The 57,671-nt window shown below is 54.6% G+C and carries 34 protein-coding genes (2 of these 34 running past the window's edge); 15 read left to right on the top strand and 19 right to left on the bottom strand.

Features of this window, described 5'->3' with window-relative positions; genetic code table 11:
- From QEH54_RS04100 to QEH54_RS04110, 3 genes are all read left to right on the top strand, one after another.
- Nucleotides 1–1,867, top strand: the 3' portion of a protein-coding gene (locus QEH54_RS04100) for a response regulator (RefSeq protein WP_309017354.1). Its footprint begins 212 nt before the window's first position; only the last 1,867 of its 2,079 coding nucleotides appear in the window; its start codon lies off the left edge, out of view; the stop codon is at nt 1,865–1,867.
- 321 nt (nt 1,868–2,188) lie between these two features.
- A complete protein-coding gene (locus tag QEH54_RS04105) occupies nt 2,189–4,570 on the top strand; it encodes a carbonic anhydrase (RefSeq protein ID WP_309017355.1) in 2,382 nt (793 codons plus the stop codon).
- A 227-nt stretch (nt 4,571–4,797) separates the two neighbouring features.
- The gene (locus tag QEH54_RS04110; RefSeq protein WP_309017356.1) at nt 4,798–6,732 is read left to right on the top strand and encodes a glycoside hydrolase family 97 catalytic domain-containing protein; all 1,935 of its coding nucleotides are present in this window, start codon (nt 4,798–4,800) and stop codon (nt 6,730–6,732) included.
- 107 nt (nt 6,733–6,839) lie between these two features.
- Here the strand turns inward: QEH54_RS04110 and QEH54_RS04115 are convergent, their stop codons facing one another.
- The gene (locus QEH54_RS04115; RefSeq protein ID WP_309017420.1) at nt 6,840–7,445 is read right to left on the bottom strand and encodes an alpha-L-arabinofuranosidase C-terminal domain-containing protein; all 606 of its coding nucleotides are present in this window, start codon (nt 7,443–7,445) and stop codon (nt 6,840–6,842) included.
- 15 nt (nt 7,446–7,460) lie between these two features.
- A complete protein-coding gene (locus tag QEH54_RS04120) occupies nt 7,461–8,387 on the bottom strand; it encodes a hypothetical protein (RefSeq protein ID WP_309017357.1) in 927 nt (308 codons plus the stop codon).
- Nucleotides 8,388–8,687: 300 nt separating this feature from the next.
- Between QEH54_RS04120 and QEH54_RS04125 the strand changes: the two genes are divergently transcribed.
- The 3 genes from QEH54_RS04125 to QEH54_RS04135 all read left to right on the top strand — a co-directional run bounded on the left by QEH54_RS04125 (nt 8,688) and on the right by QEH54_RS04135 (nt 14,844).
- Complete coding sequence (locus QEH54_RS04125; RefSeq protein WP_309017358.1) at nt 8,688–11,261, top strand: hypothetical protein; 2,574 nt, start codon at nt 8,688–8,690, stop codon at nt 11,259–11,261.
- Between the two features lie 353 nt (nt 11,262–11,614).
- Nucleotides 11,615–14,122 (top strand): cellulase family glycosylhydrolase, encoded by a 2,508-nt coding sequence (locus QEH54_RS04130; protein WP_309017359.1) that lies wholly within the window; start codon nt 11,615–11,617, stop codon nt 14,120–14,122.
- A 44-nt stretch (nt 14,123–14,166) separates the two neighbouring features.
- On the top strand, nt 14,167–14,844 hold the full coding sequence (locus QEH54_RS04135) for an NF038129 family PEP-CTERM protein (protein WP_309017360.1): 678 nt from the start codon (nt 14,167–14,169) through the stop codon (nt 14,842–14,844).
- 214 nt (nt 14,845–15,058) lie between these two features.
- Here QEH54_RS04135 and QEH54_RS04140 read toward each other — a convergent pair whose 3' ends face one another.
- From QEH54_RS04140 to QEH54_RS04155, 4 genes are all read right to left on the bottom strand, one after another.
- Complete coding sequence (locus QEH54_RS04140; protein ID WP_309017361.1) at nt 15,059–18,061, bottom strand: two-component regulator propeller domain-containing protein; 3,003 nt, start codon at nt 18,059–18,061, stop codon at nt 15,059–15,061.
- 302 nt (nt 18,062–18,363) lie between these two features.
- Nucleotides 18,364–22,125 carry a TonB-dependent receptor plug domain-containing protein gene (locus tag QEH54_RS04145; RefSeq protein ID WP_309017362.1) on the bottom strand — a complete coding sequence of 1,254 codons (3,762 nt, stop codon included), beginning with the start codon at nt 22,123–22,125 and terminating at the stop codon, nt 18,364–18,366.
- A gap of 515 nt (nt 22,126–22,640) precedes the next feature.
- Nucleotides 22,641–26,357 (bottom strand): TonB-dependent receptor plug domain-containing protein, encoded by a 3,717-nt coding sequence (locus QEH54_RS04150; protein ID WP_309017363.1) that lies wholly within the window; start codon nt 26,355–26,357, stop codon nt 22,641–22,643.
- Nucleotides 26,358–27,146: 789 nt separating this feature from the next.
- Nucleotides 27,147–28,631, bottom strand: coding sequence for a cellulase family glycosylhydrolase (locus QEH54_RS04155; protein ID WP_309017364.1), 1,485 nt, complete (start codon nt 28,629–28,631; stop codon nt 27,147–27,149).
- 677 nt (nt 28,632–29,308) lie between these two features.
- Here QEH54_RS04155 and QEH54_RS04160 point away from each other — a divergent pair.
- On the top strand, nt 29,309–29,740 hold the full coding sequence (locus QEH54_RS04160) for a hypothetical protein (RefSeq protein WP_309017365.1): 432 nt from the start codon (nt 29,309–29,311) through the stop codon (nt 29,738–29,740).
- A gap of 132 nt (nt 29,741–29,872) precedes the next feature.
- Nucleotides 29,873–32,665, top strand: coding sequence for a glycoside hydrolase family 2 TIM barrel-domain containing protein (locus QEH54_RS04165; RefSeq protein WP_309017366.1), 2,793 nt, complete (start codon nt 29,873–29,875; stop codon nt 32,663–32,665).
- A 318-nt stretch (nt 32,666–32,983) separates the two neighbouring features.
- Here the strand turns inward: QEH54_RS04165 and QEH54_RS04170 are convergent, their stop codons facing one another.
- The 3 genes from QEH54_RS04170 to QEH54_RS04180 all read right to left on the bottom strand — a co-directional run bounded on the left by QEH54_RS04170 (nt 32,984) and on the right by QEH54_RS04180 (nt 37,517).
- Nucleotides 32,984–34,609 (bottom strand): sigma 54-interacting transcriptional regulator, encoded by a 1,626-nt coding sequence (locus tag QEH54_RS04170; RefSeq protein ID WP_309017367.1) that lies wholly within the window; start codon nt 34,607–34,609, stop codon nt 32,984–32,986.
- Between the two features lie 128 nt (nt 34,610–34,737).
- Complete coding sequence (locus QEH54_RS04175) at nt 34,738–35,022, bottom strand: MSMEG_0570 family nitrogen starvation response protein (protein WP_309017368.1); 285 nt, start codon at nt 35,020–35,022, stop codon at nt 34,738–34,740.
- Between the two features lie 542 nt (nt 35,023–35,564).
- A complete protein-coding gene (locus QEH54_RS04180) occupies nt 35,565–37,517 on the bottom strand; it encodes a sigma 54-interacting transcriptional regulator (protein ID WP_309017369.1) in 1,953 nt (650 codons plus the stop codon).
- A 425-nt stretch (nt 37,518–37,942) separates the two neighbouring features.
- Here QEH54_RS04180 and QEH54_RS04185 point away from each other — a divergent pair, with 425 nt between their 5' ends.
- From QEH54_RS04185 to QEH54_RS04200, 4 genes are all read left to right on the top strand, one after another.
- Nucleotides 37,943–38,503: a hypothetical protein gene (locus QEH54_RS04185; protein WP_309017370.1), complete on the top strand. Its 561-nt coding sequence runs from the start codon at nt 37,943–37,945 to the stop codon at nt 38,501–38,503.
- Between the two features lie 361 nt (nt 38,504–38,864).
- Nucleotides 38,865–39,653, top strand: a complete 789-nt coding sequence (locus QEH54_RS04190) for a cysteine hydrolase (RefSeq protein ID WP_309017371.1) — start codon at nt 38,865–38,867, stop codon at nt 39,651–39,653.
- A gap of 307 nt (nt 39,654–39,960) precedes the next feature.
- Nucleotides 39,961–40,431 (top strand): DUF5069 domain-containing protein, encoded by a 471-nt coding sequence (locus QEH54_RS04195; protein ID WP_309017372.1) that lies wholly within the window; start codon nt 39,961–39,963, stop codon nt 40,429–40,431.
- 30 nt (nt 40,432–40,461) lie between these two features.
- A complete protein-coding gene (locus QEH54_RS04200) occupies nt 40,462–41,148 on the top strand; it encodes a cysteine hydrolase (RefSeq protein ID WP_309017373.1) in 687 nt (228 codons plus the stop codon).
- 1,109 nt (nt 41,149–42,257) lie between these two features.
- Here the strand turns inward: QEH54_RS04200 and QEH54_RS04205 are convergent.
- Genes QEH54_RS04205 through QEH54_RS04225 form a run of 5 tightly spaced genes read right to left on the bottom strand, consistent with a single transcriptional unit; the run spans nt 42,258 to nt 47,860 of the window.
- Nucleotides 42,258–42,761: an RNA polymerase sigma factor gene (locus QEH54_RS04205; protein WP_309017374.1), complete on the bottom strand. Its 504-nt coding sequence runs from the start codon at nt 42,759–42,761 to the stop codon at nt 42,258–42,260.
- A 15-nt stretch (nt 42,762–42,776) separates the two neighbouring features.
- Entirely contained in the window at nt 42,777–44,177 is a 1,401-nt protein-coding gene (locus QEH54_RS04210; protein ID WP_309017375.1) for an aldehyde dehydrogenase family protein, read from the bottom strand.
- A gap of 25 nt (nt 44,178–44,202) precedes the next feature.
- Nucleotides 44,203–45,849, bottom strand: coding sequence for an acetolactate synthase large subunit (locus QEH54_RS04215; protein ID WP_309017376.1), 1,647 nt, complete (start codon nt 45,847–45,849; stop codon nt 44,203–44,205).
- A 20-nt stretch (nt 45,850–45,869) separates the two neighbouring features.
- Nucleotides 45,870–46,253 (bottom strand): DoxX family protein, encoded by a 384-nt coding sequence (locus QEH54_RS04220; RefSeq protein ID WP_309017377.1) that lies wholly within the window; start codon nt 46,251–46,253, stop codon nt 45,870–45,872.
- A gap of 29 nt (nt 46,254–46,282) precedes the next feature.
- Entirely contained in the window at nt 46,283–47,860 is a 1,578-nt protein-coding gene (locus QEH54_RS04225) for an FMN-binding glutamate synthase family protein (RefSeq protein ID WP_309017378.1), read from the bottom strand.
- A 459-nt stretch (nt 47,861–48,319) separates the two neighbouring features.
- Here QEH54_RS04225 and QEH54_RS04230 point away from each other — a divergent pair, with 459 nt between their 5' ends.
- On the top strand, nt 48,320–48,691 hold the full coding sequence (locus tag QEH54_RS04230) for a hypothetical protein (protein ID WP_309017379.1): 372 nt from the start codon (nt 48,320–48,322) through the stop codon (nt 48,689–48,691).
- 177 nt (nt 48,692–48,868) lie between these two features.
- Here QEH54_RS04230 and QEH54_RS04235 read toward each other — a convergent pair whose 3' ends face one another.
- Both QEH54_RS04235 and QEH54_RS04240 read right to left on the bottom strand, forming a co-directional pair.
- On the bottom strand, nt 48,869–49,315 hold the full coding sequence (locus tag QEH54_RS04235; protein WP_309017380.1) for a DoxX family protein: 447 nt from the start codon (nt 49,313–49,315) through the stop codon (nt 48,869–48,871).
- A gap of 32 nt (nt 49,316–49,347) precedes the next feature.
- Complete coding sequence (locus QEH54_RS04240; RefSeq protein ID WP_309017381.1) at nt 49,348–49,845, bottom strand: YHS domain-containing (seleno)protein; 498 nt, start codon at nt 49,843–49,845, stop codon at nt 49,348–49,350.
- A gap of 248 nt (nt 49,846–50,093) precedes the next feature.
- Here QEH54_RS04240 and QEH54_RS04245 point away from each other — a divergent pair, with 248 nt between their 5' ends.
- Together QEH54_RS04245 and QEH54_RS04250 are read left to right on the top strand one after the other, a co-directional pair.
- A complete protein-coding gene (locus QEH54_RS04245) occupies nt 50,094–52,055 on the top strand; it encodes a sigma 54-interacting transcriptional regulator (RefSeq protein ID WP_309017382.1) in 1,962 nt (653 codons plus the stop codon).
- A gap of 469 nt (nt 52,056–52,524) precedes the next feature.
- Nucleotides 52,525–54,612 carry a sigma 54-interacting transcriptional regulator gene (locus QEH54_RS04250; protein ID WP_309017383.1) on the top strand — a complete coding sequence of 696 codons (2,088 nt, stop codon included), beginning with the start codon at nt 52,525–52,527 and terminating at the stop codon, nt 54,610–54,612.
- 33 nt (nt 54,613–54,645) lie between these two features.
- On the opposite strand, the gene QEH54_RS04255 is transcribed toward QEH54_RS04250, so the two are convergent.
- The 3 genes from QEH54_RS04255 to QEH54_RS04265 form a co-directional block, all read right to left on the bottom strand.
- Nucleotides 54,646–55,284, bottom strand: coding sequence for a ferric reductase-like transmembrane domain-containing protein (locus tag QEH54_RS04255; protein ID WP_309017384.1), 639 nt, complete (start codon nt 55,282–55,284; stop codon nt 54,646–54,648).
- A gap of 8 nt (nt 55,285–55,292) precedes the next feature.
- Entirely contained in the window at nt 55,293–56,252 is a 960-nt protein-coding gene (gene msrP / locus QEH54_RS04260; RefSeq protein ID WP_309017385.1) for a protein-methionine-sulfoxide reductase catalytic subunit MsrP, read from the bottom strand.
- A 420-nt stretch (nt 56,253–56,672) separates the two neighbouring features.
- Nucleotides 56,673–57,671 carry the 3' portion of a serine hydrolase domain-containing protein gene (locus QEH54_RS04265; protein WP_309017386.1) on the bottom strand. Its footprint extends 639 nt past the window's final position, so only the last 999 of its 1,638 coding nucleotides appear in the window; its start codon lies beyond the right edge, outside the window; its stop codon occupies nt 56,673–56,675.

Raw genomic sequence — 57,671 nt, forward strand, 5'->3', positions numbered from 1 at the left:
CCATAGAAACGAAAACCATCCCGAAATTCCCTTCATCTTCGTATCGGGAACGATCGGCGAGAAAGCGGCGATCGAAGGACTGACCCAAGGAGCTACCGACTACATTCTCAAGCAGGACATGACCCGGCTCCCTTCCGCGATTAGTCGCGCCATCAGCGAGGCTAAGATCGAACGCGAACGCAGGGAGGCCGTGGAATCGCTTCGGGAATCCGAGACCAAGAAAACGCTCTTGAACACGATAGCGTCCATGTACCTATCCGCATCGGAGGGACTTATCACCGCGGACATCCTCAACTTCCTGGTTGGGTTGTTCGATAGCGAATCAGGTTCCTGTGGTTACTTTCTGGAGGATGGCGAGCTTGTCGTTCCGGATTTGGGCAAAAGCATTTGGAAGCCGTTACGGGCAGAATCCGGCGATACCAAGATCGCTAAGGAGCATTGGGAGAAAAGCATTTTGCATCCTCCCATCAGCGAGTGCCAGACCACTATTTTTCAGGCTCCTTGCGGGCTCCCGGGAGACGCTGCCGAATGCGAACATATGGTGTTCGCTCCCGTAGTAGACAGCGGCAAAACCATTGCCTTCCTGCTGCTGGGAAGAAGCCGCTCCCCTTATTCCAAGGAGGAGATCGCCCTTCTTGAGGAAATCGTCCGATTCATCTCGCCAGTCCTGAACGCAAGACTGGAGCGAGACAGGTACGACCGGCTTCGTCATCAAACAGAGATGAAGCTCATTTCCGCCAAAGAGAAGGCGGAGGAAAACGACCGGCTGAAAACCGCCTTCCTCCAAAACATATCCCACGAGATTCGCACACCGATGAATGCGATCTATGGATTTTCCACCCTTTTAGAAGATCCAACGCTTACCCTCGAAGAACAGAAAGGATTTATCGAAATAATCCGATCGAGCAGCACCCAACTGCTTTCGATCGTAACCGATATCTTGACCATTGCATCCATCGAAACCCATCAGCTGGATTCAAGCTTTGACACAGTATCCATAAAATGTATACTAGCTGAACTTTACACGATATTCCAACCGCAAGCGACCGAGCGCGGCATACGTCTTGTCGCTCCGCAAGCGACTACGGACGAAGATATCAATATCGAAAGCGATCGCTCAAAGCTCGTCCAAATCCTCAGCAATCTACTTTCAAACGCATTGAAATTTACCCATGAGGGATCTGTCGCATTCGGATATTCGATACAAAAGGACAGCGAGCCAAACTATCTCGAGTTCTTCGTCAGAGACACTGGCATCGGTATCGATCCCGATGCTCAGGAGGTCATTTTCAATCGCTTTCATCAGGCGGCCAAGAGCACGCACGAAGTCTATGGGGGGATGGGCCTGGGACTCTCAATATCCAAGGGCCTGGTGGAGTTGCTGGGCGGCAGCATTCGTGTCCAATCTCAGCCCGGCAAGGGTTCGACCTTTTTCGTCACCTTGCCCATTCCTTCGAAAGAACAAGCCGATACTCGAAGCCGATCCGAGGTAGAGACCAAGACTTCTACAAACAGAATTCGTAGAAAGGCCCTCATCGTCGAGGACGACAAAAATAGCTACGTCTATCTGGAGAGAGTGCTTCGAGATTTGGGCTACCAGACCGTGGGGGCCAAAAACGGGAGCGATGCCGTCTCTGCATGTCGAAACGACAACGATATAGAGCTTGTTCTGATGGATTTGAAGATTCCTATCCTAGACGGCTACGAAGCGGCAAAAGCGATAAAGAAGATCCGCCCAAGTCTTCGCATCATCGCTCAAACCGCCTATGTTCAGGATCGAGACAAACTACGCGATACCGAGGCATTCGACGACTACATCGCCAAGCCGATGAACAAAGAGCAGATCGAAGAACGGCTTAAACGATGAGCCGGTTCCGCTTGAAGTAAACGCCTCCATTCCCTCTGTCTCCCACGGAAGCGGTGAGGTTCTCGCCCCTGCCACTCGCCGGGGAACCCAGCGCCCCAAACGCATCGTTTGCGTTCATCGAGTCGCGAAACCGGGCCACTCGCGACCTGACAGGGCGGACCTGCATCGCAGATCGGGCAGCCGAACTGCCCCAACCCCCATGGCAGATCGACCTCAGAGCGATGATCGTCAGGCGGTTTGTCGCGAGAATTCGGTAATTGTCACCCATTTATTCATCACTCGACGAGAATCGACGTTCCTAGCTCACCACCCCACAAAGCTATGAATAAAATCTCGATTCTAAAACTTCTCTTCAGCGTATCGCTCCTGAGCTGTGCGCTTTCCCAGCAAAACCTCTTCTCGGCTGACTCACCCGACTCCACTGAAGCGAAACGCTCATTGCTGCTGGGCAACGAACGCTTTGTTTCCGAAGAGTCTATTCATCCCAATTTGCAAATGGATCACCGAGCGAGCCTCGCAGCCGGACAGACTCCATTTGCCACTGTCATCGCTTGTTCGGACTCGCGCGTTTCCCCGGAACTGATTTTCGACCAAGGGCTTGGCGACCTCTTTGTCATTCGCGTCGCAGGAAACGTGGCAGACGTAGATGAAGTAGGATCGATTGAATACGGTATTGGCCATCTGAATACTCCCCTGCTCGTCGTCCTTGGTCACACTCACTGCGGCGCAGTGACAGCCGTCGCCCAGTCGCATGAGGTCCATGGTTCCATCCCGCAGCTCGTCGACAACATCAGCCCGGCGGTTGCTCGGGCTAGAGCGAAAGCCACCAAAGCATCGCAAGCGGACTTGGTGGCTCATGCTGTAGTCGAGAATGTATGGGTCTCGATAGAGGACCTGCTGGACCGTAGCGAAGTCGCACGCTCTTTGCTCCAGGCAGGCTCGCTGCGCGTGGTCGGCGCCGTCTACGATATCGAAACGGGACAGGTCGACTGGCTTGGCGAGCATCCCAAACAATCGGAATTGGTGGCACGAGCGGTCTCCTCAGAACGCCAGGACATCCACGAGCAAGAGTACAGCGACCAACACGAAGCCCTGGATCTGGATTTTCTCGAGATGAAGCCGGTAGAAACGAATACGCTGCACTGGGTCCTCGTCGGTCTCGGTGGACTCCTACTGGGCGGAGCGAGCATATTCTACGCGTGCAAGGCCCTGCTTCCCAAATGGCGAGTCGGACATCGGCTCGGGGCTGGTTTTTCCGGAATGGTCGCTCTGGTACTGCTCGCTGGCGGGATCGGTTTCGAGGGAATGCTGACCGCCTACCGAGATTTTGAAGCATACAGATCCGACAGCCGTCGAACCATTCTCCTTTCCGAAATCGACATCGCGTTTCTTGAAGCCGAAATCGCAGCCAACGACTTCGCTAGCGACGGCTCCAATAGATCCAGAGACATTCTGGCGGAAGAGCTGCAATCGCTACGCCAGATCTGCGAAAAAATCCCAGTTCACTTTGACGACAAGCAGCATCTAGCGACCCTGAAAGAAGTGACCGATAGCCTGGCCCTCTACGATAAGCTGTTTTCGGAGATCGGAGACGAGACCGCCAGCGCGAAAAGAAAGACCGTGCTGGCAAACATGGACGCCTTGGCGGGTCAAGTTGAGGGCTCTCTCATTGAGCTCACCAACAAAATCGTAAAACGCCAGACGGATGCCGAACCCGTAATTCTGTCCGACCTGCTCGACTCCAAAACGCTCGTGGCAATGGTATCTGTCGTTTCGGTTCTGATCGGCCTATTTCTCTCCGTATCGATTTCCAGATCCATCATAAAACCGCTGGGATCCATTTCCGAGGATCTTCAAAACGGGGCCCACCAAACCTCCGTTGTCGCTTCGCAGGTTTCGAGCACCAGCCAAGACTTAGCCCAAGGATCAGCGGAACAGGCCGCTTCGGTCGAAGAGGCTTCGGCAAGCCTCGAAGAGATCGACAGTATCGTCTCGTCGATCTCCGAAAGCCTTCAACAGACCGACGAACTCATGGGAGACGTTCGGCAAGCCGTTGGCGAAGGCGTGAAGCGCATGTCCGACATGTCGCAAGCGATGGACGACATTCAGCACGCGAGCAATGCGGTCGGAAACATCGTGAAGACGATCGACGAAATCGCCTTCCAGACAAACATCCTCGCTCTCAACGCCTCGGTAGAAGCGGCTCGAGCCGGATCAGCGGGGTCTGGATTCGCAGTGGTCGCAGACGAAGTGAGGAATCTCGCGAAACGCTGCGCCGACGCGACACGCAACACGGCGAGCCAGATAGAGAGCACCATCGCAACGACCGTCGTCGGAGTCGAAATCACGAGTGAACTGGGCAAAAGCCTTTCCGAGATCATGGAACGCACCGAAAACATAGCCAAGCGGACCCATGAACAAGCGAGGTCCGTGAGCGAACAACGAAGCGGCGTTCGCCAGCTAAACCTAGCAATGCGACAAATCGACACCGTCGGACAACAAAACGCCTCGATATCGGAGGAATCCGCCGCTGCCGCTGAAGAGCTTAGCAGCCAGTCGGAATTGCTGAACGAGACCGTGATCGAACTGCGAAGATTGGTTTCAGGCGTGAGCTCAAGACCGAAAGCTCAAGTCGGCATCGCGAAGAGAGTCAGGACGAATAGGAGCAGAATCGACCACTCCCAGCCCTTGTCTTTTAACTGATCTTCGCGCTTTGCCTACGCCCGCTTCTCCACGATGCGAAGTCGCCATCCCTAGTTTTAGCGATAGGCGACTGATCGGTATTCGCCTACCCTATCCTGCTCAATCACTTGGACGATCCCTCCTAATTGTCCCCATCATTAGGATACGGGATCGATGGACCGTTGAGATCAGTCAGCCGACCAATCGAAACCCTTCCCCCAAGATCCGCTCCCTACTCAGAAGAACCAATGAAACGCATCCTACCCTTTTCAATTCTGCTCGCCAGCCTCGGCTGCGGCCTATCGGCCCGAGAAATCCAGAGCCCCGACGGCTCTCTCTCCGTCACGCTCGCTCTCGATGAGGGAGCTCCCTACTACGAAGTCCGTCATCAAGGCTCTGTCGCCATCGAGCGCTCGTCTCTCGGGCTCGAAACTAGCATCGGCAGCTTCGCCTCCGGTCTGCGGGAAACAGTTTCGGAAACTCGCCGCATCGACGAACGTTACGAACTGCCCCACGGCAAGATGCGCAGCGTCCACTACAAAGCCAATGAGCTAACGACCCGATTTGCAAACGAGCATGGCGACACCCTCGAGGTCGTCTTCCGCGTGAGCAATGACGACGTCGCCTTTCGCTACGGTCTTGCTAGCGAGGACAAGCGACGGGTCACCATCGAAAGCGAGGCGACCGCCTTCGATTTGCCTGAAACGGCCACCGCTTTCATAACGCACCAAGCAGCTCCAGGAACGGGTTGGATGTCCGTGCAGCCGAGCTACGAGGAGGCGTACATGCTAGATGTGCCCGTGGGGACCCCGTCGCCGACCGGTCTTGGATTCACCTACCCGGCTCTCTTCCGCCTCGGAGACAAGGGCTGGGCTCTGATTTCCGAAACCGGTGTCACTAGCCGCTATTGCGGAACGCGACTGGACGAGCCTTCAGTCGACGGCCGCTACCCGATCGCCTTTCCTCAACCGGGCGAAAACGGTGGGGTCGGCGCGACCACCGTATCGGCTTCGCTGCCTTTCGAAAGCCCATGGCGCACCATCACCATCGGAAAAACCTTGGCGCCCATCGTGGAATCCACCGTAGCCACCGATGTCGTGGAGCCCTTGTACGAAGCGTCGATGGACTACCAGCCCGGCCGCTCCACCTGGAGCTGGCTGCTATGGCAGAACCCTAGCATGAACGAAGCCGACCAGCGGGCCTTTATCGAACTGGCCGATACCATGGATTATGAATACATCCTCATCGACTCTATGTGGGACGTGAATCTCGGGGAAGAGAAGCTGGAAGAGCTGGTTGCTTTCGCCCAGTCCAAGGGCGTCGACGTATTGCTTTGGTATAATTCAAATGGATACTGGAACGACGCCCCGTTTAGCCCGCACAACCGCATGGATACGGCGCCCGTCCGCCAAAACGAGATGGCCTGGCTGCAGTCGATCGGCGTCAAGGGCCTGAAGATCGATTTCTTCGGTGGCGACAAGCAAACCACCATGAAGCTCTACGAAGACCTCTTGACCGACGCCAACCGCTTTGGGCTCTCGCTCAATTTCCACGGCACCACCCTGCCTCGCGGCTGGGAACGTATGTATCCAAATTTCATAACAGCGGAAGCGATCACCGCCTCGGAGAACCTCATTTTCACCCAGGACTTCGCCGACAAGGAAGCCCTCAACAGCACCATCTTCCCCTTCGTCCGCAATCCAGTAGCAGCCATGGACTACGGCCCAGTACTGCTCAACAAACGGTTCTCCCGCGAACACGATCAGGGCAACATCCGCCGCACCACCGACGCCTTTCAGTTGGCCACCGCAGTGCTCTACTTCTCGCCCATTCAACACTTCGGACTTACGCCGAACAACCTCGAAGAGCAGCCAGACTTCGTCATCGACTTCCTGCGTGAAGTCCCAGCCGCTTGGGACGAGGTTCGCTACGTCGATGGCTACCCCGGAGAGTATACCGCTCTCGCTCGCCGTTCCCGCGACCGCTGGTACGTCGCTGCGACCAATGGCAGCCCCAAGCCGCGCGCCGTACGCCTCGAGCTTCCCTGGCTGAAAGGCAAGACGCTGACCATGATTCATGACAAAACCGATGGCCGGGCGGCCAAGAAGGAAGTCAAAGTCGATGCCAAGGGCATCGTCTACGTCGACCTCGGCGTGGGCGGCGGCGTGGTTCTATTTCAATAAACGCTACAACCCGCGATCCTGTACGGGCGCGCCAATGGCCTTCGACGCGTAGGCGCTGAATCGATACGCGTTGAAGGCTTCAGTGCGAGAGAACGATCTCGGAGCGCTTATCGGGCAAGACCGACCTTGAGAATTGTGATGCTGTGGGCGGGCGCGAGATAGCTTGTCGAGCCTTTGGGCAAGGTTCGGACGCTGTACTGCACCACTTCCTTATCCTGCTCCTCAAGCGTATTCACATCGTGGATCGATGATGCGTTGAGTTCATGCGCAGTCCACTCTCCGCGGACTTCGGCGCCTTTCACGCTAAGCTCGATTTCAGCTTGTTCCGTTTCGCTGCGGTTCACGATGGCGATAGAGAGGGTCTCTCCGGCTTCGTCTATCGACGAGGAGACGTCAAGCATCGGCAGGCCATCCGTATCCGGCAGGCCATGACAATCCACATCCGATTTCACGCTCTGGCTACCGCAGAGTTCCCGATACAGGGCCATAGGATAATACACCGTTTGGCAGACCACGTTCGTTTCGTCCGTCATAAGGGGAGCGAGAACGTTGACGGTCTGGGCCCAAGTGGCCATGCCAACCGTGTCGGCGTGCCGCTGAAATAGGTTTAGAAAACAGGCCGTGCCAAGGGCGTGGTTCCAAGTGTAGGTCTGCTCGAGCCCATACGCCCCCGTACCGTTCGGTTCCCAGAAGCCCCATTCATCCAGCGCGATCTTGACCGGACCTTTTCAGCCGGGAAAGCGATACCATTTGCTCAAAGGTTCAGGAGTCGCCGGGGTCAGGGTCTTGATCTGGGCAGCGGTTGTTTTGACCTTTTCCTCCATGCTCGCGACCGAGGCAAAGAGCGAATAAGGCGAATCCCCCTGAGAGCTAGCGTAGAGATGCAGGGAAAGGTAGTCGGCGATAGGATCCAAGCCCTCGAGAATCGTTTGATTCCAATGCTCGTCATGGCCGACCATGATAAACTCGATATTCGGATCCTGCAGCTTCATGAGCTTGGCGTAGTACCACGCTTTTTCCACATAGTCGTTCGGATCTTGCAGCACCCCGGCATCCGGTTCGGCCGCCTCCTCGTTTCCCAAGCCCCAGTACTTCACGTTGTAGGGAGCAGCATGCCCATTCGCTCGCCGGAAGTTAGCGTAGTAGCTGTTGCCGTCCGCATTGCAGTATTCGACCCAGTAGGACGCTTCCTCGGCGGTCCCGGTGGACATGTTCACAGCGAGAAAGGGCTCGGCGCCGATCGAGTCGCTGTAGGCCATGAACTCATCCGTGCCGAAGCGATTGCTGTCCTCCCCACCCCAGATCAAGTTGCGCCGAACCGGCCGCTCATCCTTGGGGCCGATGCCATCTTCCCAGTGGTAGATTTTGGTCACGGTACCACCCGGATAACGAAATAGCGGCGTATTCAGATTTCGGATCTTTTCCAAAACGTCTTTCCGGAAACCATTCCGGTCGCTGAGGGGCGAGTCCTCGTCGTAGATGCCCCCGTAGATAGCCCGCCCGAGATGCTCGATAAACTGTCCGTAGATCAGCGGCGAGATCTCGGCGGTCGCATCGTCGATAGTTACGGTGATTTGAGCGGGGCTGCTCTCGGTCGAGCGGCCAAAGTTACTTGCAGCCACGGAAATGGCTAAGGTAGCGAGCGTCTTCTTCATCGTTTGGGGTGCGAGCGGGGTAATGATTACTAGTTTAGCGAAAATTGACCGCATCTAGCATCTCACTCGAACTATCAAAATCAACTGGTGTTTCGGCACATGCTTGCTCTTAAACGTGGTAAAATTGGAAAGCCGCCTTCGTGCGTCGCAGTCTTCACCTAGAGTTTTACCAGAGAGTCTTGGTAGCAAAAACTCGTGACAGACGGCTTCTGCCGTTTCTGGTAGTCTTCTGAGCTTCGTTGGCCTACCCTTGCCTCCGATACCTCCGCGAGCGCCCCTTCGCGTCATTCCTCTCAAACAATGTCTGAACGATCGCTTTCACGCCTTCTGGCTGTCTTTTTCGGCCTATCGCTCTTCCTCTCCTGCACCGTCTACGCGCAGGAGAATTACACCTGGGACACCGTTCGCATGGGCGGAGGCGGTTTCGTTTCCGGCATCATCACCAGCAAGAGCGAACAGGGACTCCGCTACGCCCGCACCGACGTCGGCGGCGCCTACCGCTGGGATAGCGACGCGGGCGAGGCCGGAGAATGGATCCCCCTGAACTTCGGAGTCTCCGCCGAAGAGCTGGGCTTGCTGGGCATCGAGTCACTGGCCATAGACGAGTCGTCGCCCAACAAGCTCTACCTTCTCGCCGGCACCTCCTATTTCAACAACGGACGCACCGCCATTCTCCGCTCCGACGACTATGGCGCGACCTTCGAGATCGTGGACGTGAGCGCTCAGTTCAAAGTGCATGGCAACGGCATGGGACGGCAGTCTGGAGAGCGTTTGCAGGTCGACCCCAACAACGGCGACGTGCTCTACAGCGGCTCGCGCTGGACCGGGCTTTTCAAGAGCCTTGACGCGGGGAAAACCTGGGCCCGCCTCGACGCCCTCGACGTCACCACCACCCCCAACCAAAACGGCGTCCATCTCGTGGTCATCGACCCGAGCAGTGCCGCCAACGGGGCCAGCCAAACCCTTTTCGTTGGCGTCTCCCGCTTCGGCGAAAACCTCTACCGCAGCGACGACGCTGGAGCCTCCTTTTCGCCCATCGCAGGAGCCCCGACCGATCTCATGCCCCACCGCGCCGCGCTCGCCAGCGACGGAAACCTCTACCTCGCCTACGCGGACGGCCCGGGCCCGCACGGACACTCGAACGCTTCACTAAACCAACCGATGGAGAGCGGCCAAGTCTGGAAGTACGACACCGCCACCGGCGCGTGGACCAACGTCACTCCGGCCAACATGACCCGCGCCTTCGGAGGCATCACCGTCGATCCCGCCGATCCTCAGCGACTCCTGCTCTCGACTATCAACGCCTGGATGGCCCAAGGCTCGGGCTGGGGCGACCAGATTTTCGTCTCCGACGACGGGGGCGCCAGCTGGACCAACGTCATTTCCCGCGGATTCGAAGTCGATCCGGATGGCGTGACCTGGATTCTCGGCAAATCCATTCACTGGGCGGGTTCCATCGAGTTCGATCCCTTCGATTCCAAACGAGCCTGGGTCGTATCGGGCAACGGCATCTTCCGCGCCGACGACATCGACGCCACGCCCACCGTCTGGCATTTCGACGTGAAGGGCTTGGAGGAAACCGTGGCTTTGGATCTCGTCAGCGTGAAGGACGGACCGCTGATCTCGGTCATCGGCGACTACGATGGTTTCGTGCACGACGACCCTTCCCAATACGCGCCACAGCACGCCCCCACTATGGGTACCACTACCGGACTCGCCGTCGCGGCTCTCGATTCCAACTTCGTCGCGCGAGCGGGCAACGCCCTCTACCTCTCCACCGATGGCGCCGCCACGTGGACCGCAGCCCCGACAAGAAAAGGGACCAAAGGTCTTCTCGCCTACTCCGCAGATGGCAGCGTGCTGCTCCACTGCCCCGACGGCTCCTCCACCACCTACCGCACTACCGACGCGGGCCAATCGTGGACCGAGGTGACCGGCCTGCCCGTCTCCAACGCCCGTCCAGTGGCCGACCCTGTCGATGCCAACACGTTCTATGTCTACGGAGGCAGCAGCCTCTACCGCAGCGACGACGGTGGCGTCAGCTTCTCTGCGGTCGGCTCCTTGCCAAATGGCGGTTCCAAACGCTTGACGGTCGTTCCAGGCAAGGAAGGTCACCTCTGGGCAGCTCTCAACGGCCAAGGCCTGCGGCGCTCGACCAATGGAGGATCGACCTTCCAGACCATCTCAGGCGTGACCTACTGCGAAGCAGTCGGCGTCGGCGCCGCGGCTCCGGACGCCAGTTACTTGACGATCTACATCTGGGGCACCGTCGACGGCCAGCGCGGCCTCTATCGCTCGACCGACCAAGGAGCCAGCTGGACTCGCGTGAACGACGACGACCACGAATTCGGCGGCCCCGCCAACGGTCACTTCGTGGTGGGCGACATGAACGTCTACGGCCGGGTTTTCATGAGCACCGCAGGACTGGGCATCGTCTACGGCGAAATCACAGACAGAGATAGCGTGCCTTGGGACGAATGGCTGGAAACCCATTTCACCACGGACGAGCTCCTCGATGAAACGATAGTGGGAGCTACTGCCGATCCCGAAAACGACAAGATCAGCAACCTGTTGGAGTGGACTCTCGGCGCGAATCCAAGGCAAGCCGATCAGATCAGCAAATGGATTTCCACCGATGCGGAAACGAATGCCCTTCGATTCACCCTACGAAGGCAGGCCCAGCTCAAATCCGCCACGCTGGCGATCGAAGTTTCGCAGGATCTGCACACCTGGCAGCCAATCGAAACCGCCTTCGATCTGTCCAAGACTTCGCCTAGCGAGGACAACCTGTATCAGGTCCTCAAATACGATTTGAAAGACTCCCTCTCTTCCCGCCCCCAGTTTCTGCGACTGAAGACTCAGCCAACGCCCTAGTCTGCCTGCCGGCATGGCGCCGTGAGGTCGTCGCAGTCGGGACGACTGATAAAGCTGCGGCGCCTCGTTTCCCCAAAGCCTCCCTTCACGCGCAAGGGCAGGTTTCGTCGTGCAAACAGCTCCAAGCCTCATGGGTTAACCCTCGGGGGACCGTATCGGAGAATCCCCGTCACGAGTTCTAGCGATAGGCCGTTTGGCCGTTTTTAGCTATTATTTCACAACCCAGCCCAAATAGGCGACACGACCCTGCCCCAAAAAAACGATCCTGTCTCGGAATACTTTCACCGATTTGCCGCTAATCGCGGCACCCCTTTTGCCTACGCATGTTGAACCCAAACTATGAATACACGCACATGAAAAAACGCTTACCCCAACCCCATCACCTGCTTCGCCTAGCAATCGGCATGATCTGCGCCCTCCTCGCGGCGCATTCGAGCTTCGCCGAAAAAACGCCCATGCAGGAATACGTCGAAGCCATGCAGCCCGGCTGGAACCTGGGCAACTCGCTCGACGCCTCCCCGACGGAAACGTCCTGGGGCAACGCGCCCGCCACGCAAGAGCTCATCGAGCAGGTCGCCGCCCAAGGATTCAAGAGTATCCGCATTCCCGTGACCTGGAACCAGTACGTCGGCCCCGCTCCGGACTACACGATCGATCCCGCTTGGATGGACCGCGTGCAGGAGGTCGTCGATTGGTCGATCGAGGCCGATCTCTACGTGATGCTCAACATGCACCACGACTCCATCTGGATGCGTGACATGCCGGCCGACCACGATGCCGTGCTCGAGCGTTTCAACGCCATCTGGTCGCAGATAGCGCCCCGCTTCCGCGACTACTCGAACAAGCTCCATTTCGAGAGCATCAACGAGCCGGAGTTTCACGATGCCGACGACGCCACGCAAATCGCCCTGCTCGACGAACTGAACATCTCGTTCTTCGACATCGTGCGCGGCACCGGCGGCAACAACGCCACCCGTCCCCTCGTGTTGCCCACACTGCGCACCAACAACAGCCAGCAGTACCTCGATGCGCTCAAGGACACCATCGAGTACCTGGATGACCCCAACCTCATCGCGACCGTGCACGAGTACGGCTACTGGCCGTTCGCCGTGAACATCACCGGGGTGACCAAGTTCGATGGCGCCGCCAAGGATTGGACCATGTCCGGCCTCGAACGCGTAAACGACACCCTAGTGGCCAACGGCATTCCAGTGATCGTAGGCGAAATCGGCCTATTGGACTTCAGCCGCGTCGACGAGGGAGTCCAGCGCGGCCAGGCCCTTCAGTACTTCGAGCACGTGCTCTCCTATCTTCAGTCGACCGGCATGACCTACCAATGGTGGGACGCCGGAGGGTTCTTCAATCGTTCCACTTTCGATTGGATCACTCCCGAGCTCTACGACTACATGCTGGCATGCGCGCAAGGCCGCTCATCGACCGGCGCCACCGATCTCGTATTCGTGGATGGCGAAGCCCCTGCGGATGTCGAAATCCCGCTCAACCTGAACGGCAATAGCTTCGTTTCGATCACCGACAACGGCTCCCCGCTCACCGAGGGCGTCGACTACACGCTCGACGGCGACGTCCTGACGCTCAAGACCAGTTTCCTCGAACAGTATGCATCGGGCGAATACGGAGTGAAGACCGTACTGGAAACAAACTTCAGCTCTGGCCTCCCTTGGAAGCTCTTCGTTCGTAACTTGGGCAAAATGGTCCTCGCTCCGGCCACGACCACGAAGGGTCTCGACCTCGTCATCCCCACCGACTTCGGAGGCGACGTTTTGGAAGCGATGGAAGCCAAGTACGTTGGCGTTGCATGGCCCAACCCAGGACCAGCCGACTGGACGTCTTTCCAGCGCTACAAGGAGAACTACCTCCCCAACTACGCGGGCAAGGCCATGACGATCAAAAACACGTTCTTCCAATCCACCAACAACGACCCGATCGACCTCATCTTCCACATGTGGAGCGGTCGCGTGGTGAAGTACCGCGTCACCTTCACTGCCGGCACGGTAGATGGAGACGCCGATGAATGGGTCGTCTACGACGACAGCCTCGTAGGCTGGAACGACTGGGCAAGCTGGGCGCCTCGCGACCTTGCGAGCACCACGACCGTTCAGTCCGGTACGAACTCGATCGAGGTAAATGCCGGAGCTTGGGGTGGTGTCGTGCTAGGACACAACCCTTGGGAAACTCCAGTAGATACGTCGACGTTCAAGACCTTGAACTTCTGGATCCATGGCGGCAGCGAAGGCGGCCAAAACATTGGAGTCAACGTCGGTCACCCCAATCCCGAGGATTCCAACGGCGTCATCTGGGGCAGCGCCACCACGGTCCGCCCGGAAGCCGGCACCTGGACGAAGGTCGAGATCCCGCTCAGTATCTTCGGAGCCGAAGGCTGGTCCGACATTAACCGCCTCAGCTTCCAGAATTTCAGGGGCGAAACGGCGCCGACCTACTACATCGACGACATCAAGTTCACCTCCTCTCTGGCATCGAACGTAACGTTCATCGACGGAGCCCAGCTCTCGCCAAACACGCTCAGCGTAGACCGCGGAGGATTTGCGCTCAACCGTCGGGCACGTACCTACGCTCAAAGGGTAACCGTCACCAACACCGGCACGGAAGACGTCTTCGGCCCTATCTACCTTGCCCTCGACGAGTTGTCATCCAACACCTCGCTCGCAAACGCCGATGGCACGACCCTGGAATCGGCTCCGATCGACAGTCCCTACATCCTGCTTACCGACGGCACCATTGAGCCCGGAGCATCCATAAACGCTGTCCTCCAGTTCAGCATGCCACGCTCCGGAGGCATCACCTACACCACCCGAACCATCGTCGGAGGAGAAAATCCTTAATATAAAACAACCAGAACGTCCCAAACACAACACACACAACATCCATGAAACGAACGACCATGAAAACCATTCGCCTGTTGGCAGCTGCCGCATCGGCACTCGGTCTTAGCTGTATCGGAAACGCAATTACAACCTATAGCGTATCGCTTGATACAAGCTCGCTGCAAGGGAGCGCGTCTGCTCCCTTCTATCTGGACTTCCTGTTGCTCGATGGAACTGCAGCCGATCTTGGAAACAACTCTGCAACCATCAGCAACCTCCAGTTCGGTGGGTCTGGCCATACAGTCGGCTCGCCTACTGTATTCAGCGGAGCGAGCGCCACGTCCGCTGGGATAGAGCTAGTGGATATCCTCCTGCCCTTCGGTTCCTTTTACCAAGTCTACCAGGAGTTCGTCCCAGGAAGTTCGCTATCCTTCTTGCTTACTCTCAGCGACAACCTCAATAGCGATGGGTCGACGGACATGTTTAGCTTTTCGATTCTCGATGGCAGTCTCTTCCCGATCTGGACCCAAGCTCCGGACTTCTCAGATAACCTGCTGCAGATCACCTTGGACGGCGACCACCCCCAAATCGATACCTTCGCAGGCGATTTTGAATACAGTGACGTAGGCGCCCCAAGCGTATCGACGGTACCAGACAGTTCAGTATTCTGCATCGGCCTTGCTTCGCTGATCGCGATGTTTGCCACAAGACGGAGACTGGATCACCACCTCGTCTCCTAAGACACGGCAAGCAAAAGGTAAACGAACGAGCGCACCCCCTCACTCACTGCCTCAATCCCCTCTTTAGGTTACAAGGACTCATCCGAAAGCAGGAAACCGTGCAAGCGGTTTCCCTTTGGATGAGTCCTTTTCTATTCGTCACGACATTCAGGATACGAGGGCAGTCACGGGCGATCTGTAGTGTTCTACTCTATACCGAACGTCTGGAGTCGTATCACTTTGTACGAACGAAGAGCACTACCTTCGTTCCCGTTCCGGATTCACCGACGATTTCGCAACTGCCACCTATGCGCGACATTCGATCACGCATGTTTATCAATCCATTGCCAAAGCCTGCTCCATCGGAGTCCGCTTCGTCCGGAAGTCCTCGCCCGTTGTCCTTGAGCTCGATCGTGAACCCCGCCTCACTGACTTCGATATGCACCCAAGCTTCCGTAGCATAAGCGTGCTTCACCAAATTATTCAGAGCCTCCTTGAAAGCCAGGAAGACATTGTGTCGGACTTCGGCTGACAAGTTCCAGGGCGGAACCTCCACCGGTAGATCGAGACGACAGCGCACGTTCGCAGCAGACAAAAAATCGTGAGCGAACTTGCCCATGTAGTCGACAAGACTGTCGAGCGTATCGTGTTTCGGGTTCACCGCCCAAACGATCTCGTCGAGGGCGCGGGTCACACTACGAGCGGTGCCATAGATGTGAGAAAGAACAGCAGTCGCGCCCTTAGTATCCGACAACTGGCTACGCGCTGTCTGGCTGAGGATCGCGATTCTCGACAAGCTCGCCCCTACGTCGTCGTGTATATCCTGCGCTATGCGAGAACGCTCCCGCTCCACCGCATGCTGCCGTTCCAAATCCTCCAGTTCGCGCAGCATTCGTCGACGCGTCGCGTAGCGGACGCCCGAAGCGACCATGCCAGACGCCATCAGCACGCACGCCCCCACGAACCACCACGTCTGCCAAAAGAACGGGGCCACCACAAAGGCCAGCGACGCCCCCTCGGTATTCCACACCCCATCGTTGTTGCAGGCGATGACCCGAAAACGATAGTCACCGGCAGGCAAGCGACTGTATTGGGCGAATCGCATGTTGCCCGCATCGCGCCAATCGTTATCGGATCCCTCCAGCTTGTATTTAAACCTCACCTTGTCCGGAGCCACGAAACTCAAAGCGCTGAAAGTGAACTCCAACCGCTCGTGATCGGGCGCGAATTCGAACGGGACCACCCCATCTTCTAAGGGCACGGTTTGTCCATCCACTTCGAGCGACTCGATCGCCATGGGCGGAGCCAAAGGATTTGGCTGAATCGAATCCGGATCCACCGAAATCGGTCCCGCGCTGCTGGCGAACCAGATCCGACCATCCTCCGTACGGCAACCCGCGCCCTGACGCCCGCCTTGAAATTCTGATACCGGCAAGCCATCGCTGCGATCATAAGACAGGCTGGTGAATCTCGGGATATCGCCGTCGGCGCAACGATTCAGCTCCACTTTGGATACACGCTGGATTCCACGCCGCGTGCTCATCCACAAGTAGCCGCGATCATCCTCGAGCATGTAGCAGATCGTCTTATCCGTCAGACCGTGACTCGTGCCAAGATTGACGAAACGGCCATCCTTGAATCGCGTCAGGCCGTTGTCCGCGGTCCCTATCCAAAGCGATCCATCTTCATCGTCGGCAAAAAGGCTCTGCACCGAGTTGCTGCCTACTCCGTCTTCGCGCTGGAAAAACATGATTTGCCCATCGGCCAAACGCGCCAGCCCGCCTTGGGAAAACCCGCACCAGAGAGCGCCCTCTCGGTCCCATGTCATGGCGCCTACATCGTCCCCGACACCACCAGGAGACTTGATCAGCCAGTTCAGCCCTGCATCCGTAACCTCCGCCACGCCATCCCGAGTCCCGACCAAGAGTACGCCTGTTGCAGGATTCGACAGCAACCCGAGAACGGGACTGGTGGTCTCCGGTACGCCTGCTGGCCTTACGAACTTGTCTCCATCCAGCCGATACGGTCCGCCCCACCAGTAGTTCCCAGCCCAAACCTCGCCAGCTTGCGTCTCCGTCACCGCCGATATGTACGGATTGTCCAAGCCTTCTTCACCCGCGTAGGTTGCCCACTCCCCTGCGTTATGGTGGTACAATCCAGCCCCATCGGTTCCAATCCAGAGCGAATTTTCGCTTCCCGCGGCGAGCGTCAGCGTACTGGTGCCGCGCCACTGGTCAGGTGACTTCAGTCTACTCAAGGCGCTTGGATGAATTGACACTAGCCCCGAGCTGCCTGCACCTGCCCACAAGGTTCCCTCCCGGTCTTCGTAGAGAAAACGTATCCAATTTTGTGGCAGTCCATTGTCGCGGTTGAATCTCACCGGCTGGCGATCGTCACCAAAAATCAGATACAACCCAGCGTGAACTGTTCCGACCGCCAGCGTGCCGTCGCTCAGTTCCACGATATCGGAGATGGTTGCTTGCGGCCAAGGAAAGCTCCCTCGGTCCTCCGTCCAACGATCGCCCTCCGCTTTGCGAATCTTTCGGTCGTGGAGCACCCACGCTCCGCCTCCTGCGGCGGGAATGATGCCTTCGATGTAGTCGTAATAGGAAGGCTGCGGCAGCTCGATCGGCACGAGTTCGCCATCCACCAAACGCGCTCCGTAGTTGTTTTCCATGACAAAGATTCGACCATCCTCAGCCCGGCTCCAGGACAAAAGCCCCGGGTGCTCGTCGCCGATCATGGAGGGGATGACAGCATCACCTCCCACGCGGCTCACCGAACCGTTTTCGTGCATCGCCCAAAGCCGCCCCTCAGCATCGCTGCCAAGCCCTATGATCTTTTCCCCAATATCGCCCGACGGAGTAGCGACAGCGAAAAACTGGCCATCTCGCAGGCACGCGATCCCACCCGACTCCTGGCCAATCCACAGCGTTCCTTGCGCATCTTCATAAAGCCGAGTGATGCGGCGATCCTGTATCTGCGGGGTGTTGGCAGAGTCGAAGACCCGAAAGCTATCCCCATTGAAACGGGCCAAGCCGCTGTTGGTTCCAAACCAAAGGTATCCGTCGCTGGTTTGCACCGCGGAAGTCACCATGTTCTGCGGCAGCCCGTCTTCCGTCCGCCATATCCGTAGCGTATAGCCATCGGCCAACAGGGTCGCTGCGCTTCCGTCAACCGCCGCAATCGCGCAGACGACCCAAAAGACGACTGTGAACAGGAGAAAACGCAGGTTCAAAATGGAGCGCTGGAGTAAAAAACCGACGGACAACATCGAAAGATAAAGGGTTACTAAACTATCTAAAACTCGCAAGCAGCATAGGAAACGCTCCCGTGGACGCGAAAGAATTTCGCGAGCGAATGAAGCCGAGAGAACGAAAGATATCCGTTGCGTGATCGGTATCTTTCGGCGCAAAGGCGATCACCTCGCCCAGCAGCTGACGCGAGTCTGCTGACCGGTCCAACAGAAATGGCGCCGGTTGATGTGACCGGCGCCATCGAAGCTCTCAAAGCAGGCGCTAGCTACGAATGAACCGCAGGCTAGAACATGAACTTCAACCGCAGGTTGTACTCGGCTCCCGTTTGGATGCGGAACTGCGCCGGCTCGCCTGTCGGCTGGTAGGCAATGGGCACCAGCTTGGTGTTTTCGCCCAGGTTTCTGACATTGAGCTGCACATTCCAATCGATCTTTTCGGTCATCGTGCCGCTGTAGCCGATCCAAGCATCCACGTGCTCATTCGTCGGACCATAGATGGGGTCGTCGACGTTCGGCAACCATCCTACTGTCTCGTCGTTATAGATGCCGTAGGTGTGGATCGCTTTGTCTTCCCAACGATAGGCTCCGCCGACGTTGAAGCCCTTTGCCACTCCCTCTTCGAAACGGTAGTTCGTGACGAAGTTGAACCGATAGCGTCGTTGCTCCGGCTGCGGACTACCTTCCAAGGCTGTCTGGATGAGGTACTTGGACCAAACGTCGCCGTTGAACATGTTCTTCGATGTTTCGAATCCACCCCAAACGTTGCCGTAGCCAACTGGACTATCCACATACACCGCTTTCATGTCTTGAATGAAGGCATCCGCTCTCTCGCCGAAGCCAGTCTGCGTGGCATCGACCTTGGAGGCGTTGAAGGTGATGTCCCAGTTGTCTCGCGGGCGGATGGTGGTTTCCAACTCCCATCCCTTGGACTCGACATTCTGCTCGAGCGTTGGGAATTGGCCATCGATGGTTTCGTTGCCGCCGAACTTCGAGATGTCCCAAGGGTTATCCGTACCGTTGACGATGTTGAACCAATCGCCATTCTTGATGGCTTCTGCATTGATGTTGTAGCCCCAAGCATCCCAATACTCCTGTGGGTAAAACTCGGTGAAGGTGGTCTTCATCGCCTCTTCGAAGGCAAGCCAGTCTTCCGGACGATCATCCATCCATCCATGAGGACGCCAATGATTCGCCGTCGTTCTCCAAGTATCCCAACTAGCAGGAGCGTTAGTAAGGGCCGTGGAGCTGCGATCTTCAGGCGCGACTCCGAGCTCGTCATACAGCTGACGCTCGGCGGCTCCCCAGGCGAAGTACTGCAGCGTGATATCAGGCAGGCCTCTAACGAGCCAAGTAGCAAGAGGGACTCCAACATAGGCGCTGGAATTCTCATTCACTGTCTTGAAGTAGGTGAGACGCGCGGTGAGGCGGCCATTGAATCCATCGAACTGGAGCGAATAATCGTCCGTCACGCCCGCTTCGTTGGGAAGCTTCTGACCATCCATGCCGTAGCGAATCTTCGGAGTTTCGTTTTCGCCATGGAAATAATAGAGGGATATGTCAGTCCCGCTAGGGAGCTTTTCCTTGAGCGCCTTCGGAAGATGAAGGGCTAGCCCATAGCTGGTGGATTTAGTATCCGCCGTGCTACCAGGCTCTGTGATTCCGAAATCAAGATTCAAGGGGTCGTTACTTGCGTCCGCGTTGGCTCCCCTTTGCTTGGTGGTGTCTTCGCGATAGCCAAAGGATGGCACGATCGTGTTGTCCAACAAATGCCCTTGATACATGAACGCCTTGGACTCGATGGTCTCTTCCGACTTTCTAGCGCTATTCGCAAGCACCCACGGATTCGATTCGCCGTTGATGATAGCGAACGGAGAGGAGACGAATCCTCGGTAGTTGCTAGGATTGTTAGCATTGGTGCCCGTCACGACCTCACCATTCCAATTCGTGTATTCCCACTCCGCGTCGGGATCTACTGAATCGTCCTTCCATTCGTCGGAATAGTAGGTGAAGTTGAGCATATCTGGCAGGCTGAGGGTGTGCTGGAGGTTGGGCAGGTTCGCGTTTCTACCCGTTGTTCCGAGCAACGATGGGCCCATGTACTGAAGCCAATTGAAGCCAGTTTCTGACTCCAGGGCGTTCAAGTTGTGGCCAGAGACTCGAAGGTATTCGGAATCCACACCGTTCAGCTTGAAGCTTTGATTGCCACTGGAGCGTTCGAACTGCGACCACAGACCTGTCAGGTTGTGACGCCCCAGGATCTTGCCCAAGAGTCCGTCCGAATCAAGGTCGTCCTGGAAGTCCAAATGGTAGGAGGCAGTGACTTGGTAATTATCACGGACGGACTGATTCATTTCAGTCTTACCCTGGTCTGAGAACACCATAGGTCGGCCAACGTTCGGGTTTGGCGTGGGAGGATTATCATCGCCCAACCAGCTCGGATTTCCGGCTAGCAGATAGCGATCCAGATCCAACATAAGGATTGGAGATCCGGTCGAGTTCCAACCTCCGAAGCCGTTGTTGTATTCTTGGTGATCCACGACGCCCTGAATATTGAGCCGGTCGTCGAAGAGGCTTTGATTAACCTTGAAGCTATAAGCTTCCCAGTCTTGCCATTCCCTTTTGTTTTCGCCGTCGATCAACTTGTTATAGAAGTCGAAGACGCTCGTATCGCTGAGGGTCTGGTCGATATAAGTAACCGTTTGAGCCCAAGCGCCCGGATACGGAGCGTCTGCTTCGCTAACGCCTGCCTGCAACGCAATGCGGTTCGACGCTCTAGCGAATGCTTGGAAGCCTACGCTGTGGACGGGCCAAGTATTCTGGCCATCCGGGTTGCCACCCGTTTTGATTCCATATCTCTCGTCGCCCGCCCTGAGCAGTGTGCCGGTATCATCCCAAACGAACTGCGGCGTGCCGTCCCACTTGTACTTGTTTCCTCCAACGGAACCTGCGCCCGCCCAATGGCTGAACCGAGCGTCGGCCCCAGCTTCGGTCGAATCCTGATTAAACACCCAAGGATCGATGCCCATATCACTAGCGCGGGGATCGTTCAGGTAGCCGGTCATGTAATCGATCGGGGGAAGCGTGCGAGGATTGTTAGACTTCCCCTCGCCTTGCTCGAAGTTCGCCTGAAACTTCGTGCTGGCGGACTCCGATTTTAAAAACTCGGGTTCGTAGCGAAGCGCTAGGTAGCCACGTTTCGTATCACGGAAAGCCGGCTCCTGCTGGAACTTCTTATTCTCGTTGACCAGCGCCAAACGAACCGCGAACTCTTCGCCGAACTGCTTGTTGTAGTCGAACGTTTCGCGAGTGCTTCCGTAGCTTCCGACATTCAGTTCAAGCGAACCAAAATCGTCAAAGACCGCTTCATTCGTTGAAACATTGGAAATCCCCGAAGGACTGCCGGTTCCAAACAGGAACGAATTAGGACCGCGAGAGACGTCGACGCGACTGATATTGTAGCCATCCCATGGAATTTCGCTCGGAAAGTAATTTCGAGTATTGTCCATTCGAGTGAGGCCACGAGCGCGATTCACGCGACCGGGAGAAACCAGGTTCTCGTTTTCAACCGCTCCGCCGTAATCGACCCCGCCGCTCCGATTGCCGAAACCGGAAAAGTTTCCATTCAATCCGGAAACTTCGGTATTCATCGTATAGACGAGCAGGTCTTCGGCGCTGGTGACGTTCGTATCTTCCAAGAACTGCGAAGTCACCACGGATAAGGACGAAGGCGTATCTTTTAGGGAGGTGCGAATACGGGCTCCCGCTAGAGTGTCTTTCACTCCATAGCCAGTGTTCGAGTCCGAGCTCACTTCGAAGGGGGAAAGCTCGAAGATCTCCTCTTCGTCCTCCGCCAAGTCGCTTTGGGCCCAAACGGAACCCACGCATAGTGACAAAGCGGATACAATCGCCACCGTGGAGCGATTGAACGACTTGAAGTATTTATTTTCTGGATACAACTTTCCAGATAAAAGGCTGCCGGTAGCTTCGACAGCGTAGGGAGGCGACCACGAGGTCGCCGATTGAGACAACAAGCGTTTTTCTCTCATTGGTGTAGTTTGTTTGTTTTCGTGGGGGTACGGTACGATCGAATCCTCCACGTATATCGCTGTCGTAGGGTAATAATCAGCGGTATCGAAAAGGGTATCGAGCTAACCGTTGGGGGAATATATAAGGGGCAAACAAGGCTCGGCTCAATGGGGAGCGGTCCGGTGGACCGGGGTCATAAAAGTTCAAGCCTTGGAGCTGCGAGCTTACTCGATTTGTCGATAAACGGACATCGCGAGAACTCGGTACAAGAGAAATACCGATAGGCGCATGGACACAGACGAAGTTCGTTCCAGAAGCGCTGGAGCGTACCCGTCCACGATCTCTAGGTTCACGAAACGAGCACGAGGGAGCTGCGCAAACAACGGAAAGGCGCGGATCTACGATCCGCGCCTACCCATTGAACAAATCGACCTAACATCCCAAGTGGGATGCTAAACCGAAATAAGTAAGTTGTGTACGTCGCTGCGCCCCGCCCATAGCGACGGAGCGCATTGTTTGAAAAAGCCTATGCTTTCTAAAAGCTGAAGCTGTTGCTGACGGTCCATTCGGTTGAACCTGGGATACGCGACACTCCCGGAGTTCCATCGGGTTGCACCGTGAGCGGGATCAGATCGCCATCCTGGAACAGGTCGCGAACATTCACCTGGATGCGCCAGTCGACCTTGTCGTTCAGCTTCATCGAACGGCCAAACCAGACGTCTACCGCATCTTCAGCATCGGCGTAGTAGGGGTTGTCCAGATCCGTAACAGCAGTCTGCTGTCCATCGACATCGACGTAGTTCAGGGAATAACCGATCACCTTCTCGTCCGTCCAACGATAGCCGCCGCCGACATACCAGCCGCCAAGGAATCCATCCTTGAAGCTGTAGGTCGCGACCGCGTTGAAGTTCCATTTCGCGAATTCAGGATTGGACTGCCCCTCGAGGAGCTTCGTCAAGCCATAGTCGTAACGGAAGCTTAGGTAATCGTTCCGCATGGAGTCGCCATCCGCTAACCAATAGCGACGGACATCGCCTGCATTGTAGATCCTATTTCCGTCGGCATCATAATCCTCAAGAATCCACGAGTCCAAGAAAGCGACGAAGTCATTCAAGGCATCGCCGCCAACGTTCGATCGAGAGGCCTCGCTCTTGCGAGCGTTGAAGGTGAGGCGAAGCTGATCGCTCGGCTGGGCTACGAATTCAAACTCAGTTCCCTTGGAGACCGAGTTTTCCGTGAAGGCCAACCCAGCTGGTTGAACAGAAGACGGCTTTGTCAGCGCCAACTCGTAGTTTTCCAGGCTCCACGCTTCCGCGTAGCCTTCCGGCAAGTTATCCAGCATGTCAAACCATGACGCAATGGCGGCTTCTTCGATCATTGGACCTTGGTCCACGTTGTCGACGTAAGGGCCATAGTAGTTCCAGCCCCCCTCTTGCCAAGCGTTCCACGGCTCCAAATCAGGAATGTCCTCCTTGGTGTACTCTTCATCCCAAATGCTGCCACTCAGGTTATAGTAGGCTCGCTTGGCCCATTCCGTCCCTAGGTTAGTGAAGTAGGTAATCTTCCAAGTCGCGATTCCGGCCGTGAGATTTGAATCCTGGAGCTCGGTTTTGTACTCCGTAACCTTCAACGAATACTTGTTGTCCTTCGTAGCGATCAACACGCTGTAGTCTTCCGTGTTTCCGCTCGGCGACGGTATAGCATTTCCATACAGGTCCACCCGTCCCGCAAGCGGCTGGAAGTTTTCAGATGTGTTGTAGTACAGCGAGACGTTGAATGGCAGACGGTCACCGATCAACGGATTGAGGTGAACAGCCAAGCTTGCAGTCTGAGTCTGGCCCGGGGTCTCTATTCCATTGGAAGGGAGAACGTAGCCCCTAGAGACCTGAGGGTACTCACCCTCAGAGTTTGGTTCGCCATAATATATGGTGTCCGGACTGAGGTTTCGGAACCCATCTTCAGAGAAAGAGCCTGGCGCTTTTTCGCGGTAGGTACGGGCTGCGTCCACGGTCCACTTGGTGGGAGTGTCTTTTCTCCAGCCGTAAGTTCCCACGACGGAGCCATCCCAGAAGTGACCTTGCCATATGAGGGCTTCGGATTTGACCTCGGAACGGGAGCGCGATGCAGACGTTGTCCAGTCATCCACGGTGCCGCTGCTCATCACATCCATGACGTCCATGGGCATATTGACCCACCCCACATAGTTATCGGGATTAAAGGCCTGCGAGCTGTCATCCCCAGTCCAAGGATTCGTCCAAGCCGCCGCTGGATCTACCCCCGGGGCGTTCCAGTGCGAATCGAAGGTGTAAACACTTGTCTGGCTCGGCGGCATTTGAACCGCTTTCAGGGCAGGAATGTTCGCTCCCGCCGCCGAATCGCGCATATCGATGCGATCTCCCAAGTAGTGCACGGTGCGCAGACTTGGGTTGTTGCGTTCCACATCCTCAGGATTCTGGTAGGCGCGGTAAGCTCCGCCTAGCACGTACGGGACATAGCTACGTGAGTCGGTCTCTGCGTTTTCTTCAGACAAAAGTCCGGTGACCGTATGACGCCCCAGCAGCCGTGGAAGCCAACCATCTTGACCGTCGGATTGGAAATCGTGACGAGCGAAGGCAGTCAGACGCGCGGCATCACGCTTTTGCTCTTGGAAACTAGTTCCCCAATCGTAGACGCTTTCCACATACGGGCGCCCCGCATTCGGGTTCACGCTCAGATCCTGCAGATGTGAGTTTACGTCGAGGCGAATTGCGTTGCCAACGGAAGACGTTTGGAACTGATGGCGATTCTGATTGAAGTACGATAGATCGTACCCGAAGCGTCCGTCCATAAAGGTGTGCGAAAGCGATAGATACAGGGTATCGAAGTCAGACTCTTCCGACTTGTTCGGCCCATCGATCAGGTGATTCTTGAAATCGAAGACGGAAGTATCCGCGAGTGACTTCGACTTATAGGCTCCCGTCTCAAAGAACGGCAACTCCACATCTCTCGCGTACCCGTCGTAGGAATTAACACCGTGCAATGTATTGTACGGATACGATACGCCTGTACTTGTGTCGACCACACCGTCTTCATTGATGGAATACCGAGTGTTCACATTCATTTGGAAGACGCGGTTAACACTCGGCGAGTTGCCATCGCCAAAAACCATCACCGGGTGGCCAAACACGTTGCCGAAGTTTGCGATCATCGGCGTCCAATACGGATTAGGTTCGAGGACGGTGTTTCCATTTGAGTCTTCAATGGGGTTTCCATCCGCGTCTCTAGCGGTACGAGTCTCGGAGTTTCTTCCTAAGTGAGGGATACCGAAATCATATTCGCCCTCGACGTCGCCAACGAGCCACGGGTGAATCAAGGCGCGGTCCATGCCCCCGAGAGGGTTGAGATTTCCTTCCTCATCCCTGCTAGGGTTGAAGAACGGAGTGACCAGATCCGTAGGTGGCAACCAACGAGGGCGATTGCTGCGGATCTCTCCCGACTCGAAGTGACCTTGCAGAGTGAAGCTCGAAGACTCGCCTTGCAAAAAGCTAGGCGCGTATTTGGCGGCGACGAAGAGGCGCTCGTCGTTATCGTAGGCTGGGTCCTGACGGAACTTCTCATTGTCACGCAACATCGCGACCTTTACGGCGAGCTCGTCCTCGATGAGCACCCGGTTAATCTTCGCGCTCAAACGAGTGCTGCCCCAGCTTCCGAAGTTCAATTCGACGTTACCGGAATTGTTGAAGTTCGCCTCCGCTATACCTGCGTTAACCACGCCTGCAGGGCTACCAAGGCCGAACAAAACGGCGTTCGGACCGCGAACCATGTCCACGCGATCCACGATATAGCCATCCCAAGGAATGTCAGTGATGAAGTAGTTACGAGTATTGTCGGCAGAGGTCAGACCGCGTACGCGCGTATTGGAATTCGGATTGGCAAACGTACCGCTCTCATCGAGGTAGGCGCCATTTCCGTAACCGCCATAAGTCCCACGGCCACCACCGACCTCGGTGTTGAGCGTGTAGGAAAGCAGGGTTTCGTTGTCAGTAGCCCCGATATCCTGCATGAACTGTTCCGTCACAACGGAAATCGCCGCACCAACGTCCTTCAGTTCGGTTTTGATACGTGTGCCAGCGAGCGTGTGCGTCGCACGGTACCCATCCTGCCCCGAGCCTTCTACCGTAAAGGGCGAAAGCTCGAAGATAGCCTCCTCTTCATCCTCCGAATCCATCTGCGCCATGACTGGCCCAAGGCAGATCGAAAGAGCGGACACCATTGCGATAAGGGGGCGATTCGCAATCCTTGCTGAACGAGGCTCTGTATAGAACTCAGAGCCGGGCTTGCCGACTGAGTCGGAAGCGCTTTCGGGAGACGACGATGCCTCAGGTTGAGGCAACAAGCGTTTTTTTGTCATACTTTGTAGTTTGTTTGTTTTCGTGGGGTACGGGCCGCGCAAACCACAATCAGTCAGCGAGAGACACTCGATGGTGACTGACTTCGCAACTGGGGCACGAGGTTCGAACGAACCGACTGGGGGAAATAAAGGGCGCTGAAAGGGTGGAATTAGCTCAGCACGTTCCGAAGGCTGCCGTGCTCGGTGCGCATCCCGATCGATTTGGTGACCGAAGCTTACACGATTTATCGCTACACCGACATCCCGAGAACTCGGTACTTGGAACAGAATGCCGGACCTGAACATCGCCTTTCGACCTGGCAAACAGAAGACCCCGCCACCGCAAAGCGGTGACGGGGCGTCATTCTACACACAAACACTTAGGGTAGCTAATACTAAGTGAGATCTAGACTTCCTATTCGCGCAGGGGCCCCACAGCCCCTTGCGTCAAATCGAAATCCATACCGATCCAGACGCAATCTACCAAATTCGACGAGCGCGCGCATCGCGAAAACTCGGTATAAAAACGAGAAACCATCACCCTTTCCATCAATACGCGTATCCTAACGATAAATACGTCACCTCCACACCTACGAAAAAAACTCCGCTACCGCAAAGCGGCAGCGGAGCTGCTGTACTACTCTTGTATTAGAAACTGAATACGTTCTCCCTCTAGGGTGCCTCGAACTTCCACTGCTGGTTCGCGCCCCAGCCGAAAGCCCAGATATGCGCGTTCGCGCCATCTTGCGATGAAACGCCATTCACGTCGAGGCACTTGTCGGACGCGTGCGAGGGTGAAAGACGATAGTATCCGTCGCTGGTTTCAGAGATGATCCACCTCTGATTGGCTCCCCCCCCATAAGTCCAAGCGTGCACATTGGTTCCATTGTCGGTACCCCAACCGGATACATCGAGAGCCTTGCCGCTTTGCGCTCCAATGATGCTGTACTCGTTGTTTCCAAGGTGCCTGACGACCCAGCGCTGGCTCTCGCCCCACCAGTAGCCCCATTGTTGAACGTTGCTCCCGTTCTCCTTGCCCAATCCGGCGACCTCAAGAGCTTTTCCGCTATGGCGGGCGGTGATCTTGTAAACGCCGTTGGGGATTATGCCACCGCCACCGGGAGGCGGCAGAGCAGCGCCGCCGGTCAGCGCCCGCGCATTGTCCTGGTCAACGAGGGCGCCCGTTTCCCAATCGAACATCAGGCCATGTATGTCCCAGTAGATGGGCTTGAGGCCATGGCTGTTGGCCGAGTCGACGACGTACTTGTGAAAGTAGGTGCGAGAGGCGAGATGCAGCTTGAGGTCGTCTCCCGTCAGGTCCGCCTGATCAGTACGTTTTCTGGCGGCGAACTCCCCTACGATAACCGGATACCCCTGACTGATGAATCGGTCCGCCATCAGTTGAAACATAGCGTCGACGTCATCCTCCTCGTCGAAGGTCGCATTGCGATCGGTCCGCGTAGGATGATGGTAGTCCTGCCCCCAGAAGTAGGACATGTTGCCCCATTCCGCGTCCTCCTCCATCAACGCGAAGGGAAACGGCGTGTAGTGATGGATCTCAAGCGCCAGTCGGCCAGGCGTCGAATCCTCCGGCATCGAGGTGATCAGCTGATCGGAGTACTCCCAGTTGGTGTTCGGGCCCTGCACCACAAGCCAGCGATTCGTGTTGTTGCCCCCAGTGGCGCGGACGGCGCTGATGAAGGTGTTGTAGTAGGTGCGCAGGGTCGCCCACTCCTCTGGCGTATGGCATTCCGGCTCGTTGGCCCCCGCGAAGAGCAGGTGGTTGTCGTAGCCGGCGAAGGCGGTCGCGATCTGCGTCCAGTAGGACTGCATCTTCGCGTTGATCGTCGGATCCACCGTGTCAGTGATATTTCTTTCAAACCAGCCGTCGTCCCAGTGGATATTCAAGAGGACGTAGAAGTCCCTGGCATAGCACCAATCGACCACTTCCTTGACGCGAGCCATCCAGGCGGGATCGATCTGAAAGGTGGATTGATCCGCATGGCTGTCCCACGCCACCGGGAGGCGGATCGTGTTGAATCCAGAGTCGGCTACGGCGTCGATGATGGCTTCAGAAGCAGCGGGCCCCCAGTAGCCTTCGCCATTCGGTGGCTCCAGGGTGTTTCCGAGATTCCACCCGTAAGTGGGTGTAGGCAACTGCGCGAACGCAGCTAAAGGGAAAAACAATAAGGCAGCGATGCCGATCGCCGTCATATGAATCCTACGAAGTGTTACGTTATTCATTCTGAGCTACGACGCGGAGTATTCGCGCATCCGACAGGATGCCTGTTCATCCGCGTATTCTTGGGGTTGTCTTGTTGAGGTATGTATCCACGTCACTCCTACAGAACCATGCTGTACGGCCAAGGAACCATCATTCGAAGTGAGGGGGCAAACGGGGACAGTTTTGAGTGACCTTTTCGGAATATTGAAATTGCCAATACGGTCTCCTCATAAGTTACGAAAACGGTCGCCGCTCGCATATCCCGAAAACTCGCGACAAAATTCGCCAGCGAGACGACGACTCCCCGAAAGCTGGGGAAGCCGGACAAATCTTTTCGTACGCAAAGCCTCCCCCTAGAAACTGCCAAGAAACGACACGGAAACTACGATCACATGAACTAGCGACAAACCACATCTTGCATAAATCGTCCCGAAACAACACGATTTGAAAGACCGCGAACGTCTGGCCTTACGTTCATCAACCAACGGTGCCGAGAACAACGTATTGAGAGTGCCGATACTCAACATATATGAACCCGCCAACGAGCTCAAAATCAACCTCAGAGGTTGCAAAAAGATCGCACATCAAGGTGTCGATTCAAACTCCAAACATGACAGCAGCGAGCTATTTTTCACTCGACCTAAACCTAGTGCTCGAATTCGTCGAAGGGCCGTCGTCGGTTGATGATATTCTCACTCTGAAAAGCATTCCGGCGCGCACGGGATATGTGAACTCCCAAACCAGGGTCCTCGCTTTCGTCGAATCCGATCACCCTATCGACTCAACTCAACTCAGCTGCTTCGGCGCTCGACTCATGAGCGAGTTGCCCGAGTATGCAGGCACACGTACTGCAGTCGTCACTCGATACGTCGGCCCAACCACTCGCGTGACTAAACTTGCCTACGACGTTGCCAACCACCAATCGATCAGGGCTTTCACCACTCTGCCCATGGCGTTGAATTTCCTCTCTCTTTCGCGCAAGGAGCTTCTCGAAGCGTTTCCCGACGCGCAAAGATTGCTCCTCTCGCAATGCGCTCAGTGAGGATTTCCGGAGCGGCGAACACGACCATAGGCGTCGTCCCGATAACTAGGGACTCTTGACAACTTGCCATGTAGCGAACGATCGCGAAGCTACCACCGGTTACTCTCTCAAACCGCTCTCATTCATCGTAAAATGCCCCTCTTTACTTTCGTTCGCCACACTCTGCTCAGCCTCGCAATCGGAGCTTGTCTCCACGCCTCCCCGACCGAGACGCTCTACCTCTCTGGGACTGGAAGCGACGATACCGTCGATTGGGATTTCAAGGTCAATGGCGGGCGAAACAGCGGCGCTTGGAGCTCCATCCCCGTTCCTTCGAATTGGGAAATGCAAGGCTTCGGCACTTACCACTACTACAAGGACTGGGGCGATTCCGCCGCCCCCGACTCGCTCGGCCAATATCGCCACCGTTTCACCGTTCCTGCTGAATGGGCAGGCAAGCATGTCGAAATCGTCTTCGGGGCCTCAATGACCGACACCGCTGTCCGCATCAACGGCGTACCCGCTGGCCCGGTACACCAAGGCGGTTTTTATCAATTCTCCTACGACATCACAGATCTGCTGAACTACGGAGACTCGAACCTGATCGAAGTCGATGTATCCAAATTTTCAGACGACGAATCGGTGAACCGGGCTGAACGTGCCGCCGACTATTGGCTCTTCGGCGGCATCTACCGCCCCGTTTGGCTCGAAGCGAAACCATCTAACCACATCGAGCGAATGGCCGTCGACGCCAAGGCGGATGGCAGCTTCACCGTCGACGCCTACCTCGAGAACGACTCGAACGCTGCTACCCTGCAAGCAGAGGTCTTCACCCTTGACGGCACCCGTATAGCGAAAACGCAAAGACTCCCAATCGAGCCCGGTCAGCCGCAGGCTCGCCTCGCCGGTCTCGCTAAAAACATCGAACCCTGGTCCGCCGAATACCCAAACCTCTACTCCCTACGCCTCACTCTTCGCGCGAAAAACGCAGTCATCCACCAGACCGAATCAACCATCGGATTCCGCACCATCGAACTTCGTCCTCAAGATGGCTTCTACCTCAACGGTGAAAAGATTATCCTGAAAGGCTCCAACCGCCACAGCATCTGGCCCGACACCGGTCGCGCCACCAACGCCACTCTCAGCGAAAAGGACGTCCTACTGATGAAGGAAATGAACATGAATGCTGTCCGCATGAGCCATTATCCGCCGGATACTCACTTCCTCGAAGCGTGCGATCGCCTGGGCCTCTACGTCATCGACGAACTCGGAGGTTGGCAGAAATCCTACGACGCGGAGGTAGGAAGCAAGCTTGTAAGGGAAACTGTGATACGAGACGTCAATCATCCTTCCATACTCCTCTGGGCTAACGGAAACGAAGGCGGATGGAATATCGAGCTCGACGACGACTTCGACCTTTACGATCCGCAAAACCGCCCCGTCATCCATCCTTGGGCCAACTTCGGCGGCATCAATACCAGCCACTACGAATCCTACAACTCGGGCACCGACTGGTTTTTCCAGGGCGACGATCTCTTCATGCCCACCGAATTCCTCCACGGACTCTACGATGGCGGACACGGCGCCGGACTCGACGACTGGTGGAAGGCTATCCTCGCCCACCCTATGGGCCTCGGAGGCTTTCTCTGGTCCTTCGCCGATGAAGGCATTGTCCGCGATGATCAAGGCGGTCGCATCGATGTCGCTGGCAACGCGGCACCTGATGGCATCGTCGGACCCTATCGCGAAAAAGAAGGCAGCTTCTACACCATCAAAGAAATCTGGGCCCCGATCTACCTGCCACAAAGCGAAGTCGACTTTCTCCCCTCCAGCTTCGGAGGAAGTCTCGAAATCGAAAACCGATACGACTTCACCAACCTCGATCAAATCGTATTCAAATGGAACCTACAGGTCCTTGAAGGCGATTCACTCGAAAAAGCTAAACTTCATACCATCGCAAACGGACAATCCAAAGGTCCGGACGTCCAACCGAATCGCCGTGGCGAACTGCAGCTACACTTGCCAAACGACTGGTCGCATGCCGATTTCTTCGCCCTCACCGCAATCGATCCCCACGGTCGCGAAATCTACACCTGGACCTGGTCGCTCCGACATCCTGATACGATCGTCAGTCGCTACATTTCCAGCAACGCAACGGCGCAAGCCAGTTCCCAATCCACCACGGACTCGATCGTCATAAGCGCAGACGATATCGAAGTCAGACTGGACCCAAATACCGGAACTCTCCAATCTCTACGCTCAGGCGCCATCGTTTCACCAATGAGCAACGGTCCCATTCTCTTGACCGGAAATAGCGAACTGAAAAGCGTCGAGACAGAAGACGGTGCCGCTACCTTCCACTACGAAGGTGACCTTCGATTTGTTCGCTGGGAATTGCTCGATTCGGGCTGGTTGCAATTGGATTATCACTACGCCTACGAACGCGAAAAACCGCTTACCTACTTAGGCGTGACCTTCGACTACGACGAAAGCCAGATCGAGGGGATGCGCTGGCTGGGCAAAGGCCCCTACAGGGTGTGGAAAAATCGCCGCAAAGGCGTCGAGTTCGGACTCTGGCATAAGGACTACAACGACACCGTCACCGGCATGAGCTGGACCTATCCAGAATTCAAAGGCTTCCACGAAGATGTCTACTGGGCCCAGCTCCAGAACGACGTAGCGCCGCTCGACATCCTGATCGCCTCGCCGGACCTCTACTTCCGTCTCTTCACCCCTAGCGAAGCTCCCGATCCTCGATCTACCCACGTCGACTTTCCCCACGGCGACATCTCATTTCTTCACTCGATCGCCCCGATCGGCACCAAGTTCAAGACAGCCGACCAGCACGGTCCAGCCGGCGCTCCCACTTGGGTGAGCCGAGGTCGCTACCATGGCTTCTCCGGCCGCGTCTACCTGCGAATCGGTGACAGACTCGAAGACAATTGATCGGTTCAGTTCAGAATTGAGTAAAACGAGTCTCGGAACGGAGAAGGACACGATTCACAGTACTCGCTCGCAGACTTGATTCGGAGCCCCCTTCCCTGGATCGAGATACCAAAGTAGCCACCTCTTAAACCTCATGGCGCTAGGCGCAGCGTTTTAAGCGAAGCCCCGAAGGCAAAGGCAGAGTCAATCTCGGATCTCCCACCATTTAGGAAACAAACGACAAAGCACCTTCGGGCTTTTTGCGCTCCGTTAAGGATGAACGCCTCCTGATTCGAGAAGAAGAAAGAGCCATGCTTGCCTCCACAATGCGCGAGCGACCTAATCCTCCCAAGGTCGCTGCTTCGACCTGAGCTCGATGCCCAGCTTCTTCATACGCGAGGCCAAGGTACTCGGCTTCAAGCCTAATAAGGCGGACGCTCCTTCCGCTCCATAGACTTGTCCTTCGGTCTGTTTCAAGGCCTTCAGGATATTGCGGCGTTGCAATGCCACCATCTGAGACTCGTTCAGAATCCGGTCGTCCGAATCCTGTTTTCCTTTGGAGTCAACGGGCTCGGAACTCTGTTCGAACACCTCGAAATGCAAACGCTTGCCCCGACTCGTAATCAAGGCGCGCTCGACCTGATTCTGCAGCTCACGAACGTTTCCAGGCCAATTGTAGTTCGAGAGCGCTTGTAGTTGCGCTTTGCTGACAGTGGGAAGTTTCATCCCGTGGCGCTTGGAAAGATGCTTCAGGAAGTGCGCCACCAAGGACGGGATGTCCTCAGACCGCTCGCGTAGCGGCGGCGCTTCAATGGGGAACACGTTCAAACGATAGAAAAGATCCTCGCGGAAGCGCTTTTCCGCAACTTCCACTCTGAGGTCGCGATTGGTCGCAGCGATGATTCGCACATCCACGTGCCGGGTCCGGTCCTCACCCACTCGCTCGTATTGCCCTTCTTGCAAGACACGAAGCAGCTTCGCCTGGAGATCGATTGGCATCTCACCGATTTCATCTAAAAAGAGCGTGCCGCCCGCTGCAGCCTCGAAGCGACCTGGCCGATCGCGAAGGGCCCCGGTAAACGCCCCTTTAGCGTGTCCAAAGAGTTCGCTTTCAAACAAGCTCGCGGGAATTCCGGCGCAATTCACCCGAATCAATGGCTTCTCCTTGCGTTGACTGCGACGATGGATCTCGCGGGCGATCAATTCCTTGCCAGTACCCGATTCGCCAGTCACCAGCACGCTGGCGTCCGTACCGGAAACGAGCTCTATTTTGGAAATGATGTGCTGAACGGGCTCGCTTCGACCTACGATCTCCCCGAACGATCGAGTCTCCTCGACCTCATCGCGAAGGTATTGGTTTTCCAACTCCAAACGCTCATGCAGTTCCCGGATCTTTTCGAACGCCTCCGCATTCGCAATCGCCATCGCCAAATGATCCGCCACCATCCTTTGGAAGCGGGCCAGATCCCGGTCGATTTCTCGACGGACGAAAATGCCAAGCACCCCGAGAATCTTTCCACGAAACAACAAGGGCTGAGCGTTGATCCCCTTCACCCCCTCGTCGATAGCCCACTTCGGGTCAGCGACCCAGCTGCGATCCTCGCTGAGATTGATCATGACCGATTGCCCGGTTTGCGCCACATGGCCAACCTTTCGAACTCCGATCGGGAACCGCGAGAAACGTCCATCCAGACGACTCCACACTTCGCCCGGATTGGCGATCGAGCGTCCGCTACTCGCCACCAAATGCATGCACTCCACTTTCTGCGGGCATTCCTCCGACAACGCGCAGCTCTCGCAAATGTCAGCTTTCCCAAGTTGCCAAATGCGGACCAATGCCACGTCGTCCCAAGCGGAAATCTCGCGCACAGCCAAGGACAGCAAGCGTTGACAACTATGCTCCAGCGGGAGCTTCAACAACAAGTCCGCCAGAGACTCGACCTCCTTCGCTAACGCGGCAACCATGGTACTCTGAAACACGAGATCTCGTGACCGGGCAACACAATACTTCGTGATTTTCAAAGCTGCTCTCGTTTTGAAACGAGCCCGAAAACGTTTGCTATCTATATAAACGAACTCGAAAACGCGGACGGCTAGATCTTGACGATTCTCAGTTTCGCGGACGGTTCCAGCGACGAGCTCCAACCTTCGATGTTCGCGATCGATGCGGCCGCTCCACTACAGACAAATCCGAACGTTGCCTCTACCCGCGAGGAGGCTTCGTCCAAAGCGATCCGTGATTTGGATACAAATTCCTCCACGGTCAGAACCTCCCCGCTTTTGAAATACTGACGTGCGATAGAGCTTGGCGAATAGCAGTCGCGAATCGATTGATCCGGTAGTTCAACGGTGAAAGCCCTGTAGCGTTCGGTTTGCATAGGAATACTGCTTTTTTCGTAGTTCAAGTTCAGTGGCGCTCCGGTCCTGGGCGAGTTTGATAGCGAAGGAGCGATTCCGAGAGGTACGGTTGGCACTTTAGAAGAACTACTCCCTTAGCTCTCAGCGAACAAAGAAACGCAACGGCATGGCGGTCGAAACGATCCACCGCCTCAAGCTCCACTTGAACAGGCTGGCCGCCGCCGATTTGAGCTAGCTCCCTTTCCAATGTTTCAAGAGTCCCCTCAGTGAGATCCCCCTCGACAGCGAGAGTTGTGGCGTTTGCCGTGTTAGTTGTAGTCACTCTGATCATACTCGCGATTACCAAATGCGGATCGGTGGATTGCCGCTGGTCGGAATACAAACAGGTCCCGTGCCAAGAAACCCCGACGTGACCTAAGCAACTGTAGTTCAGAAGTATAAATAAAACGCCACCCGCCGCGGCCCTTTCAGAGACTGCTCCAGCCCGCTAAGTTTCGTGGCCCCCGCGAAATATCGAAGTCCAGTTCTCGAGGGCGCCCGAAAGCTTATTCAGGCACACGCCCTAGCTTCGCCTTATCCCTAGCTTCGACATGCGACTCCTCAGGGTGCTGGGGTTCATTCCCAGCGCTTTGGCGGCCCCGCTCTCTCCTTCGATCTGCCCGCCGGTTCTTTCGAGAGTCGATTCGATATGCCTTCGCTCCATGGTTTTCAGCGTCACGGGCTCTTCCCCTTCCGAATAGCTCGCGGGTCGGGCATCGCTTCGCCCCTGCACCGAGTCGCCAAGAAACCCGGTGCCGATTTCTATATCAGAACCCCGCGACAGAATCACGGCCCGCTCGAGCACGTTTTGCAACTCGCGAACGTTTCCAGGCCAGCTGTATTCCTCCAGGCGGCGTAGTGTTTCTTTGGATATAGTCTTAACCGGCTGATTGAGCCGCTTCGCAAGCTTCTCCAAGAAGAAGCGGGCAAGCAAAGGAATATCCCCATAGCGCTCCCTGAGTGGAGGTATCCGCAAGGGTACTACATTTAGTCGATAGAAGAGATCGCGTCGAAACGTTCCCTTCTGCACCTCTTCGGCGAGATCTCGATTGGTGGCGGCAATGACGCGAACATCCACCTTTATCGTTTTGCTTGAGCCGATTGGCTCGAACTCCTGCTCTTGCAGCACTCGAAGGAGCTTTACCTGGGTTTCCTGAGGCAACTCTCCCACTTCGTCCAGGAAGAGTGTGCCTTTGTCTGCGACCTTGAATCGGCCCTCACGATTGCTCACTGCTCCAGTGAAAGCGCCTTTCACATGGCCGAAGAGTTCGCTCTCTACCAAACCCGAGCTAATCGCTCCGCAATTGACCTTCACCAAAGCTTGGCTCGAGCGCTCGCTGTGCTGATGAATCGCTCGGGCGACAAGCTCCTTGCCAGTGCCGGTCTCCCCTTGAATCAGCACCGTAGAGTCGGTAGAGGCAACCTGTTCCGCTTGATTGAGCGCTGCGCAGAGAGTAAGGCTGCTGCCGACAACTTCCCCGAAGTTGTGCTCTCGTTGAATCTCCTCCTGCAGATAGGAATTCTCCGATTCCAACCGTTCCTTGGCTTGCTGCATTCTCACTCGCTCAGTCACGTCTAGGAACATGGAACGAGTATACTTGCCACTGGGATCCGGGCTGGACCACCATTCGATCCAGATCGGCTCTCCAGTATCATTGCGGCGCAACTCGATCAAAACGCCCGCCTGGTCGGTGCCTTTGCCAATAGAATCGAATGCTTCGAGCAGTCTAGCTTGGTTCTCCTTGTTGTCAGCAACCAGAGTCTTGCCAATAAAACCTACTACCTCCTCTGGCTTGATTCCCAAAATTCGGCGGGCCGCTCGATTGGCCCGTATGAAGCGAGACTCCAAATCCTCATGCACATAGGCGATGGGAGCTTCGTCGAACAGATCACGAAAGCGCTCTTCGCTCTCCTCAGCCGCATCTCGCGCTTCATGCAGGCGAGTGACGAGGCGCTGTTGCTTGGCTTCGAGCTCCTTAACTTTTCGGGCCGAAAGGCGATTGTCCAACTCGCTTACGACAAGCTCAGAGAGGCGTTCCAACTGTTTGACGTCATCGTCTTTGAACTCACGAGGGAGTCGATCAAATACACACAGCGCTCCAAGTACGAATCCATCCGGGCTCATCAAAGGCGCCGAAGCGCAAAAACGAATTCCCACATCTCCCGTAACCAAAGAATGGTTACAGGAAAGCTCGTCGAGCTGAGTGTCGGGAATAATACAAACACGTTCGCTCTCTATCGCGGTCAGCCACAATCCAGGTTCCACCTGCTGCTGAGAACGGTCGATTCCTAGCCTCGAAACGAACCAGCTTCGCTGTTCGTCGACTACGCAAATGACGACGATCGGGACCTTGAAGAGTGCCGCCGCAATTTCTGTGATTCGATCAAGCCCCGGCTCCGTGTACGCGCCTACGATGTCGTAGCGGGACAGGACCTGGAGGCGTTCAGGCGAGGAAAGGATGGATTGAAGGGACATCGGCCGTAACAGGGGAAGCGATTAAAATGCGAACCGGGAGTGACGTTCAACCCGGAATCCTGAGTCGAACTGAACTTTAGCAGGGGCACGCTCTGGAAGTGAGTCCAGAGACGATTCAAATCGGTAAACGAGTCCCTTCCAAAGCGGCGTTTTCCATAGCAAGAAAAACGCCATCTCCCCAAATTTCGAATACACCTTCAAAAATCACCAGCTGCGAGACTTTCCGCGTTTGATCGCGCCCTCCAACGAAGTACAGAAATCAGCCAATCTCAAACACGACATTTCGTGACTCATTACCTTCAAATTTCGTGTTTTCCGTAATTTCGCTCCATTCACCAGAACTATAAATCCTTCGTTAGTCTTTGTTGTTCTTACACTTACAAATTTTAATAAACAGTTGGCACGCTCCATGATTATGGAGTTGCATGTTCAACAACCGAGCGAAACTAAAATCGGTCAATCTTGATAGCCTACCTGTTCCTCTACGGCTGGAGCTTCAGAATCTTCTGGATGGCAAGGGTAGTCTTAAGAGCTATTTGGAGGTTCTGGCCAATTCGCCACTCATCTTGGAAGCCTACCTGGTTTTCGGAAACGCCCTCGAAAAGAGCAGCCTCTCTCCGGAACTCCAAGCCAGACTTTCGCTAACGCTTGGCGAGCTGACCAGTAGCTCCTACGTCGTGTCAGCCGCTACATCGCGAGCGAAAGCGCTCGGAATTAGCGACGAAGAAATACGACGGGCCCGCTGCGGTGAGTCCGACGTTCCTCCACTTAGCGCCGCTCTGAAGTTCGCCCGACAGCTGATCGGCAGACACGGGCACCTGCGAGAGACCGAGTTCGAACAGCTGAAACAACACTTTCACGAAGAACGCGCCATCGTCGAAATGGTCGCTGCGGTGGCTCAGATCTACTTCTCCTCCCTACTCAACAACCTTGCGGAAACTCCGCTGGATCATCCTCCAGCGCACGAGATTCGCGACCGTGAATAAGGATAATGTCATCAGCGAAAGAAGCCGCAGCGGCACGCATATCAACTCTCGATCGAAGAGCGATCTACGCTAAGGCAAACCTCGTCCTCGACACGACTATGCCAAACAGAAGCGACGTCGCCACTTCGAAGCGCGAATCGATTGCCTTCCACAAGCAAAACAAGGCGCGAAAGAGCCTCTGCTACCAAGAGTTTATCGGACGTCTCTGTTAGGGGCCTCACACGCAAGCAAAATCAGAAAGCGTACCTGCTATTTGGTTACGCTACACATCACCAAAGCATCACCCATTCCCCTTCCTCGCGACGACCTCGTCAAACAACTCTATTCCGTATCAAATAAACATATACAACCTGATAAACCAATGAAAACGATATACACACTCATCGCAATTATCCTAGGAGTCGTAGCGACTCATTCATCGATCGCTCAACTGCCCAATCCAGGCATGGAGGTCGACCTTTCCGATACTGCCCTTGTCATAACGGATCCTCAAAACGATTTCCTAAGTCCCGACGGGGTTACCTGGGGTGTCGTCGGCAAAAACGTGACCGCCAACAATACGGTCGAGCATATCGGGCAACTCTTCGCCGCAGCGAAGGAGCGCGGCATGCTCGTCGCGGTTTCCCCTCACTACTACTACCCGCACGACCATGCCTGGGAGCACGAGGGCACCCTAGAAACCTTGATGCACAAGATCGGCATGTTCGACCGCGAAGGACCTCTGATGACTGACGGCGTCGAGGGCTCAGGAGCCGATTGGCTGGAGCGCTACAAGCCCTTTATCGAAGAAAAGAGCACCGTTGTCACAAGTCCGCACAAAGTCTACGGGCCCGAGTCGAACGACCTCGTTTTGCAGCTTCGCAAAAGAGGGATCAAGAGGGTGATTCTCGGCGGCATGTCCGCAAATCTCTGCACCGAATCGCACTTGCGGGAACTGATTGAGCAGGGTTTCGAAGTAGCGGTTGTTCCCGATGCGACTGGCGCCGCGATCGTCGGCGAGTTCGACGGTTTCAAAGCTGCCTACACCAACTACCGCATGATCGCGAACACCATCTGGTCCACAGCGGAAGCCGTAGACAAGATCCGTAGCGCCTCTGGCGAAGCGAAGGTTGAACCGTTCGTTCCGCACTCGAAACACGAACACAACTGATAGACCAACATCAACGGGAGGAGAAAGTCCTATGACGACACGACTTGATATCGCGAGCGTAACACCCTCGCAACTACACGCGAAGACAAGAAACAGCGCTTTCTCGTCAGCGCAAGCGTTCCTCGTCTCCAAGAGGAACCGCCAGCTCGCCTGCCGATTCAGAGCCCAAACCGACCTCATCAACTATCGCAAAATAGCCAAGGCAACCTGGATCTCGAAAGACGCTGCATAGCCAAATCAGCAAGCTACCCAGCGCCCTAGCCGCGTCGCACTCCTTAGCGAACAAAAACTAAACCAAAGACAATCTATGAACACATCATCCAACGCACGAGTTGAGGTAGATCTCACTCAAGCCCCGCCACGCAGTCCCCGAGTTCGGCTCGGTGGATTCGTTCACCTACCGCGCTTGATCGACAAGGCAAGGGCAGCCATCGCCGGCAAACTCGGCGTCTACGTGTACGGCTCGGAAAGCCTGCTCGATCAGCAGTTTTTCGACCTCACTGGAATCAGTCCCGAGGCCTTCCTCGACAAGGTCCGCGAGAACGCCGGCGACTGGGCCATCCTGCAGTGGGTTCAAGCAAATACCCATCGGCCCATGCAAGCGTTCCAGATTCAAGCCTGGAGCCAGTGGCTCGAAACGCTCCCCGGACTCAGTCCGGAAGCACGGGCTTGGTTTGCAGAATTCTCCCAATCGCTCGATCCCGCGCGCCCCGACGTGAGCACGCTCTTCGAGTATCTAGACCTTGACGATTTTGTCCGTTTCGGCGGCCAAGCCTAACCAAAACCAACAATAGGAAATACAAACCAAATGGGACTACCAAACACTACCGTAGCTATCGACGACCGTACCGCTCTCTTGCTTATCGATCCACAAATCGACTTTCTCAGCCCCGAAGGCGTGGCCTGGGGCGTGGTCGGCGAGTCGGTGACCAAGAACAACACCGTCGCCAATATGCAAACCCTGCTCGAAACCGCTAAAGCGAGCGGGATGCAAGTCTTCGTCTCCCCTCACTACTACTATCCGACCGACCACGGCTGGAAGTTTGAAGGGGCCGTCGAAAAACTCATGCACGACATCAAGATGTTCGACCGTGCAGGCCCACTTAACTTGGACGGTTTCGAGGGAAGCGGCGCCGATTGGATGCCCGAATTCAAGCCTTTGCTCGAAGACGGCAAAACCATCTTCGCCAACCCGCACAAAGTCTACGGACCGCAAAACAACGATCTCGTCCTGCAGCTACGCAAACGCCACATAGACAAGGTGATTCTCGCTGGGATGTCGGCAAACGTTTGCGTCGAAAGCCATATGCGTGACTTGCTTGAAAACGGATTCGAGGTCGCCGTCGCTTGGGACGCCACCGCTGCCGCAATCCTTCCGGGCATGGACGGGATGGCTGCAGCGATCACCAACTACAAAATGCTGGCCAACGCCACCTGGTCCACCGAAGAAACGCTCGCCGAAATGGCAAAAGCGGGGTTCAGCAAGGAAACCTAAGCCATCACTTGAGCAGCGGCTCTCAACATGAGCCTCAATCATCACTAAGCGAACAAACAAGCGGTTCACTGTAACTATATTCTAGATACAGTGAACTAGCTTGTTAAGTCATCAACGACCAACAAGCGAGGCCTGCGCGAGCTACTCGGCACACACTCAAAAGATCCCAGGGTCGTTGATAATGAGGCTAAGAACCGCTTCCTACCCGAATGGCATGGCCTTGCCCTGCCATTTCCAACTAAAATCAGTACCTGGTATCCTACGCCAATCCGACACCGTGTTATTTTATACAACCACATTCTGAATACAGCGGAATCACTTGGATTGAAAATCCGCGAATAAAGGCTCCCTGCCGCAAGCTTCGGTGTATCCATAGAAAAATGAATCTGCAAAATCGAACCTCATGCGAGATGTAGGTGTCGCTTCACTCGAAACGCTACCTTTCGAAGTAACGTACCGAGACAAAGTCGACACAGGAGCAAAGAGACCAAACAGGTCGCAAGACCTTCGAAATCGCCGCAAGCGGCGGGGTATTAGACCCGTACCCCGATGAAGCCTGTCTTCCCTGCTCCATTGGTGTAAATCAGTGTTATCGGTGGTTTAAAAGACTCTCTCATTTGTTCAAAGAGCGTAAATCTGCAGGGAGAAAGGTTTAAATCTCCCAGAATAACAAAGCCGCTTGAAGGTCATTCAAGCGGCTTGCCGTCTCAATCTGAGTATTCACTTTAAGCCTCTAGACTTTGGAAACGTCGATCTTCCATTTAGTCTCGCATGGGCGAAGTCACTCTGACTCGAAGTTTTCGAAAGAGCACCAGACTCTACATTGTTATAGCCTCGCTTTGGTTGCATGCCCACTCCGATCTGGTAAGAGTGTTGTTTTGAAGCGTCGTGCTTAACCCCACAGGAGCAAACGCTCTTTGAGTGTGTAGTCCCTGCATTGTTTTTCGGCATGTTGCCGATTGAAGCGGAGTACTGCCCTGCGATCGAGGTAGCTCCACTGATTGATATGACGATGAGCATTAGTAGTGTTTTCATAATTGTATTGTGTTTGTTATTACATCGTTGGTTTGAGTCCCCTTGGGGCGAAATTGGAAAGTTCGTAGCGGGTCCTAAAAGGCCATCTCTCGAGAAAACTGTTCCCGAATGCGCTGCCTTCCCCTATGGATTAAGCTGAGGACCGTTCCCCTCGGCTTTTTGACCAGACTAGCGATCTCCGACGCTTTGTAGCCTTCGACGGCGTGCAAATAAAGGCACTCGCGCTCGTTGTTTGTTAGCTCCGACAGAACCGCATCGATGTCTATTTGTGTTCCCGGATTGGTTCGATGCTTCGATTCATAATCGGCCACGATCGGTTCGAATTGCACGATTTTGGAACGTCGCGAGCGGTCGATGCTAAGATTACGAATCGTTCGGAATAGAAGACTTCGACTTTCAACTCCGCCATATTTTCGGGCGAGTCTCAGCCACGCGAGTTGAACAAGATCCTCAGCGTCGGCGGTATTGTTTACTATGGATAGAGCAAAGCGAAACCCAGCAAGAACAAGAACGCTGTCCGAATCCTCAATCGCTTCCGTTTCTGGAGTGTCCATGTCTATCAATTTCGTTTTATGCATTGTATTCATTTTCCCTTACTTGTTCGTCACGTTAATAGTTAGTTTCTCTCGGCACATTTCATGGAATGTCGCTTCGATCCCTCCCTGGCCTAAGCCTGATTCTCTCCATCCCGAAAACGGCATCGAATCCACTCGAAAAGCCGTGTGCTCATTCACGAGAACTGTCGAAGCATCTAGCTGCCGTCCTACGTTCTCTACTTCCGTTAAACTTTTTGAAAATACGGACGCTTGAAATGCCCACGGCAGCGCATTCGCCTCAGCGACAGCCTCTTCAACCGTGTCATAGGTGAAAATCACCACGACAGGACCAAACACCTCTTCCATCGCGAGTCGGCAATTTTTGGAGGGATTCAGCACAGCGCTTGGTCCGAGCAAATTTGGCCCCAATCGCTTCCCTCTAAACAACAACTTACCTCCGCTCTCCAAGGCGTCTTCAATCCAAGTCGCCACTCGGTCCGCTTCCTTTTGGCGAATCAGTGGTCCGATCTGAGTTTCATCGCTTCTCGGATCTCCAACAATGAGACCTAGGGAAGCCTTTTCGAAAAATTCCACAAAAAAATCCAAGTTTCGCTTCGAAACAAATATCCGCTGCGTGGATACGCATACTTGTCCGGCATGGTAGTATGCTCCGATGGCGAGACGCTCCGCAGCAAGGGAGAAATCTGCGTCATCCAAAACGATAGCTGGAGCAACTCCTCCATGCTCTAGAGAGCAACGCGTCCCCGGAGCTAACTTCGAACGAAGTGACCATCCGACTCTTGCGCTACCGATAAAGGATAAAAACGCCACTCGCTTGTCCGTAACGAGTTTTTCAGAGAGATCGTTTTCAACCAGGGCCACACGGCAATACTCCTCTGATATGCCACTTTCAACCAAGAGGTCCACTAGTTTGCGGCAGGAAAGTGGCGTATCCAGAGAGGGCTTTATGATCACCGGACAGCCCGCGGCGATTGCGGGAGCCACCTGATGCACTACTAGATTCAAAGGGTGGTTGAAAGCGCTTATCGCTACTACAAGTCCGATCGGCTCCAATACTGTACTACCGGAAGCAGATCGGTCTGATGAAACATGATCGAACGGAACCTCTCGTCCGTGCGACATTGCTAAGGTGTTTGCAGCATGCTTGAGTCCTTCCGATGCTCGGAGAGCTTCCACCCTCGCATCTCGAAGAGGCTTACCAGCTTCCTGCGCAATCAACATTGCAAAACAATCGATATCGCGCTTCAACCTTGCGCTCGCATACTCGAGAGCTTCTATCCGTCTCCACTTTTCTAGTGGCTTCTTCCGAGCGAGGTCACATCCTTGGCTTAGAAACGACTCGACTTCGTCGGGTGAGTTGTATTCGAGCTCCTCCAACGTTTGTCCATCGTAGGGTGACGTAACCGGGAAGGTTCTCTTTTCCGTATCTATCAGCATAGCATCTTCCTCCTCTTTTTCGTCACTAGACGAGACACGCTTTCTCGCGTAGTTCTTTTACCAGTACACGCTCGTTTTCCGAGTAATCCACAGGCAACTCCACAAGCCAAACGCCTCCTTCTTCAAGCCCTCGCTCTAAGCATTTCTTGAGTTCGTCAACGCTTTCGACTCGCACGCTACGAGCCCCATAACTCGCGGCGTAGGCGACAAAATCAGGGTTCCCATAGTCGAGTCCCCAATTCTCAAATCCCATGCCCGCTTGCTTCCACTTGATCATGCCGTAGGCATTGTCTCGCAGGACTAGAACGACCAAATCGATACCGAGCCTCACAGCGGTTTCGAGCTCTTGCGAGTTCATCATAAAGCCTCCATCACCACACACGGAAATCACCTTTCGTTCCGGGTGGATCAGTTTCGCTGCAATCGCGGAAGGCAGGCCCGCCCCCATGGTAGCCAGAGCGTTGTCTAATAGCAATGTATTGGGCTGACACACAGGGTACGAACGTGCAAACCAGACCTTGTAGATACCGTTGTCGAGCGTGACGATTCCATCTTCGGGAAGAGCTGATCTAACATCTGCTACAAACCTCTGAGGCACTACGGGAAAACGCTCGTCGTCAGAATTCGCGCTCGTCCTTTCCTTCAGCAAGTCCTGGACGCGCTCAAAGTATGAAAAGTCCCAATACGGATTCGGAGCGACGAGTTCAGTCAAACGCTCGAGCGACTTGCCTATGTCTCCGACCACTTCCAGTTGGGGAAAGTAGACCTCGTCGACCTGCGCTGGAAAGTAGTTAACATGGATCACTTCCTTCCCTCCGTGCTCCATCAGAAACGGGGGCTTCTCGACTACGTCGTGACCTATATTCACGATGAGATCAGCTTGATCAATGGCGCAATGCAGGTAGTCGAGCTCCGACAACGCTGCTGTCCCAAGAAATCTTGGATGCCTTGAGTCGACAACTCCGAGGCCCATCTGCGTACTAAACCAATACATACTCGAACGATCGATGAACGCCTCGACACTGTCTCGCACCTGCTTGCGATTAGCTCCGGCCCCGATTAGCACCAGCGGACTGTTGGCCTCAACAATCTTTTCTGCGGCCAAACGTAGCACCTCATCGGAAGCGGTCGCATAGCGGCGGGTGGAACGTTCAAACAGATTCGTATCCAACACCTCATCACGGGCTACGTCCTCAGGAAGTTCTAAATATACCGCTCCCGGACGCTCCGTCGCTGCGGTGCGAAACGATTCGCGGACGATGCTTGGGATCATTCTCCCACTCACAATCTGGCTCGACAGCTTCGTCAGCGGCTTCATCAAGCCTACGACATCCACAATCTGAAATCGCCCTTGCTTGCTTCGCATGATCGGTTTCTGTCCACTGATCATTATCATCGGCATCGCTCCCAATTGAGCGTACGCGGCTGCTGTCACGAAATTCGTCGCGCCCGGGCCGAGCGTCGACAAACAAACCCCAGGACGGCCGGTCAAGCGACCATAGGTCGCGGCCATGAATCCGGCGGCCTGCTCATGCCGAGTGAGCACGAGCTTGATTTTGCCCGATTTTCTCAATGAATCGAGAAAGTCTAGATTCTCCTCTCCTGGTACTCCAAAGATGTACTCAACACCTTCATTCTCCAACGCTTTGATAAATAAATCTGACGCTTTCATGTCTAGTCTCTCAATTTTTTCTACTCTTGTCTCCAATCACCCAATACAGGTATTCGCTTTATATTTAGGGCGACCACCACGGCAGAGCCCACCCAGCAATAAATTCCGAGCGCTCCCAATATCCCACGGTCTCCGACCCAACCGAGTTGCGACCAGTGCCCTATCATAGCTCCAGTCATCAACCCCCAGGCTAACAATCCGCCCCAGGCTTGACCCTTTGGAACAATCAAGAAGGTAGCGGCGATCAGTTCGAGTACGCCGATAAGGATTCTACCACTATCCCCCATGCCCAGTTCTCTGAAAATCGCTACCGAATCCGGATGAGCCGAAAACTTGAAGTATAAACTCTGAGCGAGGATCAACGCGATGCTCACGCTCACTAATTTTGAAAATATCGTCTTCATTTTTATAATCTCTCGTTTTCAGGTTTCACTCAGGCTGAAATCAGCGAATCGCTTTCGCTTGCACGTTTAGTCTCTACCTGAAGAGCTTCTTCCACGTATCCGCTCAACTGTGACAATTTGGGAATGTGTAGATTCTCCGTATTCAGATCATTAAACCGCGTCTTGCCGGTGGAAGCTAGGAGCTCCTCGAGGTCGTGCTCTACATTATCCACGAAGTTTTTGACTCTCAGCGCCTTCGACCCAATATCGATTCCCTTTTGAAGTCTCGGATCGTGCGTTGTAATCCCTATCGGGCACGTATTGTTGCCGCATTGTAGAGCTTGAATACAACCAAGCGCCATCATGAATCCTCGGGCAGTGTAGACCGCGTCAGCTCCCAACGCGAAGGCTAACATTTGACTGGCGGGTGTGACGAGTTTCCCGGAGGCGTTCAGTTTTAATCGCCCACGTACTCCCTCCCTCTCGAGAATTGAGTTAACCTGCCAAAGAGCGTCCAACAAAGGCGTGCCCACTTTGTCTAGAAATGCCTTAGGGGCCGCTCCCGTGCCTCCCTCCGCTCCATCTAGGGTGATGAAATCCGGAAAGACTTCCTGTAGTTTCATTTCGCATACGAGTAGCGTAAACTCTTCAGGGCTACTAAGACACAGCTTGATCCCCACGGGCAGGCCGCTCACATCCTGAACTCGTTTGATAAACTGCACCGTAGCTGACGGAGAGGAGCACTCGGGATGAAAGGTTGGAGAAACGACATCCGATCCTAAAGGCACACCTCGCAACTCGCTGATTTCAGCTGTTATCTTCTCTTTTGGGAGCAAGCCTCCTTTACCAGGTTTAGCGCCTTGGGATAGCTTGATCTCAATCATCTTGATCTGCTCCATTGAAGCCAGCGATCTGAGCTTAGCATCGTCCAGCAATCCTTCCTCGTCTCGTACTCCAAACTTAGTCGTTCCAATTTGAAAGATAAGATCACATCCCTCCATAAGGTGATACTTAGGATACCCGCCCTCTCCGGTGTTCATGGGGATACCCGCTAGCTTAGCGCCTCTCGCCAGCGATCGTACCGCTCGCTCGCCAAGGGCGCCGAAACTCATCGCGCTGATCATAATCGGCCGCTGAATAGTATAGGCGGTTTCCAGTCCTCTTTCTTCGCCATAGATAAGCGAGAATGGCTCCAGACGCTCCTTCGATGCAGGGAACATGGAATGCCGAATCTTTATCTCCGAAGCGTCAAACGCATCCTGAGATCCAAAAGAGCTCGCTGAATCGATGTTCTTCGCCTTGCGATAAACTTCCGAACGTACCTGGCGGTCAAACGGTCGTTCCTCCCTGTCATTGGAAAGCAGATACTGCCTCAGCTCAGGACCGATGCTTTCGAGCAAATATCGCCCTTGGCCCAGAATTCCAAAATTCCTGAGCAAGGTGTGCTCCTTCTGCCCCAGCAAGTAGAAACCATTCACCAAAGACAGGAAGAAAGCTGCTACGGTGAGGAAGTGGAAATAGAAGGAGACAAGCTCCCCTGCGATTGCAAAAATGCCGACGGACAGAGGAAGCGCGATGTTAACGAAGTTCGCCAGCTTATGTAAATCAACGTGTAGGCTCTTAGACATGTTAAGTAGGGTTAGAAAACTGAAGGTGGATTTAGAGATTTCTGATCTCACCCCCCTAAAAACAGGTCCCGTGCCAACGTTCGTCTGCACTCTCGCAAGTCACTCTCCTACAGGCTTTAATAATTTTTCATCCAATATCCCCCTCCAGAAACAAGCCCCATTTCCCCACGTCAGCTCGCGGATTCCCACGGATTGGCGTGGCACCAAAAACTCCGTAATCAATCGGCAAATACATACGCCCGAGATCAATCGCGATACCCACGGCATTCCGTAACAAACCACGAAAGAGCGCGTCACAGCACCCATGAAAATCGCAACACATCAGAATCTATACTTTTAAGCTATTCACTATCTGAGGCTTAATCGTGTCTCCAAAAAATCGGCACAGAATCTGATAAAGCGCTCCAGCACGCGACCGCTCATCCTAGGCGGCGCCTATCGAACCAACCACATATTCATATGAGAAAAAATAAGCTAACTATTCTCGGTATCGCTCTCGCTGGCATCCTTACATCGTCAGCCATCTCTGGGCAGGCTTCAAAGGGCTTCCAACGATTCAAACGAATCGAGACAAAGCCCCAGCTACAGGAACTGCAAATTGGCGACTCGGTTGCGCTCTCCTGCGAGATATGCGAATCTATAATAACTCAGGAGCTAAGTGCCGTAGAAGAGCTCAAGGCCTTCATCGACCTTGATAAACCTAAAACCTGTCTCGCTTGCGCGGCTCCATTCAGTCAGCGTCACGGATCTTCGGATACAGAAAACGACGAACTGATTCTTGAAAACCAGGAACACGGCAAACAGCTGGTCATTTCGGTGCAAAAACGCTAAGCGCCGAGTTCATAGGATTAAAAACAGCCACCTCGTTCGCTCCCTTCGTCGGGAAAACGATCGAGGTGGCTTTTTCATCGCTCCTTTTGTTTGGAGCCCACCAGACCCGTCCTGCGTATACGCAAAAAAACCGGAGTCTAAATCGACTCCGGCTCGGACCCAAGGTACCTTACTCCTTCAATACACGGCTCTCCGCTTGCTTCCGATGACTTCAAGAATACGGATGCCGAAAGGTTTCCATTGCGAGCGTCTCAACGCTATGCACATGCCGCATGCAACTGTCGCCACGAGCGCTAGCGAAAAGAGCAAACCTCCATCGTCTTGAACTTCGATTCCCAAAACGAGAAGGTGCGATGCAATTGCCCCTAGCATAACCCCGACTCCCACCATCGCCCCCAGCCAGCTCAATCTCGGATGCATCAGCAATCCCGCAGCCACCAGCTCGGAAATTCCTGCGAGCCACCTGCCCCACGGTTCAACTCCAAGCGTTGAAAATATATAAACAGACTCTTCTGCTCCGGCGAATTTGAAAAACAGAGTCTGAGCGAAAATCACAGCAGCGACAATCTGCGCGATCCACGATAAAACTGAAGTATATCCAGACGTTTTAGTATCAGCTTTCATATTACAAAAGTTTGGTGTTAACAGTACAGGAGCTAGCGTCCTACGATCTTATTCCAGTTAGTTTTTGCTGTTTGGTAGAGTTCCGATTCCGGTGCGGATTCCGCTTTCTTATTCCATTTCTTCAAGGTGTCCCCAAACAGACCATCATAGTAAAGCAGCAGCTTGCCATCGTAGATCCGGTACGTCTCCGGATTCACGTCAACCTGTTCGCCCTCTAGCATCGCCCACGCGCACCAGCCTCCGAATTCAGGAAGATAGCGCCCTGGCTCAGATTCGAATGCTTCGCGATTCGCTTCGTTGACAAACCGATATCGAACCCCCTCATAAACGACTTCGATCGCCTTGCTTCCCTGAATAGGACCACTTGACTCGAAGTAGCTGACCGGATCGTAACCACTGAGAGCCAAGTCTCCTTTTTCGAGGTTGATGTACCGGTGATCCACTGCGGGTACCGGATCCGATTGAGCGTTGCAGACAATCGGGATAATTGAAACCGCCAAAGCGGCGTAGAGATTAAGATGCGTTTTCATCGTGTGCAGTATTTTAGTTCACGAGCCTATTAACATCCTTCGCGCCAGTTTCTGACAACAAGTCGTAAACCCCTCCCCATCTGAAACTTAAAATGTTTCGCGTCAGAAACCAAGAGATTCGACAGGCCTCACTTCCGCGTCCAACCGCGAATAACCACGGTATTCCGCGACTGGTCGAAACACAACCACTCACTTCCGAGTTGATTGCCTTCCTCCAAATACTAACCTTGCCTAATCCTCCTCCTAAAATGCCTCTGCCATCCTCTCTCTCGGACCCTAATAGGCTAGAAGTCCTTTCTCGCTACAATATAGCAGGAGCCGACTCAGAGCCTAGGATCGATCGGATCATCGAGCTCGCAACGTCTTACTTCAAGGTTCCCATCGGCATCGTAAGCATTGTCGATCAAGAACGTTCCTGGTTCGTATCGAGAAAGGGCATCAGCCTGACTCAAGTTCCGAATGAACCAGGACTGTGCGCAACAGCGTTTGATCACCAAGGAGGGTACTTCATTCCCGACACTCTCAACGACAAACTCGCACGCCACCATTCTTTGGTTACAGGCGACCAACGTATTCGCTTCTACGCCGCCGCCCCTCTACCTACCCCAGATGGATACAGTCTTGGCACGCTATGCCTACTCGATCGCGAGCCTCGAACCTTCGGTGAGAATGATATGAAACAACTTACAAGCTTCTCGAAGCTGGTAATCAGCGAATTAGAATTTCGCATCAATTCTCGAAAAATCCAAGAATTAGAAGAAAGGCAAAAGCGCCTCGTCAACCGTCTACAAGAGGCCCGAGACGCCGCAGAGGAAAGCGAGGAACGATTTAGAGATTTGTTCGACGAAGCTCCGATCGCATATGTCCACGAAGACCTCGAGTCTCGATTTATCCGAGCCAATCGAGCCGCCCAGCGCATTCTCGGGCTAAGCCCCGACGAGGCGGTTGGCACCATTGGCAAAACGCTAGTAGCAAACACCACCGAAAACCAAGCTCGTCTGCAAAGCGCGTTCGAGTCCATCGGAAAAGGAACTGACACGAGCGGTGTCGTTCTGGAGATGCGGCGCAAGGACAACGGCGAACAGATCTGGATCGAATGGTGGTCAAAGCCGGACCCTAGTGGAGAGTTCACCCGCACCATGTTCATCGATGTGACCGAACGACTGCGGATGCAGAAAGCGAACGAGCGACTAGAAGCGGAAAACCAGTATCTTCAAGAAGAGATCAGGCGAGAGCACAATTTCGGTGAAGTTGTCGGGAGAAGCCAGAGTCTCTGCGATGCGCTGCAACAGGTAGAACGAGTTGCCCCAACGGACTCAACCGTTCTCCTGGAGGGTGAAACCGGTACTGGTAAAGAGCTGGTCGCGCGGGCAATCCACCAACACAGCAGTCGAGCCAATCATGCTCTGGTCAAAGTCAATTGTGGAGCGATCAGCGCAGGGTTGGTGGAAAGCGAACTTTTCGGCCACGTGAAAGGAGCCTTCACGGGTGCCGTGAACAACCGCGATGGACGCTTCAAAGTAGCTGACAAGGGAACTCTCTTTCTAGACGAGGTCGGCGAGCTGCCCTTGGATACTCAGGTAAAGCTGCTTCGCGTCCTGCAAGAGCAAGAGTTTGAACCCATTGGCTCAAGCGCAACGATCAAGGTGGATGTACGCGTCATTGCTGCCACCAATCGTGATCTCGCCGAAGAGGTTCGAAAAGGAAAATTTCGGCAAGACCTCTACTATCGTTTAAACGTATTCCCCATCCGGATACCCTCACTTCGGGAAAGAGAGGGAGATATCCCGCTCCTCACTCGGTTCTTCTTGGAAAAACTAGCCAAACGTCTAAATCAACCCATCAAACGCGTATCCAGAGAAGCAATGCGTCAGCTGGAAAGTTACGATTGGCCGGGAAATATTCGAGAACTGCAAAACGTTCTCGAACGAGCCGTTATTCTGACTCTCGGTTCCGAGTTGCAAATCGATCCCAGTCCTCTCGACATCCCGGAAACCTCACCCCAAAAGCCGGCCATTAGCGCTGTGGAGAGCGAACCACTTCGAGAAAAGCCCGAGACTCTGAAAGAAATGGAGCGAAAACACATCGAAGCGACTCTTGTTCAAACCGGATGGCGGATCGAGGGTGAAAAAGGGGCCGCGAAAGCGCTTGGAATCAATCCGAGCACCTTGCGAAGCCGCATAGCTAAGCTTGGCATCAAACGCAGCTAATAAGAAGCATCGCATCCTCGAAATATCGAGGTTTCCGCGAAAGTTAGCAGTTCGCTCGAAATCAACAGGAAGGCATACAGCCTCACTTCTTTTGTAATACCTTGTTCATCTATTACTTATGATTCCTGTCGAAGTGTTGGTACGAAATCTGATTAAGAAGGATCAATGGCGACCCAAAGTGCCGCATCCCAAACATGATCAGAGTAAACAAATTAGAAGAAGAACATAGGATTACGCTAGAAGTTGAAGGTGAGCTAACCTCATCAACCCTCGAATCTCTTGTAAGCGAGCTTGCGCAAACTCGGGCAACGCAATCGGTGCAGCTTGACTTGGCCGCTGTCGATCACGTCGACCGCGAAGCCATCAAATTCCTCTGCGCCTTGCGAAGTCAACGGATCCCCTTGAAGAACTGCCAACCCTACCTTTCGGAAGCGCTACTCAGTTTTTGAATACAAGCCTCCCCTCCTCCATGAACACTCAAGAAAACGATAAAAGCGCTGCAATCGAAGCCCTAAAGCGAGAGATAAACCAACGGCGAAAGCGAAAACGTACACCGTCCCTCAACCACCCGATCAGCCTCGAAATCGATCAGGGCATTCTATCCGCATGGCGCACTGCAAACAACTCTCCGCGTCACCTGAAACACGCGCTTCATCACGAAGCATTTCGCGAGGCCAGCGAAGCGATTCTCATTCTCGACGAGCGTCTTCGGGTTATCGACGCAAATTACGCTGCCTTCGAATGGACCGGTCTCGATGAAGCCCTATTGATCGGAGCGCCTTGGGAGCAGCTTTTTGAAGGCCAAGCGCCCGCCATCGAACCTCTTGGCCCCTCACAACAGTCATCGCTAAATGTGTTGTTAAAAAAGACGGACGCTCAAGCGCCGCTCAACGTTGATGTATCCACCAGTCGCTTCACTCACAATAAGAGCACGCGCTACGTATCCATAATCCATGACGTTACTATTCACGATCGAGTGGAATGCGCCCTCCGCCTCGTCGCAGCAGGTACGGCCCACGCGACAGGTGAGAGCTTCTTCAAGGAGTGCGTGAAGAACTTAGCCCAAGCCACCGGTGTCAAGTGGGCGATGGCAACCGAATTTACCGACGACAGCCGAGACCAAGCCCGCACCTTCGCAGTTTGGGAAGGCGATGGGTTTGCAAAGGACTTTTCCTACGAAACGTCGAATACGCCTTGCGAACTGGTCCTGGATGGCCACGTGTGCCACTTCGAAAACTACATGAAAGACCTTTTCCCTTTGGAAAAGGAACTAGTGGAGTTCGATATCAATAGCTACCGAGGCACACCGCTTTTCAACTCGAAAGGGGAGGTATTGGGACACCTCGCCATTTACGACCACCAGCCACTCGAGGAAACGCCGGAACTTGTATCCATAATGCAAATATTCACCGCTCGAGCGTCTGCCGAACTGGAGCGCATGTACGCGGATAGAGCCTTGGAGCGACAGCGGAAAGACCTCGCGCATCAAGTCAAAACGCGAACCGCCGAGATCGAACGAGCCCTCGCAGAAGTCGAATCCCTAAAAAATCGATTGGCAGAGGAAAATCTCTTTCTTCGAAACGAGATCACCAGGACACACAAGTTCGACGAAATCGTCGGCAGCGATCCGAAGCTCATGAAAGTCCTCGAAGATGTCTCCAGAGTAGCCGCGACCGAAGCGACCGTACTCGTCACAGGTGAGAGTGGCACCGGCAAGGAATTGATCGCTCGGGCGATCCATCAACATAGCGATCGCTCCGATAAGCCGATCATCCAGATAAACTGCGGAGCCATTTCGCCCAGTCTGGTCGAGAGCGAACTCTTCGGTCACATGAAAGGAGCCTTCACCGGCGCAACTGAGAATCGCCCCGGTCGCTTCGAACTCGCCCATGGTGGCACCTTGTTTCTCGACGAAGTTGGAGAGCTTCCCCTCGACATCCAAGTAAAGCTCCTGAGAGTTTTGCAAGAAGGCACCTTTCAACGAGTCGGTGGCAAGGACACGATCAAGGTCGATGTCCGCATCGTAGCTGCGACCAATCGCACATTGGAAAACGAAGTCGCTAAGGGTAGCTTCCGCGAGGATCTTTTCTATCGACTCAACACGTTCCCGATCCACCTACCCGCTCTCCGAGAAAGGGCCAGCGACATTCCGCCTTTGGCCCACTACTTTCTTGAACGCATAAAGAAGAAAACCGCCAAACCAATCGAAGGCTTCTCGGAACAAGCCATCGAACTCCTCAGGACGCACACTTGGCCAGGCAACATCCGGGAATTGAAAAACGTGGTCGAGCGGGCCGTCATCATTTCAGATGGCCCACTCATCCAAGTACGCCATGAGCATTTGAGAAGCGATCACCCAGAATGCGACTCGAACGTCATCACGAAGTCGCCTCGTACTTTCGACGACATCGCCGAGATTGAGCGTAACTTAATCACGGATACACTCGAAGCGACACATTGGAAGATCGAAGGCGCAAATGGTGCCGCGAAACGGCTTGCTTGCGCCCCGAGCACCCTACGCGACCGCATGAAACGCTACGGAATTCGAAAGAGCTAAAGGGTTGCCCCGAGCGATACCAGCTCTCGAAAGCTATCCTGTCTCACGCGACGGACTCTGCACCGATGGGATCCGGTTTTTCCACCAACGCCCCAATCGGACAGCCTCTAGCGCAAGCAACGGCCCGAAATAAACAAGCGTTTCGCGATAGCCTGTTTTTTCCTGGGCCACTTGATGATAGATAACCAATGCGGCCGCGACATACGTCAGTTTGTGCAAACGTTTCCACCCCTTGCCTCCAAGCTTGCGCACCGACCAATTGTTGCTGGTGAGCGCCAAAACCAGCAAGAGCGCCAGCGCCACGAGACCTGATAGAATAAAGAGCTTGCTCCACTCGTCAGCGAAAGCCTCCCAGGATCCGATATAAGGCACGTAAAGCAGCAGGTGCAGTAGCGCGTAAACGAAAACGGCGATGCCAAGCTGACGGCGACGAAACGCGAGGGCTTTGAAAAGATCGGACTTGGGAAAAAGCTGTCGCAGCGGCGTCACCGCCATCGTCACGACCAGAAACACCACCGCCGCCTTGCCCATGAACTCGAGCAGAAACTTGGCAGGATCAGCGAGGTACTCGACATTTCCCTGTCCTGCCTGGATGAATACCACAACCAACGGCAGGCAAAGCGCTGCGTACAGAAGCCACCCGCTTCTAAGAATCCGAGCCTGACGTTTCATTCCCTTTACTAGAAATGCTTTCGAAGGTCCAAGCCCTCGTACAAGTGGCCAACCTGCTCCTCGTATCCATTGAACATGAGCGTCGGTTGCCGACCGCCAAAGAAGCCGCCACCAATGACTCGTTCACTCGCTTGAGACCACCGAGGATGATCGACCTTGGGATTCACGTTCGCGTAAAACCCGTATTCGCGTGGTTGCAACGCTTGCCACGTATTCACCGGCTGCGTATCCGTAAACTCGATGCGCACAATCGACTTTCCACTCTTGAAACCATATTTCCACGGGACCACCAGCCGAATCGGAGCGCCATTCTGGTTTGGAATGGGCTTCCCGTAAATTCCGGTCGCCAGAAACGCCAACTCATTGTTCGCCTCCTCGATCGTGAGCCCCTCGACATATGGCCAATCAATTGACCCGCCTCGCTGCCCCGGAGCTTCCTCTGGATTGTAAAAGCTGACAAATTTGACGTACTTCGCCGACGACTTGGGACTCGCTAGCTTCACTAACTTATTCAGAGCGAAACCGTCCCAAGGCACGACCATCGACCAGGCCTCGACGCAGCGCAATCGATATACGCGCTGCTCGATGCCTCCCATTTTCCGAATCAGGTCGTTAACATCAAACGTCATTGGATTGTCGACCATTCCCGCGATTTCCAAGGACCACGGCTCAGTCTTCCAACCTTTGTTCGCTAGTTTAGCCGGACCGCTCTTGTCATAGGAAAACTCGTAGAAATTGTTGTATCCAGTTATCAAATCATACGGAGTCGGCTCCAAGGACTTGCCGAGGAAATTAGGATTAGGCTCGCTAGGAAAGCCTGCCGTCGCTCCCCAAAGCGCATTTCCGCCCACCAACGAGCCAACTCCGAGCCCCACGGCCTTCAAAAACCTACGACGATTTAAGTAGTCCGCTTCACTTGTCACCAGAGACCCAGCGATCTCCCAATTATTCTTCCTATGAATCAGCATCGTTCACCTTCCATAACGTTCAAAACAATCACTCCACATAAAGAGAACGCGCAAGAAGGCGGTTTATTTCCCTACATGGACAAAAAAGAAAATCTAGCGGCCCCAAGAACAGCGTTAGAGGAAAACAGATCAATACCCGCCAACACCTGAACTTTTCATATCTTGCTGATTATAAGCCACTCGCTTAGACCTCGAACCTTCCGCCATTTTTCGATCAACGAGCGGAAACGCCCGGCCGGAACCACAGTGCGCGAAAGCGGACCAACAAAACGAAGAATCATCACCTTTGGCTTTTTGTCCCCAAAGCAACGAGGACCTGAAACGACAAGCAGCCAATCCGCTAACCCGTTCAAGTGTTGGCAGCTCACGTTGCCCCGTTCAAACTCATGCATCAGATAGAAGGGAGCGCTCCACATTTGCCTAGATATCATCCGGACGGTTTTCAGTCCAAGTCAGCTTCAAGGCATCCGACTCCACTTGAGTCCAGACGCCTTCGAACGACTTCCCATCCAAACTCAGCGCCCCTTCGAACACACCATAGTTCTCAGCGGCTTCGATTCGAAGTTCACCCTTTTGGGGATCGAAGGCCACTTTGGAAACCCCTACCGGCAGCGGCATATCCCTCGCCCCCCAGATCATCGCTTGAAACCGGCCGGCGATAGGCGCGACTTCGATGGATACGAACCTTTTGTCCACGCTTTCCATCACGCCACTCCAGTAGCCTTCCAATGGCGAGATATCATCAAGGTAAATGTTCTCAAAAACGACCTTAAGCGAGTCTGGCATATCCTCGGAAAACGTCATCTCAAGTGGTTGATCACCCCCAAACATCCAGATGCCGCTGAGCAATTCTTCACCTACCAGAGTTGCTTCGTAGCGACCGTTGAGCGAAGGATACATGGCTACGAAATCTCCGATGGCCCGATCGAAGCTCGCGCTGGAATTCGGCAAGAGAGCTCCCCCGTGATTGATGCTAAAGACGTTGGCGTCTCCTTTGCTTGTAACATGCATAACAAGACGGAATTCATCCACGCCGAAAACGACGCTACCGGACCAAAATCCTTCGATGGATGAAAAGGATCCCTCCCGCTCAGTTTCCACAAGCTCAGCAGAAGAGTTGCTCAAAGAAACTATACAGTATTGCTGCTCCGGCCGAATGCGAAAACTGCTGCGAAATCCATGCGTCTCGCCGGTGTGCCAAAACTCTTCACCTCTAATATGCCAACCTAGGCCCATTCGTTCGGAGCGCGGCTTCATCGCAAACGCCAATGCTTCCTTCATGTGATCCGGAGTCGATTCCGACCAATGAGCTTCCGCAAAGAGCAGCATATCCTCGACGGACGAAACAACTGCTCCCCCTCCTGCAAACGCTTGAAAATTCCAGCGTAAAACTTCCTCTCCCGCTCGATGTCCTTTTGC

The organism is Pelagicoccus sp. SDUM812003, assembly GCF_031127815.1.
Lineage (GTDB): Bacteria > Verrucomicrobiota > Verrucomicrobiia > Opitutales > Opitutaceae > Pelagicoccus.

Coding starts and splice junctions, on each gene's coding strand:
- QEH54_RS04105 (WP_309017355.1), top strand. CDS start 2,189: ATGAATAAAATCTCGATTCTAAAACTTCTCTTCAGCGTATCGCTCCTG.
- QEH54_RS04110 (WP_309017356.1), top strand. CDS start 4,798: ATGAAACGCATCCTACCCTTTTCAATTCTGCTCGCCAGCCTCGGCTGC.
- QEH54_RS04120 (WP_309017357.1), bottom strand. CDS start 8,387: ATGAAGAAGACGCTCGCTACCTTAGCCATTTCCGTGGCTGCAAGTAAC.
- QEH54_RS04125 (WP_309017358.1), top strand. CDS start 8,688: ATGTCTGAACGATCGCTTTCACGCCTTCTGGCTGTCTTTTTCGGCCTA.
- QEH54_RS04130 (WP_309017359.1), top strand. CDS start 11,615: ATGAAAAAACGCTTACCCCAACCCCATCACCTGCTTCGCCTAGCAATC.
- QEH54_RS04135 (WP_309017360.1), top strand. CDS start 14,167: ATGAAACGAACGACCATGAAAACCATTCGCCTGTTGGCAGCTGCCGCA.
- QEH54_RS04145 (WP_309017362.1), bottom strand. CDS start 22,125: ATGAGAGAAAAACGCTTGTTGTCTCAATCGGCGACCTCGTGGTCGCCT.
- QEH54_RS04150 (WP_309017363.1), bottom strand. CDS start 26,357: ATGGTGTCCGCTCTTTCGATCTGCCTTGGGCCAGTCATGGCGCAGATG.
- QEH54_RS04160 (WP_309017365.1), top strand. CDS start 29,309: ATGACAGCAGCGAGCTATTTTTCACTCGACCTAAACCTAGTGCTCGAA.
- QEH54_RS04165 (WP_309017366.1), top strand. CDS start 29,873: ATGCCCCTCTTTACTTTCGTTCGCCACACTCTGCTCAGCCTCGCAATC.
- QEH54_RS04170 (WP_309017367.1), bottom strand. CDS start 34,609: ATGGTTGCCGCGTTAGCGAAGGAGGTCGAGTCTCTGGCGGACTTGTTG.
- QEH54_RS04175 (WP_309017368.1), bottom strand. CDS start 35,022: ATGCAAACCGAACGCTACAGGGCTTTCACCGTTGAACTACCGGATCAA.
- QEH54_RS04180 (WP_309017369.1), bottom strand. CDS start 37,517: ATGTCCCTTCAATCCATCCTTTCCTCGCCTGAACGCCTCCAGGTCCTG.
- QEH54_RS04185 (WP_309017370.1), top strand. CDS start 37,943: ATGTTCAACAACCGAGCGAAACTAAAATCGGTCAATCTTGATAGCCTA.
- QEH54_RS04190 (WP_309017371.1), top strand. CDS start 38,865: ATGAAAACGATATACACACTCATCGCAATTATCCTAGGAGTCGTAGCG.
- QEH54_RS04195 (WP_309017372.1), top strand. CDS start 39,961: ATGAACACATCATCCAACGCACGAGTTGAGGTAGATCTCACTCAAGCC.
- QEH54_RS04200 (WP_309017373.1), top strand. CDS start 40,462: ATGGGACTACCAAACACTACCGTAGCTATCGACGACCGTACCGCTCTC.
- QEH54_RS04205 (WP_309017374.1), bottom strand. CDS start 42,761: ATGCATAAAACGAAATTGATAGACATGGACACTCCAGAAACGGAAGCG.
- QEH54_RS04210 (WP_309017375.1), bottom strand. CDS start 44,177: ATGCTGATAGATACGGAAAAGAGAACCTTCCCGGTTACGTCACCCTAC.
- QEH54_RS04215 (WP_309017376.1), bottom strand. CDS start 45,849: ATGAAAGCGTCAGATTTATTTATCAAAGCGTTGGAGAATGAAGGTGTT.
- QEH54_RS04220 (WP_309017377.1), bottom strand. CDS start 46,253: ATGAAGACGATATTTTCAAAATTAGTGAGCGTGAGCATCGCGTTGATC.
- QEH54_RS04225 (WP_309017378.1), bottom strand. CDS start 47,860: ATGTCTAAGAGCCTACACGTTGATTTACATAAGCTGGCGAACTTCGTT.
- QEH54_RS04230 (WP_309017379.1), top strand. CDS start 48,320: ATGAGAAAAAATAAGCTAACTATTCTCGGTATCGCTCTCGCTGGCATC.
- QEH54_RS04235 (WP_309017380.1), bottom strand. CDS start 49,315: ATGAAAGCTGATACTAAAACGTCTGGATATACTTCAGTTTTATCGTGG.
- QEH54_RS04240 (WP_309017381.1), bottom strand. CDS start 49,845: ATGAAAACGCATCTTAATCTCTACGCCGCTTTGGCGGTTTCAATTATC.
- QEH54_RS04245 (WP_309017382.1), top strand. CDS start 50,094: ATGCCTCTGCCATCCTCTCTCTCGGACCCTAATAGGCTAGAAGTCCTT.
- QEH54_RS04250 (WP_309017383.1), top strand. CDS start 52,525: ATGAACACTCAAGAAAACGATAAAAGCGCTGCAATCGAAGCCCTAAAG.
- QEH54_RS04255 (WP_309017384.1), bottom strand. CDS start 55,284: ATGAAACGTCAGGCTCGGATTCTTAGAAGCGGGTGGCTTCTGTACGCA.
- msrP (WP_309017385.1), bottom strand. CDS start 56,252: ATGCTGATTCATAGGAAGAATAATTGGGAGATCGCTGGGTCTCTGGTG.